General features: G+C 39.1%; 54 protein-coding genes and 4 tRNA genes (2 of these 58 only partly in view). 38 read left to right on the top strand and 20 right to left on the bottom strand.

Annotation, left to right across the window (positions count from 1 at the left end; translation table 11 throughout):
* Nucleotides 1-3,111 carry the 3' portion of a DNA-directed RNA polymerase subunit beta' gene (gene rpoC / locus AC1M85_RS01410; RefSeq protein WP_035265945.1) on the top strand. Its footprint begins 1,083 nt before the window's first position, so 3,111 of the gene's 4,194 nt are visible here — the last part of the coding sequence; the start codon falls outside the window, past its left edge; it ends in the stop codon at nucleotides 3,109-3,111.
* A gap of 197 nt (nucleotides 3,112-3,308) precedes the next feature.
* The gene (locus AC1M85_RS01415) at nucleotides 3,309-3,665 is read left to right on the top strand and encodes a hypothetical protein (protein ID WP_035265949.1); all 357 of its coding nucleotides are present in this window, start codon (nucleotides 3,309-3,311) and stop codon (nucleotides 3,663-3,665) included.
* A 63-nt stretch (nucleotides 3,666-3,728) separates the two neighbouring features.
* On the opposite strand, the gene AC1M85_RS01420 is transcribed toward AC1M85_RS01415, so the two are convergent.
* On the bottom strand, nucleotides 3,729-4,217 hold the full coding sequence (locus AC1M85_RS01420; protein WP_035265952.1) for a DUF4442 domain-containing protein: 489 nt from the start codon (nucleotides 4,215-4,217) through the stop codon (nucleotides 3,729-3,731).
* Between the two features lie 124 nt (nucleotides 4,218-4,341).
* Here AC1M85_RS01420 and AC1M85_RS01425 point away from each other — a divergent pair, with 124 nt between their 5' ends.
* From AC1M85_RS01425 to AC1M85_RS01450, 6 genes are all read left to right on the top strand, one after another.
* Nucleotides 4,342-5,220 (top strand): alpha/beta fold hydrolase, encoded by an 879-nt coding sequence (locus AC1M85_RS01425; RefSeq protein WP_488213405.1) that lies wholly within the window; start codon nucleotides 4,342-4,344, stop codon nucleotides 5,218-5,220.
* Nucleotides 5,221-5,312: 92 nt separating this feature from the next.
* Nucleotides 5,313-6,683, top strand: a complete 1,371-nt coding sequence (locus AC1M85_RS01430; protein WP_092766629.1) for a Na+/H+ antiporter family protein — start codon at nucleotides 5,313-5,315, stop codon at nucleotides 6,681-6,683.
* Nucleotides 6,684-6,991: 308 nt separating this feature from the next.
* Nucleotides 6,992-7,576: an OmpW/AlkL family protein gene (locus AC1M85_RS01435; protein ID WP_488213406.1), complete on the top strand. Its 585-nt coding sequence runs from the start codon at nucleotides 6,992-6,994 to the stop codon at nucleotides 7,574-7,576.
* 131 nt (nucleotides 7,577-7,707) lie between these two features.
* Nucleotides 7,708-8,055 (top strand): lysozyme inhibitor LprI family protein, encoded by a 348-nt coding sequence (locus AC1M85_RS01440; RefSeq protein ID WP_035265964.1) that lies wholly within the window; start codon nucleotides 7,708-7,710, stop codon nucleotides 8,053-8,055.
* A 92-nt stretch (nucleotides 8,056-8,147) separates the two neighbouring features.
* A complete protein-coding gene (htpG, locus tag AC1M85_RS01445; RefSeq protein ID WP_180028982.1) occupies nucleotides 8,148-10,067 on the top strand; it encodes a molecular chaperone HtpG in 1,920 nt (639 codons plus the stop codon).
* Between the two features lie 219 nt (nucleotides 10,068-10,286).
* Entirely contained in the window at nucleotides 10,287-10,568 is a 282-nt protein-coding gene (locus AC1M85_RS01450) for a hypothetical protein (protein WP_180028983.1), read from the top strand.
* Between the two features lie 61 nt (nucleotides 10,569-10,629).
* On the opposite strand, the gene AC1M85_RS01455 is transcribed toward AC1M85_RS01450, so the two are convergent.
* Both AC1M85_RS01455 and AC1M85_RS01460 read right to left on the bottom strand, forming a co-directional pair.
* The gene (locus AC1M85_RS01455) at nucleotides 10,630-11,814 is read right to left on the bottom strand and encodes a hypothetical protein (RefSeq protein WP_488213407.1); all 1,185 of its coding nucleotides are present in this window, start codon (nucleotides 11,812-11,814) and stop codon (nucleotides 10,630-10,632) included.
* Nucleotides 11,815-12,255: 441 nt separating this feature from the next.
* Nucleotides 12,256-12,969 carry a DsbA family oxidoreductase gene (locus AC1M85_RS01460; RefSeq protein WP_035265969.1) on the bottom strand — a complete coding sequence of 238 codons (714 nt, stop codon included), beginning with the start codon at nucleotides 12,967-12,969 and terminating at the stop codon, nucleotides 12,256-12,258.
* 298 nt (nucleotides 12,970-13,267) lie between these two features.
* Between AC1M85_RS01460 and AC1M85_RS01465 the strand changes: the two genes are divergently transcribed.
* The gene (locus AC1M85_RS01465; RefSeq protein ID WP_488213408.1) at nucleotides 13,268-14,062 is read left to right on the top strand and encodes a hypothetical protein; all 795 of its coding nucleotides are present in this window, start codon (nucleotides 13,268-13,270) and stop codon (nucleotides 14,060-14,062) included.
* Nucleotides 14,063-14,116: 54 nt separating this feature from the next.
* Here the strand turns inward: AC1M85_RS01465 and AC1M85_RS01470 are convergent, their stop codons facing one another.
* Nucleotides 14,117-15,112, bottom strand: a complete 996-nt coding sequence (locus AC1M85_RS01470) for an Lnb N-terminal periplasmic domain-containing protein (RefSeq protein ID WP_488213409.1) — start codon at nucleotides 15,110-15,112, stop codon at nucleotides 14,117-14,119.
* Nucleotides 15,113-15,369: 257 nt separating this feature from the next.
* Between AC1M85_RS01470 and AC1M85_RS01475 the strand changes: the two genes are divergently transcribed.
* The gene (locus AC1M85_RS01475) at nucleotides 15,370-15,879 is read left to right on the top strand and encodes a hypothetical protein (protein ID WP_488213410.1); all 510 of its coding nucleotides are present in this window, start codon (nucleotides 15,370-15,372) and stop codon (nucleotides 15,877-15,879) included.
* A 95-nt stretch (nucleotides 15,880-15,974) separates the two neighbouring features.
* Here the strand turns inward: AC1M85_RS01475 and AC1M85_RS01480 are convergent, their stop codons facing one another.
* From AC1M85_RS01480 to fadB, 3 genes are all read right to left on the bottom strand, one after another.
* Nucleotides 15,975-16,718: a hypothetical protein gene (locus tag AC1M85_RS01480; RefSeq protein WP_488213411.1), complete on the bottom strand. Its 744-nt coding sequence runs from the start codon at nucleotides 16,716-16,718 to the stop codon at nucleotides 15,975-15,977.
* Nucleotides 16,719-16,800: 82 nt separating this feature from the next.
* Entirely contained in the window at nucleotides 16,801-17,973 is a 1,173-nt protein-coding gene (fadA, locus tag AC1M85_RS01485) for an acetyl-CoA C-acyltransferase FadA (protein WP_035265978.1), read from the bottom strand.
* Nucleotides 17,974-17,985: 12 nt separating this feature from the next.
* Complete coding sequence (gene fadB / locus AC1M85_RS01490; protein WP_481588585.1) at nucleotides 17,986-20,139, bottom strand: fatty acid oxidation complex subunit alpha FadB; 2,154 nt, start codon at nucleotides 20,137-20,139, stop codon at nucleotides 17,986-17,988.
* Between the two features lie 505 nt (nucleotides 20,140-20,644).
* Here fadB and lpxO point away from each other — a divergent pair.
* A complete protein-coding gene (gene lpxO, locus AC1M85_RS01495; protein ID WP_488213412.1) occupies nucleotides 20,645-21,559 on the top strand; it encodes a lipid A hydroxylase LpxO in 915 nt (304 codons plus the stop codon).
* 129 nt (nucleotides 21,560-21,688) lie between these two features.
* Nucleotides 21,689-22,642 (top strand): hypothetical protein, encoded by a 954-nt coding sequence (locus AC1M85_RS01500; protein WP_035265985.1) that lies wholly within the window; start codon nucleotides 21,689-21,691, stop codon nucleotides 22,640-22,642.
* Between the two features lie 35 nt (nucleotides 22,643-22,677).
* Here AC1M85_RS01500 and AC1M85_RS01505 read toward each other — a convergent pair whose 3' ends face one another.
* Complete coding sequence (locus AC1M85_RS01505) at nucleotides 22,678-23,724, bottom strand: AAA family ATPase (RefSeq protein ID WP_488213413.1); 1,047 nt, start codon at nucleotides 23,722-23,724, stop codon at nucleotides 22,678-22,680.
* A 228-nt stretch (nucleotides 23,725-23,952) separates the two neighbouring features.
* On the opposite strand from AC1M85_RS01505, the gene uvrC reads away from it, so the two are divergent.
* The 5 genes from uvrC (at nucleotide 23,953) to AC1M85_RS01530 (ending at nucleotide 28,411) form a co-directional block, all read left to right on the top strand.
* Nucleotides 23,953-25,752 carry an excinuclease ABC subunit UvrC gene (uvrC, locus tag AC1M85_RS01510; protein ID WP_180028652.1) on the top strand — a complete coding sequence of 600 codons (1,800 nt, stop codon included), beginning with the start codon at nucleotides 23,953-23,955 and terminating at the stop codon, nucleotides 25,750-25,752.
* A gap of 115 nt (nucleotides 25,753-25,867) precedes the next feature.
* Nucleotides 25,868-26,662, top strand: coding sequence for a thioesterase family protein (locus AC1M85_RS01515; protein WP_488213414.1), 795 nt, complete (start codon nucleotides 25,868-25,870; stop codon nucleotides 26,660-26,662).
* A gap of 103 nt (nucleotides 26,663-26,765) precedes the next feature.
* Nucleotides 26,766-27,353 carry a CDP-diacylglycerol--glycerol-3-phosphate 3-phosphatidyltransferase gene (gene pgsA, locus AC1M85_RS01520; protein WP_035265993.1) on the top strand — a complete coding sequence of 196 codons (588 nt, stop codon included), beginning with the start codon at nucleotides 26,766-26,768 and terminating at the stop codon, nucleotides 27,351-27,353.
* A 56-nt stretch (nucleotides 27,354-27,409) separates the two neighbouring features.
* Nucleotides 27,410-27,814: a T6SS amidase immunity protein Tai4 family protein gene (locus AC1M85_RS01525; RefSeq protein WP_488213415.1), complete on the top strand. Its 405-nt coding sequence runs from the start codon at nucleotides 27,410-27,412 to the stop codon at nucleotides 27,812-27,814.
* Nucleotides 27,815-27,922: 108 nt separating this feature from the next.
* The gene (locus AC1M85_RS01530) at nucleotides 27,923-28,411 is read left to right on the top strand and encodes a DUF4269 domain-containing protein (RefSeq protein ID WP_488213416.1); all 489 of its coding nucleotides are present in this window, start codon (nucleotides 27,923-27,925) and stop codon (nucleotides 28,409-28,411) included.
* A 3-nt stretch (nucleotides 28,412-28,414) separates the two neighbouring features.
* Here the strand turns inward: AC1M85_RS01530 and AC1M85_RS01535 are convergent, their stop codons facing one another.
* Nucleotides 28,415-30,217, bottom strand: coding sequence for an ABC transporter ATP-binding protein (locus AC1M85_RS01535; RefSeq protein ID WP_481610035.1), 1,803 nt, complete (start codon nucleotides 30,215-30,217; stop codon nucleotides 28,415-28,417).
* A gap of 135 nt (nucleotides 30,218-30,352) precedes the next feature.
* Between AC1M85_RS01535 and AC1M85_RS01540 the strand changes: the two genes are divergently transcribed.
* The gene (locus AC1M85_RS01540; protein WP_488213417.1) at nucleotides 30,353-30,976 is read left to right on the top strand and encodes an alpha-ketoglutarate-dependent dioxygenase AlkB family protein; all 624 of its coding nucleotides are present in this window, start codon (nucleotides 30,353-30,355) and stop codon (nucleotides 30,974-30,976) included.
* 16 nt (nucleotides 30,977-30,992) lie between these two features.
* Here the strand turns inward: AC1M85_RS01540 and ruvX are convergent, their stop codons facing one another.
* The 3 genes from ruvX to recN form a co-directional block, all read right to left on the bottom strand.
* Nucleotides 30,993-31,436, bottom strand: coding sequence for a Holliday junction resolvase RuvX (ruvX, locus tag AC1M85_RS01545; protein ID WP_035266001.1), 444 nt, complete (start codon nucleotides 31,434-31,436; stop codon nucleotides 30,993-30,995).
* A complete protein-coding gene (locus AC1M85_RS01550; RefSeq protein WP_035266003.1) occupies nucleotides 31,429-31,983 on the bottom strand; it encodes a YqgE/AlgH family protein in 555 nt (184 codons plus the stop codon). The genes ruvX and AC1M85_RS01550 overlap by 8 nt, the downstream gene beginning before the upstream one ends.
* Nucleotides 31,984-32,064: 81 nt before the next feature.
* A complete protein-coding gene (gene recN, locus AC1M85_RS01555; RefSeq protein ID WP_488213418.1) occupies nucleotides 32,065-33,732 on the bottom strand; it encodes a DNA repair protein RecN in 1,668 nt (555 codons plus the stop codon).
* A gap of 316 nt (nucleotides 33,733-34,048) precedes the next feature.
* Between recN and ppnP the strand changes: the two genes are divergently transcribed.
* From ppnP to AC1M85_RS01570, 3 genes are all read left to right on the top strand, one after another.
* Nucleotides 34,049-34,372 (top strand): pyrimidine/purine nucleoside phosphorylase, encoded by a 324-nt coding sequence (gene ppnP, locus AC1M85_RS01560; protein ID WP_092766653.1) that lies wholly within the window; start codon nucleotides 34,049-34,051, stop codon nucleotides 34,370-34,372.
* 137 nt (nucleotides 34,373-34,509) lie between these two features.
* Nucleotides 34,510-35,256, top strand: a complete 747-nt coding sequence (gene rlmB, locus AC1M85_RS01565; RefSeq protein ID WP_179998797.1) for a 23S rRNA (guanosine(2251)-2'-O)-methyltransferase RlmB — start codon at nucleotides 34,510-34,512, stop codon at nucleotides 35,254-35,256.
* A gap of 6 nt (nucleotides 35,257-35,262) precedes the next feature.
* Nucleotides 35,263-36,189: a DMT family transporter gene (locus tag AC1M85_RS01570; protein WP_488213419.1), complete on the top strand. Its 927-nt coding sequence runs from the start codon at nucleotides 35,263-35,265 to the stop codon at nucleotides 36,187-36,189.
* 16 nt (nucleotides 36,190-36,205) lie between these two features.
* On the opposite strand, the gene coaE is transcribed toward AC1M85_RS01570, so the two are convergent.
* From coaE to pilB, 4 genes are read right to left on the bottom strand one after another with little or no spacing between them, the layout of a single operon-like run.
* Complete coding sequence (coaE, locus tag AC1M85_RS01575) at nucleotides 36,206-36,808, bottom strand: dephospho-CoA kinase (RefSeq protein WP_488213420.1); 603 nt, start codon at nucleotides 36,806-36,808, stop codon at nucleotides 36,206-36,208.
* A gap of 41 nt (nucleotides 36,809-36,849) precedes the next feature.
* Entirely contained in the window at nucleotides 36,850-37,710 is an 861-nt protein-coding gene (locus tag AC1M85_RS01580) for a prepilin peptidase (protein ID WP_035266012.1), read from the bottom strand.
* The gene (locus tag AC1M85_RS01585) at nucleotides 37,710-38,936 is read right to left on the bottom strand and encodes a type II secretion system F family protein (protein ID WP_092766657.1); all 1,227 of its coding nucleotides are present in this window, start codon (nucleotides 38,934-38,936) and stop codon (nucleotides 37,710-37,712) included. The genes AC1M85_RS01580 and AC1M85_RS01585 overlap by 1 nt, the downstream gene beginning before the upstream one ends.
* Before the next feature lie 20 nt (nucleotides 38,937-38,956).
* A complete protein-coding gene (gene pilB, locus AC1M85_RS01590) occupies nucleotides 38,957-40,666 on the bottom strand; it encodes a type IV-A pilus assembly ATPase PilB (RefSeq protein WP_488213421.1) in 1,710 nt (569 codons plus the stop codon).
* Between the two features lie 261 nt (nucleotides 40,667-40,927).
* Between pilB and tpiA the strand changes: the two genes are divergently transcribed.
* The 17 genes from tpiA (at nucleotide 40,928) to AC1M85_RS01675 (ending at nucleotide 55,259) form a co-directional block, all read left to right on the top strand.
* Nucleotides 40,928-41,719 (top strand): triose-phosphate isomerase, encoded by a 792-nt coding sequence (gene tpiA / locus AC1M85_RS01595; protein WP_488213422.1) that lies wholly within the window; start codon nucleotides 40,928-40,930, stop codon nucleotides 41,717-41,719.
* A gap of 13 nt (nucleotides 41,720-41,732) precedes the next feature.
* On the top strand, nucleotides 41,733-42,062 hold the full coding sequence (gene secG / locus AC1M85_RS01600) for a preprotein translocase subunit SecG (RefSeq protein WP_488213423.1): 330 nt from the start codon (nucleotides 41,733-41,735) through the stop codon (nucleotides 42,060-42,062).
* 53 nt (nucleotides 42,063-42,115) lie between these two features.
* Nucleotides 42,116-42,200, top strand: a tRNA-Leu gene (locus AC1M85_RS01605).
* A 48-nt stretch (nucleotides 42,201-42,248) separates the two neighbouring features.
* Nucleotides 42,249-42,325: transfer RNA gene (locus AC1M85_RS01610), tRNA-Met, on the top strand.
* A gap of 81 nt (nucleotides 42,326-42,406) precedes the next feature.
* Nucleotides 42,407-42,483: transfer RNA gene (locus tag AC1M85_RS01615), tRNA-Met, on the top strand.
* Between the two features lie 91 nt (nucleotides 42,484-42,574).
* Nucleotides 42,575-42,651, top strand: a tRNA-Met gene (locus tag AC1M85_RS01620).
* Nucleotides 42,652-42,853: 202 nt separating this feature from the next.
* Nucleotides 42,854-43,378, top strand: a complete 525-nt coding sequence (gene rimP / locus AC1M85_RS01625) for a ribosome maturation factor RimP (RefSeq protein ID WP_035266019.1) — start codon at nucleotides 42,854-42,856, stop codon at nucleotides 43,376-43,378.
* 39 nt (nucleotides 43,379-43,417) lie between these two features.
* Nucleotides 43,418-44,902 (top strand): transcription termination factor NusA, encoded by a 1,485-nt coding sequence (gene nusA, locus AC1M85_RS01630; RefSeq protein WP_035266021.1) that lies wholly within the window; start codon nucleotides 43,418-43,420, stop codon nucleotides 44,900-44,902.
* A 14-nt stretch (nucleotides 44,903-44,916) separates the two neighbouring features.
* Entirely contained in the window at nucleotides 44,917-47,631 is a 2,715-nt protein-coding gene (infB, locus tag AC1M85_RS01635) for a translation initiation factor IF-2 (RefSeq protein WP_035266024.1), read from the top strand.
* Nucleotides 47,631-48,035, top strand: a complete 405-nt coding sequence (locus AC1M85_RS01640) for a ribosome-binding factor A (protein WP_035266025.1) — start codon at nucleotides 47,631-47,633, stop codon at nucleotides 48,033-48,035. Before infB ends, AC1M85_RS01640 begins: the two co-directional genes overlap by 1 nt.
* A gap of 151 nt (nucleotides 48,036-48,186) precedes the next feature.
* Complete coding sequence (locus tag AC1M85_RS01645; protein WP_035266027.1) at nucleotides 48,187-48,777, top strand: LemA family protein; 591 nt, start codon at nucleotides 48,187-48,189, stop codon at nucleotides 48,775-48,777.
* A gap of 60 nt (nucleotides 48,778-48,837) precedes the next feature.
* The gene (locus tag AC1M85_RS01650) at nucleotides 48,838-49,872 is read left to right on the top strand and encodes a TPM domain-containing protein (protein ID WP_488213424.1); all 1,035 of its coding nucleotides are present in this window, start codon (nucleotides 48,838-48,840) and stop codon (nucleotides 49,870-49,872) included.
* Entirely contained in the window at nucleotides 49,866-50,426 is a 561-nt protein-coding gene (locus AC1M85_RS01655; protein ID WP_488213425.1) for a TPM domain-containing protein, read from the top strand. The genes AC1M85_RS01650 and AC1M85_RS01655 overlap by 7 nt, the downstream gene beginning before the upstream one ends.
* Nucleotides 50,427-50,607: 181 nt before the next feature.
* Nucleotides 50,608-51,057 (top strand): pilin, encoded by a 450-nt coding sequence (locus AC1M85_RS01660; protein ID WP_488213426.1) that lies wholly within the window; start codon nucleotides 50,608-50,610, stop codon nucleotides 51,055-51,057.
* Nucleotides 51,058-51,102: 45 nt separating this feature from the next.
* On the top strand, nucleotides 51,103-52,434 hold the full coding sequence (locus AC1M85_RS01665) for a sulfatase-like hydrolase/transferase (protein ID WP_488213427.1): 1,332 nt from the start codon (nucleotides 51,103-51,105) through the stop codon (nucleotides 52,432-52,434).
* The gene (locus AC1M85_RS01670) at nucleotides 52,431-53,618 is read left to right on the top strand and encodes an O-antigen ligase family protein (RefSeq protein ID WP_488213428.1); all 1,188 of its coding nucleotides are present in this window, start codon (nucleotides 52,431-52,433) and stop codon (nucleotides 53,616-53,618) included. Before AC1M85_RS01665 ends, AC1M85_RS01670 begins: the two co-directional genes overlap by 4 nt.
* 12 nt (nucleotides 53,619-53,630) lie before the next feature.
* Nucleotides 53,631-55,259 carry a PglL family O-oligosaccharyltransferase gene (locus AC1M85_RS01675; RefSeq protein ID WP_488213429.1) on the top strand — a complete coding sequence of 543 codons (1,629 nt, stop codon included), beginning with the start codon at nucleotides 53,631-53,633 and terminating at the stop codon, nucleotides 55,257-55,259.
* A gap of 38 nt (nucleotides 55,260-55,297) precedes the next feature.
* On the opposite strand, the gene bfr is transcribed toward AC1M85_RS01675, so the two are convergent.
* From bfr to AC1M85_RS01695, 4 genes are all read right to left on the bottom strand, one after another.
* Nucleotides 55,298-55,762 carry a heteropolymeric bacterioferritin subunit Bfr gene (bfr, locus tag AC1M85_RS01680; protein WP_035264352.1) on the bottom strand — a complete coding sequence of 155 codons (465 nt, stop codon included), beginning with the start codon at nucleotides 55,760-55,762 and terminating at the stop codon, nucleotides 55,298-55,300.
* Between the two features lie 229 nt (nucleotides 55,763-55,991).
* Complete coding sequence (locus AC1M85_RS01685; RefSeq protein WP_488213430.1) at nucleotides 55,992-56,186, bottom strand: bacterioferritin-associated ferredoxin; 195 nt, start codon at nucleotides 56,184-56,186, stop codon at nucleotides 55,992-55,994.
* 153 nt (nucleotides 56,187-56,339) lie between these two features.
* Nucleotides 56,340-56,723 (bottom strand): RidA family protein, encoded by a 384-nt coding sequence (locus AC1M85_RS01690; RefSeq protein ID WP_035264336.1) that lies wholly within the window; start codon nucleotides 56,721-56,723, stop codon nucleotides 56,340-56,342.
* A gap of 76 nt (nucleotides 56,724-56,799) precedes the next feature.
* On the bottom strand, nucleotides 56,800-57,671 hold the end of the coding sequence (locus AC1M85_RS01695) for a RelA/SpoT family protein (RefSeq protein ID WP_481593371.1). The gene runs 1,231 nt beyond the window's last position; 872 of the gene's 2,103 nt are visible here — the last part of the coding sequence; its start codon lies beyond the right edge, outside the window; it ends in the stop codon at nucleotides 56,800-56,802.

Below are 57,671 nucleotides of genomic sequence, written 5' to 3' on the forward strand. Positions count from 1 at the left end.
GTAGGTCCTACTTTACGTCTTCACCAATGTGGTCTTCCGAAGAAAATGGCACTTGAGTTATTCAAGCCGTTTATTTTCGCGAAATTACAAGCGTCTGGCCAAGCAACTACCATTAAAGCTGCGAAGAAAATGGTTGAGCGTGAGACTCCAGAAGTTTGGGATGTTCTTGCATCTGTGATTCGTCAACATCCAGTGATGTTGAACCGTGCGCCAACACTTCACCGTTTAGGTCTTCAAGCATTTGAGCCTGTACTGATTGAAGGTAAAGCGATCCGTCTACACCCACTCGTATGTGCTGCGTTCAACGCCGACTTCGATGGTGACCAAATGGCGGTACACGTTCCATTAACACTTGAAGCTCAATTAGAAGCTCGTGCGTTAATGATGTCAACGAACAACATCTTGTCTCCAGCAAACGGTGAACCAATCATCGTTCCATCGCAAGATGTTGTCTTAGGCTTGTATTACATCACGCGTGATGCAATCAATGCCAAAGGTGAAGGCATGGTGTTCGCGGATACTCATGAAGTAAACCGTGCGCTTGCAACAGGTCAAGTTGATTTACATGCTCGCGTTAAAGCTCGTGTACATCAAACTGTGATCAATGAAAATGGTGAGCGTGAGCAACAAACTATTATCGTTGATACAACGCCAGGCCGTTGTTTACTTTGGGAAGTTGTGCCAGAAGGTTTAAGCTTCGAGCAAATCAACGTTGAGATGACCAAAAAGAACATCTCTAAATTGATCAACTCTTGCTACCGTAAGCTTGGTTTGAAAGATACTGTTATTTTTGCTGACCAATTGATGTACCTCGGTTTCCGTCAAGCAACACGTTCAGGCGTGTCTGTTGGTATGGAAGACATGGTGATTCCACCTGCGAAGTATTCAATCATCGAGAAAGCTGAAGTTGAAGTTCGTGAAATTGAGCAACAGTTCGAACAAGGTTTCGTAACTGCCGGTGAACGTTATAACAAAGTTGTCGATATTTGGGCACGTACAAACGACCAAGTAGCGAAAGCGATGATGGATAACTTGTCTTACACGACTGTTAAGAACAAACAGGGCGAAGATGAGAAACAAAAATCATTCAATTCCATCTACATGATGTCTGACTCTGGTGCCCGTGGTAGTGCAGCACAGATTCGTCAGCTTGCAGGTATGCGTGGTTTGATGGCAAAACCGGATGGCTCGATTATTGAGACACCAATTAAAGCGAACTTCCGTGAAGGTTTGACAGTACTTCAGTACTTCATTTCAACACACGGTGCGCGTAAAGGTTTGGCCGATACAGCATTGAAGACAGCGAACTCAGGTTACTTGACACGTCGTCTTGTAGACGTAGCGCAAGACTTAGTGATTACTGAGCCAGATTGCGGTACTTTTGACGGTCTTGTAATGACGCCATTCATTCAAGGTGGTGATGTCATCGAGAACTTAGGTACTCGTGTACTCGGTCGTGTATTAGCTGAAGATGCGAAGCGACCAGGTTCTGATGAAGTGGTACTACCACGTAATACACTCATCGATGAGAAACTTGCAAACTACCTAGAAGAGCAAGGTGTCGATGAAGTTAAAGTGCGTTCAGTTGTAAACTGTGCATCTACTTTTGGTGTATGTGCGAAATGTTATGGTCGTGACCTTGCACGTGGTCACTTGGTGAATCCAGGTGAATCAGTGGGTGTAATGGCTGCTCAATCCATTGGTGAGCCAGGTACACAGTTAACGATGCGTACATTCCACGTGGGTGGTGCTGCGAGCCGAACTTCTGCTGCGAACAGTGTTCAAGTACGTAATGCAGGCTTTGTCCGTTTCCATAATGTGAAGACAGTTCAACACGCTAAAGGTCACTTGGTGTCTGTCTCTCGTTCTGGTGAGATTGGTATCACTGATGACATCGGTCGTGAGCGTGAGCGTTATAAACTTCCTTACGGTGCCTCAATCTTGATTAAAGATGGTGGTGCGGTAGAAGCTGGCGGTATTGTAGCGACTTGGGATCCGCATACGCATCCATTGGTAACAGAAGTTGCTGGTAAAGCACGTTTCAGCCAAATTGCTGATGGCGTGACTGCAACATCGAAAACTGATGATGCAACAGGTATGACGACAGTTGAAATTTTACCTGTAACGTCTCGTCCAGCTTCTGGTAAAGACTTACGTCCAGCGATTGTGTTAGATACAGTTGATGGTGGTGAACAGTTCTATTTCTTACCACAAAATACAATTGTGACTGTCCGTGATGGCGAAACAATTGGTGTGGGTGATGTAATTGGTCGTGTACCTCAAGAAACTTCACGTACTCGTGATATTACCGGTGGTCTTCCACGTGTAGCTGACTTGTTTGAAGCACGTAAGCCGAAAGAACATGCGATCCTTGCAGAAGTTTCAGGTGTTGTAAGCTTTGGTAAAGAAACTAAAGGTAAGAATCGTTTGGTGATCACACCGGATGATGGCTCAGAGATTTACGAAGAGTTAATTCCTAAGTGGCGTACGATTAACGTGTTTGAAGGTGAGCATGTTAACCGTGGTGAAACGATTTCTGATGGTCCGCAAAATCCACATGACATCTTACGTTTGAAAGGTGAAGTGGCATTAACTAACTACATCGTGAACGAAGTTCAAGACGTATATCGTCTCCAAGGTGTAAAAATCAACGATAAGCACATTGAAGTCATCGTACGTCAAATGTTGCGTAAAGTTGAGATCATCGATGGTGGTGATACAAGCTTCATCAAAGGCGAGCAAGTGGATTACATCCGTGTTGTCCAAGAAAACCAAGCAGTACTTGCTCAGAACAAGTTCCCTGCGAAGTTTGAACGTCAATTGATGGGTATCACGAAAGCTTCACTTTCTACTGACTCGTTCATTTCTGCTGCATCGTTCCAGGAAACAACACGTGTGTTAACTGAAGCTGCTGTAACAGGTAAAGAAGATGATTTACGCGGTCTAAAAGAAAACGTGGTTGTTGGTCGCTTGATCCCAGCGGGTACAGGTTTGGCTTACCACTTAGAGCGTCGTCGTCAAGAAGCAGAAGCTGCTGAACACGAATTGGTTAATGACTTCTCTGAAGTTGACCAAGCGTTCTCACAAGCGTTAAATGAAGATCAGTTTTAATCTAAACTGAATTAAGAAGGCACCTACGGGTGCCTTTTTTTATTGAGTTTGATAATGTGAATTTGAGGCTAAATATCTATTTTGAAAAAAACTCTTTACAAATAGCATCATTTTCGCGTTGTCTTGTAACAGAAATTGAAAATTTTATTCTCTAGATCGCGATATGCTTATATAAATAGACAAAGAGGGACATCAAGATGAAAAAGTTAACAGCTGTCATGGCGATGGCAACCGTATCTACAATGCTACTTGCAGGTTGTGAAAGCATGACGCCGAATCAACAGCGTATTGGTGCAGCTGCTGCAGGCGGCGCACTTGGTGGTGGTGTTGGTAATAATGTTGGTGGTGGTGTTGGTGCAACGCTTGGTGGTGGTGCAGGTGCCGCTGTAGGTAGTAAAGCTCAAGGGGGCTCAGATCGTAATGCCACTTATAGTGGTGTAGGCGGTGCAATCGGGTCTGCAGTCGGTAAAAGTATTTTTGGTGGTAACTCTGGCGCTGCAATTGGTGGTGCAATTGGCGGCGGTGCAGGAGCAGCGATAGAGCAAAAGCGATAGAACAAAATAATCGTTAATTTGCTAAAGTGATAAAAAAAAGCGCTCATAGAGCGCTTTTTTTTATTAACGGAAACGTGTGGCTTTTGCCTTCTTGCGACGGATATACACAGTTTTGTGAACTTCTGCGATCCGTAAGCCTGATTCATCCATAATATTCACAGTATAGTTACGGTAAACAGGAGCATGATTGCTAGCGAGCTCTTTGATGAGTTGTATTTCACTGGAATCAATGCGGATATCTGCATAAACAGTGCTACGACCAGGAGTTAAAAAATCGATGCTTGCAGCCTTATCCCAAACAATATATTTATCACCTAAGTGATACATGAGTAATGTCATATAGAATGGGTCAACCATAGAATAAAGGCTACCGCCAAAGTGGACACCCACAATATTTTTATTTTTTCGTGTAAGTGGCATTTTTACACGAATATGATGATTTTTTAAGTCGATTTTATCGATAGTAATGCCTGCGCCTTGAAAGGGTGCAAAGCTATTAAACATATACTTGGAGATTAACGGAATTGTCGTTAGCTTTTTCAAAATACTCATTTAGGTCAATTATTTTTATTTCATTAGTTAGCATACTAAAGTACAAAAAATATTCTGGCATTGATCGAAAATCATCGTAGACCAAGAAAACGGTCAATCAATAACAAAAAAGGTTGAGCATATTATGCAATTTGAATCGCATTGGATTAACACGACAGATCAACAAAAACTCTATGCTAAAACATGGGGAGATCGGAATAAGCCGGCATTGGTGCTTGTGCATGGTTATCCAGACAATCAAGAAGTATGGGAACCAATCATTTCGAATTTAATCGAAGATTATTTTGTTGTAACTTATGATGTGCGTGGCGCTGGTCAATCGAGCGTACCGAAAAAGATTCGCGCTTATGCATTAGATCAACTGTCTTTGGATTTGGAGAGTGTGGTAAATCATCTGTTGCCAAATCGAAACTTTCATGTGGCAGCACACGATTGGGGCTCAATTCAAACATGGGAATCCGTAACAGAATCTAAATTTAAAGGTCGTATTCTTTCATATACCACTATATCTGGACCATGCTTGGACCATGCTGCTTATTGGATGCGTGAACAATTCAAACATCAAAAACCAAAGTTCTTTAAGCAATTGATTAAGTCTTGGTACATCGTACTATTTCAGCTACCCGTAGTTGCACCGACGATGTGGAATTTTCTCAATCCAGATCGCTGGGGCAAAATATTTGAAATTCTTGAAGATACAAAAGGCTTACCTGTAAACCAAAATATCTCTAAGGATGGTGAGTATGGTGTGGCACTGTATCGGGCAAACTTTATTCCACGTCTAATGATGCCTCGTCAACGTCATGCGATTTGCCCCGTTCAAGCGGTAGTCTTAAAACGCGATAAATATGTAAGTCCAGAGTTGATTGACGAAATTCCAAAATGGGCGACAGGTTTTGAACGTGTTGAGCTAGATGCGAATCATTGGGCTGTTTTAAGTCGTGCCCAAGAGATCGCATCGTATATTAAACAATTTGCAAAAAAAAATGCGCAAGGCGAATAGAATCTGACGAGTGAAGGTATCAACCCCTGATGAGCAGATTTATTACAAACAAATTCTGATAAAATAGTTTTTTTGTCTGATTCCTATTTCTTATGTTTGCAATTCTTGCTGCCATTGGGGTCATGTTTGGCCTCTCTTTGGCTCGTGTGCCTGTGGTATTTGCACTGATCATTGGTGCTGTAACAGGAGGCCTATTGGCTGGTCTTGGTTTACAAGGCACTATGGAAGCGTTTAATGGTGGTTTGGGCAAGGGTGCCCAGATTGCTTTAGCTTATGGTGTACTTGGTGCATTTGCCTTAACTTTGGCTCGTTCAGGTTTGCCAGATCTTCTAGCATATAAAATGATTAATTCACTTAAAGGTGAGGCTAATCTTAAAATACAAAATCGTGTCAAATATGCCATCTTTGCAACGGTTGCAATAGCGGCTGTTTGTTCTCAAAACGTAATTCCCGTGCATATTGCTTTTATTCCTGTATTGATTCCACCATTATTGATGGTATTCAACCATTTAAAGCTTGATCGACGATTGGTTGCATGTCTACTCACATTTGGTTTATGTGCAACTTATATGTTGATCCCAGTCGGTTTTGGTGCAATTTTCCTAAATGATATTTTAGGTCAAAACATCAATACTTTTGGTGAACCACTTGGCTTCCAAATTGATTATGATCAAATCCCTTCTGCGATGGCGATTCCTGTGTTTGGGATGTTCGTAGGTTTATTAATCGCAGTGTTTTATAGCTATCGTAAACCACGAGAATATCGTGACATTCATGTCGAAGAACAACCACAAAGCATTTCGGGTGAAATGGGTGTTCAAGAAGGTTCTGCTAGACCGGAGGTTTCTAAATTTACGATTTATATGGCGGGGGGTGCTGTTTTAGCAACGCTTGCAGTGCAATTATATTCTGATTCGATGATTTTAGCTGGTTTAGTCGGCGTGGCGATCCTAAGCTGTGCAGGTATTTTCAAGTGGAAAGAAGCTGACGATGTCATCATTACTGGTATGCGTATGATGGCACTCGTGGGTTTTATTATGATCGCAGCACAAGGTTTTGCAGCCGTGATCGGCGCTACTGGTCAGGTTCCAACGCTAGTTGAGGCTTCAGTCGCATGGATTGGTGATAGTCAAGGTTGGGCAGCATTCTGGATGTTACTCATCGGATTGTTAATTACACTAGGTATAGGATCATCATTCTCCACAGTGCCAATTCTTGCAATCATTTATGTCCCATTATGTATTCAGTTTGGTTTTAGTCCAGCAGCAACAATTGCGCTCATAGGTACTGCTGCAGCTCTAGGTGATGCAGGCTCTCCAGCTTCAGACTCGACTTTAGGACCAACATCAGGCTTGAATATGGATGGTCAACATGATCATATGAAAGACAGTGTGATTCCGACATTTATTCATTTCAATATTCCATTGATGATTTTTGGTTGGATCGCGGCAATGGTCCTATAACTACATTTAAAAAATGATTGAATAAAAGGCGATTAATATAATCGCCTTTTTTATTTTAAATCAGATTAAAATAGTAGGTTTAAATAAAAAATTCCGAGTAAAATAATATGATTAATAGGTTATTTAAAATAATTGATGGTTTTATAATTGACTAAATTGGTATGATTTAAAATAAATTATTATTATAATCAGTTATTTATAAATAAAATGTATTTTATTTAATTTTTGAGAGTTGCATATTAATTTTTGGCATGTTTATTATATTTAAATAGTGGTTTATTTAGATATTTCTTTCAGAGGTTATAATAATGTTAAATAAAATTGCACTGATTGTTTTAGTTGGGATGTCAGCAAATGCACTGGCAGGAGAATGGCAACTTAAGGTAGGTGCATCTGCAATTTCTCCAACGCAAGAAACCACTGTGGCTGCTCTAGGAGGAGCTAAAGTGGAAGCCGATGATGAATTTGCTTTTACCCCTTCGGTGGAATATTTCTTTAATGATCAAATTTCTGCTGAATTATTATTAGCGACTCCAGTTCGCCATGATGTTTTGATTAATGGCGCTGATGCAGTGACGATTAAACATTTACCACCAACACTGACTGCGAAATATCATTTTAAAAATATCTCGGGATTTACACCTTATGTTGGTCTTGGTGCAACAGCATTTATTGCTTGGGATGAGCAAGGCGTTCAAAGTGTAAAAGAAGATTTTGGTTATGCAGCGCAGTTAGGTTTCAATTTCCAACCAGCTGATGCAAAAAACTGGGGTGTATTCGCTGACGTACGTTATGCAGATTTGAACCCTGAAGTGACTGTAGATGGAACAACAAAGTTCAAGCTAGATATAGATCCAGTCATCTATAGCATTGGTTACAGCTACAAATTCTAAAAATAAAGTTGCGCCTAGCCCTATTAATCAATAGGGCTTTTTTTATATGTCGTACTATAACAGGTAGAAAATACCATATAAAAAAACAATTTTTTTCAATAATCTAGAAAGCTCATAACCGAGTAGTATGCATGAAGAACCAATTCATAAAACTCATCATTGTGCTGGCTGCATGTGGAAGTGTTCCAGTATTTGCAGCGAGTTTTGATTGCAAAAAAGCGCAGTCCGAAACTGAGAAAGCTGTTTGTGAACATCGTATCCTGAATGATGCAGATGTTAAAATGGCTGCCACTTATCAAATTCTTCGTCGTTTAGTACCGATGGGAATGCGATCAATCATTCAGAATGAACAAGTCAAATGGCTGGAATTACGTGATCAATGCCAAGCAAATTTGCAATGCTTAAATCATGTCTATCAAATGCGTCAGCAAAAACTAGAAATACATCTTGATCGAATTTACAAACAAGGTCCTTTTTAAAAAAAATTAATTTTGACCATTGAAAAAATTAGAAGCTACACCATTCATTAAGCATTCAAAAAAATTGTTTTGATGTGTTTAAGGAGTAGTTTATGAGCGAGCAGAATACACAAAAACATAGTTTCCAAGCGGAAGTTGCTCAGCTTTTACATTTAGTGACGCATTCACTTTATTCAAATCCAGAAATTTTCCTTCGTGAGCTAATTTCAAACGCTTCAGACGCATGTGATAAATTACGTTTTGAAGGGATTAATCATCCTGAATACTATGAAAATGATCCAGATTTACGTGTACGCGTACAATTGGATAAAGATAATAAAACCATCACCATTTCAGACAACGGTATTGGTTTAAGCCAACAAGAAGCTATTGATAATTTGGGTACGATTGCTAAATCTGGTACTAAAGACTTTATGTCTAAATTAACCGGTGATCAAAAGTCAGATGCACAGTTAATTGGTCAGTTTGGTGTCGGTTTTTATTCTGGCTTTATTGTCGCTGATAAAATCACAGTTGAATCACGTCGTGCAGGGGCTGAAGCTTCAGAAGGTGTACGTTGGATCAGTGGTGGTACAGGCGAATTTGAAGTTGAGCAAATTACAAAAGAAGGTCGCGGTACAGATATTATTCTACACTTGCGCGAAGACGCATTAGATTATTTGCAAAGTTATAAAGTAAAGCAAATTATCAATAAATATTCAGACCATATCAGTTTACCAATTCAAATGGAAAAAGAGGTATGGCAACAAGAAGAAGCAGCTGAGGGCGAAGAAGCGAAACCAGGCCAGTATGTCAAAACGGGTGAATGGGAGGCGATCAATTCTGCCAGCGCATTGTGGACACGTAGTAAGAATGACATTACTGAAGAACAGTATATTGAGTTTTATAAAAACTTAAGTCACGACTTTGAAGCACCGATTACTTGGGCGCATAACCGCGTAGAAGGGAGCACTGAATATACGCAATTACTGTATATCCCAAGTAAAGCACCACACAACATTTTCTCACGTGAAGCGAAAGCAGGTATCAAGCTCTATGTGAAACGTGTCTTCATCATGGATGATGCAGATAATCTCATCCCGAACTATTTACGTTTCGTACAAGGTGTTGTGGATAGCGCAGACTTACCGTTGAATGTGAGTCGTGAATTACTTCAAGAAAGTCGAGATGTTAAAACCATCCGTGAAGGCAACACACGTCGAATCTTAACAACTTTAGATACTTTAGCTAAATCTGAAGATGAAGCAGATCAAGAGAAATTTAAGAAGTTTTATGCTGAGTTTGGGTCTGTCTTAAAAGAAGGTTTGGGTGAAGATTTCACCAATCGTGACCGAATTTTGAAGCTTCTACGCTTTGCAACTTCAAACAATGATGAGGTCACTACTTCATTGGCTGACTACAAAGCAGCAATGAAAGAAGGTCAAAAGGCGATTTATTATGTAACGGCGGAAAGCTTAGCCGCTGCTAAAAACTCGCCACAACTTGAGTTATTCAAGAAAAAAGGCATCGATGTTCTGCTAATGACTGAACGTGTAGATGAATGGGCAATGGAATTTGTTCATGAGTTTGACGGGACACCAATGCAGAATGTCGCAAAAGGTGCTGTAGACTTAGGTGATTTACAGGATGCTGAAGAGAAAAAAGCATTAGAAGCGGCGGCTGAGCAGTTTAAACCTGTGGTTGAAAAGCTGTCTGAGTCTTTAAAAGACAAAACCAAAGAAGTGCGCGTAACCACTCGTTTGGTTGATTCTCCAGCGTGTCTGGTGACGGGTGAAGGCGAGTTGTCTCCACAGTTGATTCGCATGCTAAAACAGGCAGGTCAAGCAGTCCCAGAAAGCAAGCCAATTTTAGAGATTAACCCTGAGCATCCATTGGTGAAAAAGTTGGATGGTTCAGCACAATTTGATGATCTTGCAAATGTGATTTTTGATCAAGCGATGATTGCGGAAGGTGGTTTACCAGAAGATCCAGCTGCATATTTAAAACGCATTAACAGCTTATTATTGAAATAAGCGCATATTTTAAATTGTGATCCAAAGCCTATCTTCGGATAGGCTTTTTTTATGCAGCGCCGTCGTAGGATGTAAAAGGAACTATTTAAGCTTTGGGTTAAACTAGATAAATTTTTTCGATGTTAATGATAAAAAATACGTCCAATTTTTGATTTGTAAAACATATTAAACAATAATAATTAATCTATAATAGCGATCATTAAATATTGGGAATATTCTATGAAAACTTCAATGATGCTCGCATTTAGCATGTTTTGTCTGAGCTTAACCAATGTCTCTTATGCAGAACATGAGGTGAAGAAAATTGTTCGAAATGATCGTGTAACCGTGGTGAAGCATCAAATTCCACAGTTTGATATTAATCCTTTTGTGGATAGTAAACGTATCGCACGCACAGATCGTGTCGGTTATGTTTTACCTAAAACTGAAGCTGAAGTGGCGCCTAAAAAAACACGTATTACACGTAATGATCGTATCGTGATTCAAAAGCCTGTCATTTGAGAATCTAAGATCCAAAAAAAGCCCATCAGTGATGGGCTTTTTTTATGACTATTATCGAGCGCTAAAATCTAGCTTCAAGACGAACTAATGCACGAGGATAGTGTGATCGATCTTCACGCTTGTCATTAAAATAGTTAAGATCACCTTGAACAAAGAACCATTCGCGGAATAAGGGTTGGCGCCACGAAACAAAAGGTCCCCAACTGTTCATACGTAAATCATCGTTATTGTAATACCCACCCACATACATACCGTAGTTAAAGCGGTTATCATGGAAAAACTGATGTTGGCGATAGGTACGATTATCCCACGTCCAATCATCATCCTGCTCATCCGCATAAGTTAGATAAAGCTGATTTGAAATAAACGCTTCATTTGGACGTGCGTGGGTGAGTTCCAAATTGGTTCTTAGATAATTTTCACTATCTATACCATAACGATAGATTTGTTCAGCATGAAAGGAAAAATCATTCCCGAGAGTCCAATCTTTTTTTGCCTTTAAGCGGGCATAAATGTCATCTCCAGATCGAATACCTAAATCAGCATCTAAATCGAAAGGTAATTTATCAGACAGTTGTGACCAACGTAAGGCGATCGAACTGTTATCTTCACGGATTCGCTTAGTGTCGACATTTTTGTCGGGATCACCAGCGGGATTTTCATTGGTAATGGCAATATTGTTGTCAATTTCATTATCCAGTGAATCATCACCAAAGACTAAACTTAATTTACGCTCTAAGGTTGGTAAGTCGATTTTACCGCGTATACGTGGCTTGAATTCGTAATCATCATACTTATTCCATTTATTATCAAAGATTACACGTAGCGTTGCTTTGGCGGTTTCATCTTTATAACCTTCACCAAACCAACCATCGATTCGCTGTGCAGTTCGGTCTGCCCAGTGACGAATAGATTTTTGACGTCGGTCAATCCATGATAAATCTTCAGTCGCTTGAGTAGGGGCGTATATTTTTTTATTAGATTGTTCAGGGAACAGTGTGGGTGTTGAATCTACCATGCGAGGAACGTAGTTAATCCAACCTAAGCTATTTTCATCCGATGTTGGCCAGTCTTTTTGTTGAAATTCTAAAGGATAGTCTAAAGTAGGGAATTCGCTACTGACACTAATTTCATCTGTTTGATAAGGATCAGTCAAGTGATCTATCTGATCTTGGCTATACACGAAAGTACTTAAAAAGCTACAACTTAAGACAAGACTTAAGGTTGACGGTTTGAACTGCTGCATGATTCTTTTCATATTCGCTCTAAGTCATTTTCATTGTTAAGCCGCTGAATTTATTTATAAAATTAAAAATGGGCTTAAGCATCGTGATATTATTAAAAATCAATGTTTGATCTATTCTAATGAATTGTTCAACAAAATTCACAATAAACAACAATGAATTTAAAGTGATTTAAAATTGGAACAGATAATGAGAAGACTTGAAACTGAAATAATTTTATTAAATGATTGTTTTATAGATAAAAAAAAGACCTCCTTGGGGAAAGAGGTCTATAAAAATTTACCATGTATAGAGTCATGCAGTGAATCTATACATGAAGTATATTCAGTTCCGATTCACTTGAATAGGCTTGTTTATGCAACGCTGAATTCTATTTTTATAACAGTCTAAATATGGCTTAAGTCATGCAACCTTAAGCCAGTATTTAGGTTCTCGAAGATGTTTTATGATTTACTTGGTGGCACGTCACAATGTTCATCAGTACAAGTTTCTGCATCTTCAACAGTGGGTTGATCTGTTTGTTCATTGGCAGTCGTTAATACTTTGTTGATCACATCTTGGAAGACTTGAGTCGGTTGAGCACCAGCCAAAGCCACACGCTGATCGAATACAAAAAATGGTACGCCAGTCACTTTTAATTGATCACGTGCAAGTTCTTCATCAAATTGGACAAAATCGGCATATTGATCAGAATCCAAAATATCATCCACTTCAACTGGATTTAAACCAATGCGCGAAGCAACATCTTCGAGGGTTTCACGCTCGCCAATGGCTAAACCTTGGGTCATATAGCTATAAAAAAAGGCTTCTTTTGCTTCCGAACCCAATCCTAAGCTTTGTGCATGATGAATAATTCGATGGGCGTTGAATGTATTTCCTGAGTTGGCATTTTCCCAATTGAACTCGATGCCTTCTGCTTTTGCCATTTCCGCAATATTGCGTTGCATTTCTTCAACTTCAGCGACAGTACGCCCATATTTTAATGCTAAACGTTCGCTATTTGAGACTTCTTGACGTGGCGGTGCATCAGGATCTAGCTGAAAACTGTGCCAATGGACTTCAAGTTCTACACCAGTTGCAGCAGCAGCTGCTTCTAAACGTTTTTTTCCGATATAGCAGAAAGGGCATACTACATCTGACCACACATCTACACGCATAAAAAATCTCTAATCATCATTTATGAATCTATAGTGTGGGCAATGACAACAAAATTAAAGGTCTAAATCTGAAACGCAGAGTTTCAACCCGCTATGTTTCTGTCGAAAATATGAATTTTGCGTAATAAATTATTGAAACTTGATCACAGAATCACGAATAAATCGACAAAATCACAGCAATATCCACTAAATTCATTCCTATTTCTGCTTAAAAAATATGCTATACAATACACATCATGTGCTTGTCATTGTTCGCAAGTGATTCATTACTCAAACAAAAAAAGGATAGGAGTTTGAGATGCGCGGAATTTTAGCGGTGGTTATCGTCATGGTGACCTTATTATTTGGTTATTGTGCCTACGCGCAAAATGAAAAAAATGATGAAGTGCAACGTCAACAATTTGATTTGGTGATGACGGAAAAAATTGAGCAGCTTTATGTTCAAGCGAAGGATTGGAAAACCCCTCTGAATTTTAAAGTTGAAGATGAGCGTTTGGATGGTGACTATAAAGTACTTTCTGAATTTATTTTGAAGTATTGGGTAGACAATATTGAATCACGAAATATGTATTTACGTGAGTTAGATCAAGCCAAGTGGGATGAGTTTCTGAACGTTCGTCGCCTAGAATTAGATAAAAAGAATAAATATCAAAACACCGAAAAGATGTTTGTCCAAGTGAAGAAAATTCAATCTGAATATCAAATGCGTGACCAACAAATTTATGCGACAGCTTTACAAGCGCTTGATGCTTTGGAGATGAAATCAGACTTGCGTGAGCCAATGAAAGAAAAGTTAAAATTCAGCCGACAGCATAATAATGATCAAGCTTTGTTTGCTTTAGAACTTAAGATCACAAAAAAAGCTGAAGAAATGTTTGAGTTTTTGAAGAATCATGACTGGCAACGCCGTAACGAAATGATCCTATTTAAAAGTGATCTTAGTGTGAATCGTTTTAACGAGTTATATCGTGAATTAAATCAATTACAACGCGAAATTGATCAGTTAAAAAATCAAAATGCCGAAGTGATTGAAGCACAAACAGTGAATCAAAGTCCAAGTTCTGAACCCGTTGTTCAGGAAGAAACGCAATAAACATTCTTTCTTGGTTGTTTCTTTCAGCGTGGTTACAAACAATGGACGCCTGTTTTACTCACGGAGTAAGGCAGAAAAGGCTTTACTTGAAAGTAAATGTACATCATGAACATGCTCAATTTTAGGATTAATATGTGCTTTTTCTTTCCATTGATTTAAAGTAATACCATTATCGAGGACTTTTTTGTCATATAAATAGTTTGGAATTAAACCTGGCAATGTCACGCGATAATCTCGTGGAATTTGTCCTACTGCATGTTCTAATAAATCAAACAAGATGGTCGTACAATTACTAATATAGGTGTTATACCAAACTGGGGTATGATTTAGCCGATTGGCTTTGTTCAGGAATTCTAAAAACAACATCTGAATTTCGGTTTGATTCATTTGAATTGGATAAATATAAACATCTTCTTCGCGAATATTTGAGCGGGTATAAATCAAATCATTTTCATCACCTACGACCAGTGCCAATTCATACTGCCGAAAAAACCCGCCAATGGTGGAAAATCCTTCATCTTTTTCCTGACGAACTTCTAAAGAAAAAGCGAGATGTTCGCCATCATCAAAACCAAATGTAATAAAAACATGCGCAATAGGACCTTGCATAAAATGTGATACCACTAAATCTATACGGTCTAACTTTTCTAAATCGTATTGTCGTGTTTCCCACCGCATCACGTAGTCTTTATCACTGTGCCAAATAAAATTTCTGACATTCTGTAATTCCACTTTGCCATCTTTGAATTGGAATTGAATAATTTTGTCGGTTTCATCCTGCCAAACGCGATCATTGCGTGGTTCTAAGGAAAAAAAGCTAATCATGGCAATCAAAAAAATAATCAAATACGCCCATGTGAAATAGGGCTTATAGCTGTGTTGCTTGAAAGGGAATATCCTTGTAATGATGGCAAGTCCAACCCAAAACAAGATCAGTGCATAAGTCAAAATGGCATTAACAGGCTGATGTGTCCAAATGAATAAAATTGCCCAGAGTGATGTGAGACATAAAAATATAACAAGTAGGCTGTTTTTTATTTTAGTTTTCATGGCTGATGGATATGTATGAGTTTTCTATTTTTATAATGAATTGAAGTTAAGCTTTGAAGTCCATATTTGTAAAATCAGACCGAGTCTTGAAATTCAGTTGCTTAGCAAAACTTTTAAAAAACACTTGAAACCATTTATCTGAGTACTGATGAATACGTAAATAAATTGGTGTAGTTTAATTAAAGAATGGTTCTATTTGTTTAGTTATTCTTCTTTCTTGGTGCTCGATTTGAACGATGCATGTCAGAGTCTTGCTTATGACTAATTCTAAATTATGTTTGATGTTCGGTGTGATCTCAGCTTTGCTGATGAGTTTGACTCATGCCGAAAATATTGCGAGCTTGCCTTCAATTCAATTGTTGGCGGACGATGACTTACGTGATGAAGTTGTGACGACTGTTACACCTTTTCAAGAAGATCAAAAGGTGCGTCAATCTTTGCAACATCAAGTGATCAAAAAAGAACAGGATATTCAAAATGCTGCTTTAGAGCAAAGTTCACCTGCACTGAATATTCAACCAAAAACCCCAGTGCCTGATATGAGTCATCTATCACCTTTACAGCAGCAGTATGTTTTGTCTGTTGCAGCAGGTTTACAGCCGAATGATCCGAGTTCAGGCATTTTTAGAATGTTGGAGCCTTTAGGGATTGATCGGGACAAAGCATTGAATCATATCCAACAGGGTGGAGGCGCGATTCCAATGACCTTTGATGAGCAACGTTTAAATCAGTTGTTGGGTGATGGATGGCGGAGTAATCTAAAATAAAATTTGATTTCTAAAGTATAAAAATTCCGCAAACAGCGGGATTGCTTCTAGTCACGTATCTAAACTTAAACACGTTTGATAATTTGCAAATTATCTTAAAGCCTAGGTAAATTATAGTAGATTAATTCACATGAATTTAAAGTGTTAAGATCTAAATTGATATTTTGTTGAGCAGATACATGGTTGCTCAAGTGTTGATTTTGTTGAGCACTAAAGCCCAAAAAAGAATTATAACCTTCAATTTGAATTTTATATTTCTGAATATTAAGGTTCAAATTTTGAGTTAAGCAATACTGCTTTAATGAGTATTCTCTCTTATTATCAGATAGCGTAAAATTTATCTTGTGAGTAACAGTATCAATAACATAAATAGAATGTTTGTGTGAGCCAATATTAATTTTTTGTTGATGAGTTGGATTAGCTTGTACCGTACCGTTAAATAGAAATTCTTTTATAACTGGCTTGCCAATGACTTCATTTATTTTGATCAGAGCGAAGTTTGAAAGCGTGATAAATTGCGGGAAAAATAACCTCCAAACAAAAAATAACACAAACCCTGTAAGAAGTATAAATATAAAATAATTCATGAATTTATTAATTTTTTTATAACGGAATTTTTTGCGATTCTCCTCAATTTCTCGGACATAAAACTGATTGATAATAACAAGAAAAATGGGAGTTAAAAAAGTAATAGCCAATCCATAAGCAATACTAGAAACTAATAGAGGATTAAAGAAAGGCAATTCATATTGATTTTCTAACTTCCATCCAAAATAGAAAATTATAAGACTGAGAATGATATAAAATACTGCATAGAAATATGTCTTTTTTTTCTTCATATTTATAAATTTTTTAACAAGATTTTTTTAAGAGAAAAAACCCCGCATTAAGCGGGGTTTCTTTTGGTCACGTATTTAAAACTTAAACACGTTCGATCACAGTTGCGATACCTTGACCAAGACCGATACACATCGTCGCAAGACCGATTTGTGTATCTTGTTGTTCCATCACGTTTAACAACGTCGTTGTGATACGAGCACCAGAACAGCCCAATGGATGACCAAGCGCAATCGCACCACCGTTTAAGTTCACGATGTCTTGTTTGTCATGTAAACCTAGACCTTTCAATACTGAAAGACCTTGAGCAGCAAATGCTTCGTTTAACTCAACAGTTTGAATGTCACCAATACTCAAGCCAGCACGTTTAAGCGCTTTTTGAGTTGCTGGAACTGGGCCATAACCCATGATCGCAGCATCACAACCTGCAACTGCCATAGAGCGAATTACAGCACGTGGCTTAAGACCGAGTGCTTGCGCACGCTCAGCAGACATCAATAACATTGCAGATGCACCGTCAGACAATGCTGATGATGTAGCAGCAGTCACTGTACCGCCTTTAGGGTCAAACACAGGACGTAACGCTTTAAATGCTTCAAGGTTCGCATCTGGACGAATCACTTCGTCTACATCACAAAGGATTTTGAAGCCATTTGCATCATGACCTTCAACACCAATGATTTCGTTTTTGAAACGACCTTCTTGAGTAGCAGCCCAAGCACGACGGTGAGATTCAACACCAAAAGCGTCTTGCTCTTCACGGCTAATGCCATTCATACGACCTAACATTTCTGCCGTTAAGCCCATCATGTTAGATGCTTTTGCATAATGTTTAGATGCTTGTGGGTTCAAGTCGATACCATGCATCATGCCAACGTGGCCCATGTGCTCAACACCACCGATGATGAAGATATCACCTTGGTTTGTCGCAATTTGAGCAGCTGCGGTATGAATTGCTTGCATTGAAGAACCGCAAAGACGGTTAACAGTTTGACCTGCAACAGTTTTTGGTAAGTCTGCCAATAACACGATGTTACGACCGATGTTCATGCCTTGCTCTAGAGTTTGGTTCACACAACCCCAGATCACATCTTCAACTTCGTTCACATCAAACTGGTTACGAGCAACCAATGCACGAACTAATTCAGCAGATAAGTTATCGGCACGTACATTGCGGAACATACCATTTTTGGTTTTACCCATTGCTGAACGTACGCCATCAACGATGACAACGTCACGTGGATTTAAAGTAGCCATTCACGTTGCTCCTTAACCGTAGAATTTTTTGTTGTTAGCAGCCATGTCACGCAACATTTGTGGCGCTTCATAAGCCTTACCTAAATGCGCATACTTGTCGCAAAGCGCAACATACTCAGCTACACCAGTTTGATCGATGTAACGGCATGGACCACCACGGAATGGAGGGAAGCCTACACCCATGATCATTGCCATATCTGCTTCGTTTGGTGTTGCAACGATGTTATCTTCTAAGCAACGAACAGTTTCGTTACAGAAAGCAATCATCATACGGTCAATGATCTCTTGAGGATCAAATTCACGTTTTTCACCAGTCACGACAGAAGCAATTACGTCATACGCTGTTGGATCAACAGTTTTTGCTTTCTTGCCTTTCTTGTCCAATTCATATTTGTAGAAACCAACATCGTTCTTTTGACCAAGACGTTGTGCTTCATACATTGTTTGGATTGAACCTTTGAAATCAGGCTTCATACGGTCAGGGAAACCTTCAGCCATCACTTCTGCACCGTGAACGCCAGTATCAATACCGACAACGTCCATTAAGTATGCAGGACCCATTGGCCAGCCAAACTTTTCCATCACTTTGTCGACTTGTTGGAAGTCAGCGCCGTCTTTAAGAAGAAGGTCAAACGCACCAAAGTAAGGGAACAATACGCGGTTTACAAGGAAGCCCGGGCAGTCGTTTACAACGATAGGAGTTTTACCCATTTTTTGAGCGAGTACGACAGTCGTTGCAATCGCTTCAGGTGAAGTTTTTTCACCGCGGATGACTTCAACCAAAGGCATCATATGCACTGGGTTAAAGAAGTGCATCCCTACAAAGTTCTCAGGACGTTCAAGGTTTTCAGCCAAACGCGTGATTGAGATCGTAGAAGTGTTTGATGCAATGATCGTGTTTTCACGTACTTTAGATTCAGTTTCTTTGAGTACGATGCCTTTCACTTTCGGGTTTTCAGTTACCGCTTCGATCACGATATCGACTTCTTTAAACTCATCATAGCTTAATGTCGGACGGATACGTGCAAGCGTTTCACCCATTTGAGCAGGCTTGATTTTCTTACGTTCAACTTGTTTAGTCAGAAGACCGTTTGCTTCTTTCATTCCTAAAGCAAGTTGTGGGTTACCAATATCTTTCATGATAATTGGTGTGCCTTTGCTTGCCGCTTGATAAGCAATACCACCACCCATGATACCTGCACCAAGTACTGCAGCTTGATTTACAGGGTGAGCGCCTTGTTCATATTTTTTCGAAGTTTTCTTCACAACTTGGTCGTTGATGAATAGACCAATCAACGCGCCTGCTTGTGGCGTTACCGCTGCTTTTGCAAAGTGTTCAGCTTCTTGGCGAAGTGCACCAGCACGATCTAAGCTTGAACCCGCTTGCATAGAATCAAGCAATAATTTTGGCGCAGGGTATTGTGCAGGATTAGCTTTCGCAAGTACCACACCTTTAGATGAGTTGAAAGCCATCATTTGTTCTAATGGATTCAACTTAATTGGATCTAATTTTTCTTGACGCTTCGCTTTCCAGTCTAAACGACCTTCGATTGCTTGTTTAACGATAGAGATCGCAGCATCTTGTAATTTATCAGCAGCGACCACAGCATCGACAGCACCATCTTTAAGTGCAGCAGGCGCTTTTTTCGGGTTCGCCATTGCCATCCATTCAACAGCGTTATCGATACCGATTACACGGCTTAGACGAACGGTACCACCGAAACCAGGAATGATCCCAAGTTTAATTTCTGGAAGACCAACTTGTGCTGATTCTGACATCACGCGATAGTCACACACCAAGCACATTTCGAAACCGCCGCCCAATGCCATACCATTGATTGCAGCAACTTTAGGAATATTTAAATCTTCGAATGAGTTGAAGATTTCATGAACAGGCATTGCCCAATCTACAATGACTTGTTCGCCTTGCGCAAAGTTTTCACCAAACTCAGTGATGTCTGCACCAACGATAAATGTAGATTTACCAGATGTAACGATAAGACCTTTAATCTCAGCGTTTGATTGAACAGCAGCAATTGCAGCTTTAAAGTCGTCAATTGTTGCGCGGTTGAATTTATTAACCGACTCACCTTGTAAGTCAAAGCGGAATTCTGCAATTCCGTCCGAAAGCATTTGGACGGTAATGGCATTGCCAGCGTGGATCATGCCCTGATCTCCTTTTTTTTGGAGGACTTCTAAGTTGATGTTGTGAAGCAAGTGCGTATTTCCTGCGCACATTAAAGCTTCGCTAATCTTACGATAACTATATCGAAAAAGAACATAACAAGTTGTATCAAGCCGTGACGCAATGGTCATCTATTTATTGCACCAGCATGCGTTATAAAACAGCAGATGCGCATGTAGAGTTTGTTCTTCTTACAATAAAGCGATTGTTTCAATTGGCATTTTATTTAAAAACACTTCAACTTATATCTGGGGTAGGTAGGTAATTTCAAGTTATTTTGCACTTTAAATTTCGTCATAAAAGTCAATAAACTGAAATATAAAGCCATCAAAAGTCTATTTGTAGAACACAATGTTTCGTTGTTTGCGGTAGTCGTTATACAATTTACGTGATTATCTATACATCTAAATTGGAACAATTCATTTTCAATTTAGGTGCAGCATCTCTTCATTTAACCCGCTAACCAAAGATAAACCGAGTCAATCAATGATCAAGTGGATTATTCTCGCGATATTCATCATATCGGCACTGTATATTCAACGTCGTGGAAAAGTACGACATTCGTTCTATCGTCAATTCTTTGATCATTCGACCATTTTGGCACCTATTAATTTTTTGATGTATATGTTCTCTAAGGTGCCAAACCAGCCTTATATCGAAACACAGCATTTTAAAGATTTAAAAGTGTTAGATGAAAATTGGGAAATGATTCGTGATGAAGCCAAAGCTTTATATGAGCAGGGTGGGATCAAAGCCTCTGAAAAATATGATGACCTAGGCTTTAATTCATTTTTTAAAACTGGTTGGAAGCGTTTTTATTTAAAATGGTATGACTCTGCGCATCCTTCAGCAGCAGAACTGTGCCCTAAAACGACAGCATTGCTTAAAACATTACCGACCATTAAAGCGGCGATGTTTACTGAGCTTGCTCCTGATAGTCGCTTGGTTCGTCATCGTGATCCTTATGCGGGATCTTTACGCTATCATTTAGGGTTGTTGACGCCAAATGATGATCGTTGCTTTATTGATGTAGATGGTCAGCGGTATTCATGGAGAGATGGTGAAAGCGTTGTGTTTGATGAAACCTACATTCATTATGCAGAAAACACGACGGATCAAAATCGTATTATTTTCTTTGCTGATGTAGAGCGCCCTTTAAAGACACGTTGGATGGAACGGTTTAATCATTGGTTTGGTAAAAATGTAATGACTGCGGCAAGTTCACCGAATGAAGCAGGGGATCAAACGGGTGGTCTGAACAAAGCATTTGGTTATATTTATCGCTTGCGTGTGAAAGCAAAAGCACTGAAAGCGAAGAACCGTCAGTTATATTACTTTTTAAAATGGTTCTTGATGTTAGGGATATTCTTCCTGATTTTTATTCGACCTTATGTGTTTTAAGAGCATTCAGATCAAAATGCGCCTCAGGGCGCATTTTTTAATTTTACTTAAAATGATGTAAATTAAAATTGAGAAGTGGTTCAATAAAAGCTATGCTTTTATCTGTAAAATATACAAAAGAAAATTCAAATGAATCTCAAAAAAACAATATTAGTACTAAGTGTTTTACCGTTTTTTTTAAGTGCCTGTGGCGGCGGTGGGTCGGGAGATTCGTATGAATCATCACCGAGTACACAATTTCGAAACGGTGATCAACTCTATTCAATTTACTATAATTCTAATGATCGATTCGGCTTAAATTATATTGAATTTCAAAATGGACAATTTACTTATACGGATAGTTTTAAACCGTTGAATAGTGTGATTGTGACGCGAAATCGTATCTATCAAACCTATGATCAAGCCCAAAATACGCTCAGTGTGAATAGTCCTAGTCATTGGACGATGAATATCATTGGTGACATCCAAACGGATATCGAAATGGAGCGTGTAAACCTATCGGGTAAAAATGTTTTTGATACAGTTTTACCAGGTTATCGCAACATTGATCGAAATGATTTGAGCCCTAATGTGAGATTGTTTATCGCCAAAGATGGTCTTAAAAATTTTTCTTCAGGTAGCTATTGTTATAGAAAGAAAGCAGAACAAAACCGAGTAGATTATTTACAACTCTATCCAAACACGAGTGAACCATTGGAAGAGAGTTTTAACCAATTTTATGAAGATAACTTGCTGTATCTTGATCTTTTAAATGACAAAAATCCAATTGTTAAATTTCAACTCGCTAAAGATCGTTGGATGGGTATGAATTTTAGCAGTATTTTTGACACCAGTATGAAGATTAGTTTAGATGATTCAACAGCCATTGAATTTGAAAGCAAACTATATCCTGCTGAATATCATCAAACTTTGAAGCGTACGACTGATGATGAATATAAACTCTATGAAAAATTGTTAATGAACGATGATGTTGCAGAAAATAGACAGCGTTATCAGTTGTTAATGGCAAATATTGAAAAAGGGTGTACGTATTATAATAAAACGGCAGCAGAATCCTTTGTCACGATTCCTGGTTTAAGATGATTTGTTTAAAAAAAGCCCATAATGGGCTTTTTTTATTAATTGATGATCGTGAGCTGACCGTCTTTGCAATCCAGCTTGAGATGAAGTTGATCTGGATGCTTTAGAAAGTAGATCGCAATAATGGGTTCTAGTTCAGTTCTTATTTTACGTGCTAAATGACGTGCCCCAAAGCGGATATCATGACCCTGATAGAAATATGCTTTGGCAAGGTCTGATAAATGAACTTGACGTTTTTGATGTTGCAAACGAATGTTGAGTTTTTCAAGTTCAATATCAACCAATTTAGGGAGTGCATCATCTTGAACAGGTTGATAATGAAGGACACGATCAATTCGATTCAGAAATTCGGGATCAAAACTGCGATGCAGTATTTTTTCAATAATGGCTTTCGTGGGTAGGCGTTTTAAACATAGATTTTGAAGTTTTTGCGGTAAAACATTTAATTTATCTAAATATTGTTGTGCTGCGCGTGCTCCAGCATTACTGGTCATAAAAATCATACAATTACGAAAATCAATCGTTTTTGTTCCAGCAGTAAGGGTTAGGCGACCTGTATCCAACACATTCATTAAGCCACGAATCACTTCGGGAGAGGCTTTTTCAAGTTCATCAAACAGCATAATGCCAGGACGGGTATGAGAGCCATTAATCGCAGTTTCATCGAATAAACTGTGACCTTCTTTCGAACCGACATATCCGGGCGGAGCGCCTGTTAAAGCGGCTGCATAATGTTCTTGAGCCAGTGTATTCATATCGATACGACAAAACGCATCAGGACGACCATAAATCGATTCAGCAATCAAACGAACAGTCTCTGTTTTACCAACACCTGTTGGTCCAAGCATCAAGGTGACGGACAAGGGGCGTTCAGGACTTGAAAAGTCAGCTTTGACCACGTGAAGCAATTTTTCGATTTCATCTAAGGCTGGATTTTGCCCAATGATACGATCACGCAATAACTGCATCACTTTGGCTGGTTCAAAATGAAAGCGAGACTTTCCAATGAGTCGATCTTTTTCTGAAGGACTATGGGATGAGAGTGCAGGTTGTATGGCGTGAAAAGCACGATCGGTCGCAGTCATGTTGGCGCATCCATGAATGAATCAGTTGAAAAGCATATCAAACTTGAATTTAACAACTCAGACTTTTTAACAATCAGCTGATTATAAAATCTGCGATCATTGCCCTGAACTGTTGGATCAACAAGGTTTTAAAATCATCTACCGAAATGCACTTGAAATAGAGCGCGTTACCATCACAATAAGCTCATGCTGTTGCATGAATGACTGACTCTACATTAAAGGCTGCTTGTGAACGAAAACGCACGTGAACACATTGAAAAAATCTTAGCCAATCTTACGACTTTGCCTGGTGTCTATCGCATGTTAGGTAAAGATGGAGAGTTGTTGTATGTGGGAAAAGCCAAGAATTTAAAAAATCGTGTTTCTAGCTATTTTGTTAAAACCATTGAGCACCCCAAAACACAGGCTTTAGTTGCCCGCATTCATGATATTGAAACCATGGTGGTCCGCTCAGAAACGGAAGCATTACTTCTTGAACAAAACTTAATTAAGCTTCATCGACCGCCGTATAACATCATGCTGCGAGATGATAAATCTTACGTCTATATTTTTGTGTCTAGTGATAAGCCTTATCCACGTATTGCAGCAGGTCGTGGTAAGGGGAAACATCAAGCAGGTAAATTTTTTGGACCTTATCCAAGTGCCTATAATGCACGTGATACATTGGTGGTCTTACAAAAATTATTCAATGTCCGCCAATGTGAAAATAGTTATTTTGCGCAACGTAAAAGACCGTGTTTGCAGTATCAAATTAAACGTTGCTCAGCTCCATGTGTGGGCATGATATCACCTGAAGACTATAAAGATGATGTCGATAACTCTATTCGTTTTTTACAAGGGGACACACGTGAGCTTAATCAAGAATTAATTGCCAAGATGGAAGCGGCAGCAGAAGCTCTCGAATTTGAAAAAGCCGTTTTTTATCGTGATCGGATGGCATTATTGCGTGATGTCCAAACTCAACAAGCGATTTATAAAGTCAAAGGTGAAGCAGATATATTGGCGATCGCATACCAAGCGGGGGTAACGTGCGTTCAGATTATGCATGTGCGTAATGGCAAGATGTTGGGAGGAAAAAGTTATTTCCCAGATATGTTGGGCGATGATTTGGGACAAATGCTGGCAGATTTTATCGCGAACTTTTATTTCCAAGTTGCCGATGAGATTCCAACAGAATTAATCGTCAACGTGGAGCTGCCAGACAAAAAAGACATAGAAGAGGCACTACAACAAAATTTTGGCAAAAAAATTCTGATTAAATCAAAAGTTCGAGAAACCCGTGCAGAATGGCTCGAGCTTGCGACCATGAATGTACAGCATGCCATTAAAGGACAACTTGCTAACCATTATGAATTGAATGAACGTTTTCATCAGTTAGAAGAGGTGGTCGGACGTCCAATTGATCGTATCGAATGTTTTGATATATCCCATACGATGGGCGAAGCAACGATCGCTTCTTGTGTTGTCTTTGATAGTGGAGGGGCTCGCAAGCGCGATTACCGTCAGTTTGCTATCGAAGATATCACTGGCGGTGATGATTATGCTGCCATGCGTCAGGCTTTGACACGACGGTATAAGAAGGCGATGCTGCCAGATTTGCTTCTCATCGATGGTGGTAAAGGGCAATTACATATGGCAATGCAGGTCATGCAAGATCTTGGATTGGATGCATTCATGGTGGGGGTTTCAAAAGGGGAAGGACGTAAGCCTGGTTTGGAAACCTTACATTTCACTGATGGCACAAAGATTCAACTGCCTGAAGACCATAAAGCGCTACATTTAATTCAACAGGTTCGTGATGAGGCGCATCGATTTGCCATTACTAAACATCGTGCCAAGCGCGATAAACGTCGTGGGCAGTCAGTTTTAGAAGCCATTCCAGGGCTAGGACCAAAACGCCGCCGTGATTTATTAACACATTTTGGTGGGATTCAAGGGGTATTAAAAGCCTCTGAAAAGGATCTGAATTTAGTCCCAGGTTTTGGTGCAAATCTCGCTCGGACTGTGTACAAAATCTTGCATGAGTAATCATGCATATCAATTTGCCAAAATGATCATTGACCTGCGAGTCATTGATCATTTACCTCAATCTGAAAATTCAGCATGCTAGCGCGATAAGAAATTTAAAATAAAAGGGTTGCGCATGTCATTTGGACAGGTATTTCAAGAAATTGATCAACAAGAATGGGTGGAGATCCCTGAGGGTTGGTTGCAAGGTCGTACCATTTTTGGTGGTTTAACCACGGCGATGATGCTACACAAAGCAACACAAATGATTCATGACCCTCAAAAAAGATTATTGAGCACCAGTGTGGTATTTGTGGGTCCTGTTCAGGAAAAGCCAGTCAAAGTGACAGTGGAAATTTTAAGGCAAGGTAAATCAGTGACTAATATTGAGGCTCGAATTTGGCAGGATGATGCTGTACAGGGAATTCTGCTGGCAAGTTTTGGTTCAGACCGTGAATCAGTTGTGAATATGGATCAAACTCGCTCAGCACCACAGTATGATTCGCCTGAAAGTTTAGTTAAGTTGCCTTATCATCCTCTTATGCCGCAATGCTATCAGAACTATGATCTGATTTGGGCTGAAGGGAAATACCCTTGTACGGCTGCTGAAAAGCCAGATTTTGGCGGGTGGTTTCGATACGCAGAATCTAAATTTGAAGCAGGTCCGCTGAGCATGTCTGAATTTATAGCAATGTTAGATATTTGGCCTGCAGGAATTTTTCCTATATTAAAAAAACCAGCACCGGGCAGTTCAATTTCTTGGTATGTGACGCTGTTAGAACCAATTCAAGCTGACCGACGAGATTGGTTTAAATATAAAGTATTTACAGATCATTCTGCGCATGGTTATTCTACTGAATATGCTCATATTTGGGACCATAATGACCGTCTCGTTGCAATTTGTAGACAGACTGTCGCGATTTTTGCCTAGTCGACAGCGGGTAGTGAATCGTTTAAAGTAAGCGGATTAAAGAATCAAAGCTCAAGTTTTTATTGCAAATTTTAGCTGTAATTGGGGCAAACTGGCGGTGTCTATGTCTACAGGTCGCATCCTGAATATACCAAATATCTTGACGCTAGCACGTATTGCGTTAATACCTGTTTTTTTAATTATTGCCTATTGGCCTCCTGCGATTGGTGTGGGTGGGCATGAAGGGGGTATGACGCGTCATATCATTCTGACTGCAATTTTTGTTATTGCTGCTGTCACAGATTGGTTTGATGGTTACTTAGCAAGAACATTGAATCAGACTTCTGCATTCGGACGTTTTTTAGATCCTGTTGCGGATAAATTAATGGTCGCAGCAGCATTGATTGTTTTGGTGCAATGGCAACCTACAATTTCGATGGCTTTTGCTGCGATTGTGATTATTTCACGCGAGATTACCGTTTCTGCTTTACGTGAGTGGATGGCTGAGCTCGGTGCACGTACCAATGTAGCTGTATCAACGGTTGGAAAATATAAAACAGCTTTCCAGATGATCGCTATTTCAGTGTTCTTACTCAATTGGAAACCACTTGAATTAGTTGCATATGGTTTGTTGTATACCGCTGTAATTTTAACACTGTGGTCCATGTTTATTTATTTAAGAGCGGCATGGCCATATCTAAAACAACCCTAATATATTTAAAGCGCCAAAAGGCGCTTTTTTATTTCGTTGAGAACGTGATTTAAAAAATGAGAAGTAAATTTGCTATTGTTTTGAGTATCTTGTCGAGTTCAAGCATTTATGCGGATGATTTATCAATGGCACAAGAGTATTTGCATAATGATGGAATCGCGTATTGTCTATCTCATTCCGAGATTTATGCAAATGAAGCAAATATTGCGAGAGGTGGATATTTTCAACTCGGTGAGCATAGCCATGAGGCGGCAAAACAAGTGCAAAATTATATTGATCAAGCGTTCAAAGAAGCGTTAGGCAGCTATCAATATTCAAAAGAGAAAGCATACCTTATGCGTTGTTTGGAAATCTCTTATTCAACGCAGTATCGAAATTATATTAAAACTGTTTATGCGTTAGATGTTATCGAAAAATCAAAAATAACATTAATTGGTTATAGCTTTTCTGCTGAGGGTTAAAGTAATTCATATTGGGAGATTCAACCGCTTTAAAGTTGAATCATCTTAGAGATTAAAAATAACAATGAAAAAATACACTTTCAAAAAGTCATTGATGACTTAAACCTTTTGGAAATACTCAAGCGGTATCAAGTTACAGTGGTCGGTACGCCACCTTTAGGAATTGCAACAGCACAAAGTGATATCGATCTCATTTGTAGTTATCCGATTGAGCAAGAGAATCATTTGATTGAAACACTAAAATTATTTCAAACATATAAGGCATGGTGCATTGAGCGAAGTTATTTTGAACGTGATACTTGGATTTGCCGATTTGAATATTGTGCTTGGTCAATTGAGATATTTTGTTCTACAACACCAATTGATCAGCAGGCGGGATTCCAGCACTTCTATGTTGAACGTAGAATATTAGATTTGGCAAATGACCAATTTAAACAGGAAATCATTCGCCTTAAGCGAAAAGGTATAAAAACTGAACCTGCATTTGCACAGATGTTAGCGCTCGATGGTGATCCTTACACGAAGTTAAGTCAGCTATATGAAGCAGATGACTGTGTGTTGATTCAACTGCTTCAATGCCAAGGTTACCTAGATTAAACTTTAACTATGGGTTTCCTCATCTCCATCGTCTTCAAAAGTTTTTGCAATTTTTTCGATATTCAAACTTTTAGCCATCGCATCAAAAATTTGTTTATACACACCGTCTTGATGGTAAAGGGCATCATGTTCTCCATGTTCGGCAATTTCGCCTTCTTTCATGACATAGGTATAATCCGCATCGATAATTTGCGACAGGCTGTGCGAGATAATAATGACAGTACGTCCTTGTTTAATCTCATCAAGGCTTTGTTTAATTTGTTCCGAAGCGATGGCATCCAAACTCGCAGTCGGTTCATCTAAAAAGATAATCGGCGGATTTTTCAAGAACATACGAGCAATCGCAATACGCTGTTGTTGTCCTCCAGAGAGTTGCAATGCATCGGAATGATAGCCATCTGGAAGTTGTAAAATTTGCTCATGAATGGAGGCTTTTTTAGCAGCAATGATCACGTCTTCTTCAGTGGCTTCTGTTTTACCATAGCGAATATTTTCAAGAATAGTCCCTTGGAAAATATGATTTTTTTGTAGGACTAATCCAATATGATCTCTCAAATATTGAGTATCAATTTGATTGAGATCGATGCCATCGAGTTCGATACATCCCTGATTAGGTTCATAAAATTTATCTAAAAGACTGATTAAGGTTGATTTTCCCGCACCTGATAAGCCAACTAATGCAGTAATTTTATTGGGTCGAATCTCCATATTGATATTCTTTAGTGCGTGGTGACCGTTTGGATAAAAGAATTCAACATTTTTCAGCGTAAATTTTCCTTGAATTTGCGGTTTGAGTTGACCTGTAGGTTCAATTTGATCATCTGCTTCTAAAATTTTAAAGAAGCTTTCTGAATAGATCATGGCATCATTCACTTCATCATATATACGATGTAAGGAGCGAATTGGTGCGGATACATTATTGAACAGCAGTACATGAAACATGATCATACCGATGCTCATCTGACCATCAAGCACAAAATACGCAGTTAGGATGATGATTAAAACAATACCTATTTGTTCAATAAAGGTTTTTAACCCATCAAATAAAAAGCTGACTTGACGGGTTTGCATTTGATTATCTGTGAGTTCTTTTTGTAGTTTGAGTTGTTTGGTTGATTCTATTGACTCACGGTTGAAAGATTTGATAACCGTAATTGAATTAATAATTCCGAGGATACCTTGGCTTTTCTTTTCTCGACCATCACGTAAATTTCGACGCCAGCCTCCGAGTTTTTGTGCTTGTTTATAAGTTAACCAGAAGTAGATTGGAACGATAGTGGTCGCCACCAAGCCAACATAAAAGTTGGCGTAGTACATTAATCCTAAAGCCACGATCGCACTGGTAAATAACGGCAAAATGTCAATAAAGAATATTTGAACTAGACGAGTCAGAGAGCCAATACCACGATCGATTCGTGTTTGTAATTTGCCCGCCTGATTATTCTCTTCGTTGAAAAAAGCTAATCTATAGGTCAGAAATTTTTCAATGATGCCTTGTGCTAAATCTTGTGAAATAAAAATTCTAAGTTTTTCACCATAAAACTTTTGTCCGAATTGCACAAAAGCATTAATCACTTCTTTACCCAATAATATCGCTGTAATGGTAATCAGGATATTCCAACCTTCGGCTAAGCCAAAGCCATTCTCAACCAGCGCATTAATTTCATCAACCGCATACTGCAAAGTGAGTGCATTCACTTGAGCTGTGAATGAGCCGATGAGCGTAAGAAAGAGAGTGGCAATCACTAAAAAGCGATAAGGTCGAACGAAAGGTTTAAGTTTTAGAAAAAGTTGCCATAAATTCATAAGCGATTGTTTTTATTGTCTAGATTTATGCCAGTCTAAGCTTGATTGTCCAGTGTCACAAGCGTTCACAATGTTTCAATTTGTCAGTTGAAATATTCAGCTAATATACGGTTATATTTTCATGGCAAATTGGTTATGAACTTTGAGCTGTTTGCACCCGAACCCAATTCAAATCTCCTACCTTGTGATGGGATTGTAGAAGATTACGGCCTTATACTTACTCATGCTGAATCACAGGATTATTTCGATTATTTTTTAGAAGCTTTAGCTTGGGAACAGGATGAAGTGATTTTATACGGCCAATATTTTAAGACGGGTCGTAAAGTCGTATGGTATGGTGACCAAAACTATCAATATCACTATTCAGGGATGGATAAACAAGCACAGATGTGGGATTTGAAATTATTAGCACTCAAGCAAAAAATTGAACTTATAACAGGAGTTCAATTTAATTCTTGTTTGGCTAATTTGTATGAAGATGGAACTCAAGGTGTAGGATGGCATAGTGATGATGAGGCTGCATTAAGAGATCCTGAACATGGCGAGACCGTCATTGCTTCACTGAGTCTCGGCGCAACCCGAAAATTTAGATTTAAACATCGTGATAAAACTCATACTGCGGAAATATATCTACAATCAGGACAGTTAATTGTAATGAAAGGTCAAACACAGCGTTTTTGGAAACACACTTTAGCGAAATCAACCAAAGTATTAGAGCCTAGAATCAATTTAACCTTTCGCTATTTTTATCCTAGATGAAATGGTAAGTATTCTATTAAGGTTGAATACCTTGAGGATTACGATACCAACTTTCAATAAATAAAGCAGCTGCCAAGCTGTCTGCGGACAACTTTTTTCCACGCCCTTGCGCCTGATAATGATCGAGTTCATCACGCGCTTCGCGAGTTGTTAATCGCTCATCCACCATCCATGTTTCTATATTGGTTTGGTGTCTTAAACGACGAGCAAATTTACGTGCTCGTGTTGATAGTTCCGATTCGCTATCATCCATATTCAGTGGTAGCCCGACTAAAAACAGATTTGGAGAATGCTGTTTTACAATTTTGAGTAGATCATCCCAATTGGGAATGCCATCTTTCATCGGTAAAAGTGAAAGTGGCGTAGCACTTTCAATAATGGACGATCCTACAGCCATTCCTGTTTTTTGTGTGCCAAAGTCAAAGGCCATAATGAGTTGAGCGGTAGTTGAATCAGGCATGTCCAATCTCAGATGAAAGCCATGTACGATCGACCCCCATTTTTCTATAGGCAGCGTCCCAGCGATCGTCATAGGGTAAGTTAAAAATCAAATCCATATCGGAGTCACAAATGAGCCAGTCACCTCGAGCGATTTCTTGCTCCAACTGGTTTTTACTCCAACTAGCATACCCTAAAGCAATTTGATAGCGACCAACACCTTCATTGTGTGCGATTGCATCAAGAATATCCTTTGAGGTTGTTAAACAGAGGTTTTCACCTACAGCGATGGACGCATGCCAAGTAGGTTGACCTGTATGAAGTACAAAACCTGCTTCTGGTCGTAAAGGACCACCTTGTAAGACATCATGTGGGTGAACATGATCTGCCACGATATCAAGATCTGTTAAGAGTTCTTTAACCTGAATCCCAGCTGGACGATTGATCATAATTCCCTGCGCACCTTCATGATCATGACGCGCGATATAGACCACACTATTTGCGAAGAAATCATCTGCTAAATCAGGTGGGGCAATCAGGCAACGGTGCGTTAGAAATTGTTTACTCACCTAATGGCTTCTCCTATGTTTGAGTATCACTTTACTTCAACATACTAGACTTATGGGTTTTCAACAATCCTTTTAAAATAATCAAGATGTGCTGGCCTGAAACTTTAATTGTCTTAATTGTTTTGCATGTTGAAGGGTGGTCTCGCTAATTTCGACACCACCAGTCATACGAGCAAGCTCTAATATCCGTTGATCTTCATCAAGCTCAACGATAGTGCTGCTAGCAGGGTCTGTTTGCAGTTTTTTCACTAACAAATGTTGGTCCGATTGCGCTGCAACTTGGGCTTGATGTGTAATACATAGAATTTGAACATGTTGACCTAATCCAGCCAATAAGCGACCGACAATCTCAGCTGTTCCACCACTGATACCTACATCAATTTCGTCAAAAACGAGTACTTCAGCTTCGGTTTTCTCTGCATTCATGACTTGCATGACCAATGCAATACGTGACAATTCACCACCAGACGCAACCTTCGCAAGCGGTTGAGGTGGGATCCCTTTGTTTGCTGTGAACAATAATTGAATAAAACTAAACCCTTCAGATGAAGGTTGCTCCAGAGGATCAAAACGGAATTCAAAATGAGCTTCTGGTAAAGCCAGTTGCTTGACTTGTTCTGTTAAGAGTTTGGCTAAGGGTTCTGCTGCTTTACGACGGATATCATCTAGATATTGAGCTTTCTCTATAAACTGTTGATGTGAAATTTCAACTTGTTCAGCCAAAGTCTCTGGATCTTCAAGCTGATGTAGTTGTTCTAGCTCTGCCTGCCAATGTTCGTATTCTGATTTTAAATCTTCGGGTTGTACTCGATATTTGCGCGCTAAACGATGAAATATTTCCAGTTGCGTGTTTAACTCTTCCATTCGTTCAGGATCAAAACTTTGACGGTCAATGAATTGTTTTAAATTCGCACTGGCATCATCGATTTCACTTTGTGCATTTAATAATGAGTTATAAATTTCAGAGAGTAAATCACTACGACCTGCATGAGATTCAAGCTTGCGAATAATACTTGAAATTTCCTGAGTGATATTTTGATCAGACTCATCTAAAACGTTGATTGCATAACTACAATCTTGCATGATGTGTTCATGATGACTTAAGCGATCGAACTCTTGTTCAATTTCTTTATAGTCAAGTCGAACCACTTCTTCTAATTCTTCTAATTGAAGATTAAGTGTCTCAATGCGTTGAAGGCGAGTGGTCTGTGCATCAAGCGCAGCTTGATGCTGTCGGATATTTTTTTGCCATGCGTTATAACTGTCTTTGACAGCAAGCGTATGTTGAGCAAAGTTGCTGTAACGATCTAACCAATGTTTTGGATAGGGCGGTTCTAACAATTGTTGCTGACTATGCTGGCTGTAAAGTTGGACTAAGAGTCTGCCTATTTCCTTTAATTCTGACAGACTACTTGGACGTCCATTGATCCAAGCTTTACTACGACCTGTAGCAAAGATTACCCGTCTTAGATGAATTTCACCCGATTCATCTGCCAGCTCATGAGTGCTTAACCATTCAGCTTCAGGACTTTGATCTTGATAACTAAATACTGCTGTAACATCAGCCTTATCTGAACCATAACGAACATAATTCGTATCAGTACGCTCGCCTAAACACGCTGATAATGCATCTAGTAATAAAGATTTACCTGCACCAGTTTCACCCGTAAGCACATTGAAACCTTGATCAATATCAATGGCTAAGTTATCGGCTAAAGCAAAGTTGATCAGATTAAGGTGTGTCAGCATAAACGCATCCGAGCTGCGAAAGTGTGGATTCTAAGATAGAGAAATTTTGTTTTAGTCTCAAGTCACGACATTTGAATATGAGAACTTTTAATTTGCATTTTAACTGAAATTAGGTTGATTACTAGTGACTGAATATATTCTTTTACCTGTGTACAAAAGATATATAGAAGAAATCAAAAAAATCTTTAAATTTCATCAATAGGGAATAAAAGTTGCTTATAAAAACCATTGCAAAACACTGATTGATTAGTTGCTCGAGCGCAATTAAACTACGGCAATTAAAATTTATAAAATGCGCATTATTTGGAGAATACGCATGTCATCACAATTTGATCATGTATCTGTTGTAAAAAAATCAAATGTTTATTTTGGCGGGACGTGTATTAGCCACACTGTTCAATTTGAAGACGGTACGAAAAAAACACTTGGGGTTATTCTACCGACGGAACAACCGCTTACTTTTGAAACACATGTACCAGAGCGTATGGAAATTATTTCTGGTGAATGTCGTGTCACAATTGCAGACAATGAAGAACATGAGCTTTTCCGTGCAGGGCAGTCTTTTTACGTGCCTGGTGAGAGCCGTTTCAAAATCGAAACAGATGACGTATTAGACTACGTTTGTCATTTCGAAGGCTAATTACCCAAAAAAAAATTTGACCAACATTCAATGGTCAAATCGGTTAAACTATTCGCTATATAAAATCCTGTAAAGTTGGCTTTGCGGGATTTTTCTTTTCTATATTATTGTATTGTCTTAGTGAGTTGAGGTCGTTCATGGCTAAACCCGAATATTATTATGGCGTTCATTCTGTGGAGTCATTGTTGGAGTTAGAACCTGAACGCGTTTTGACTTTATTTGCACTAAAAGGTCGTGATGATCAACGTTTAAAACGTATTTTTGAGTTGGCTGAGCCTTTCGGAATTAGTATTCAAAAAGCGAGCCGAGACAGCCTTGAAAAACTGGCTGGACAACCTTTTCATCAAGGTGTCGTTGCTGCAGTTCGTCCTCATCCAACGCTGAATGAAAATGATCTTGAGCAATTAATCAAAAGTACAGACAATGTTTTTTTACTGGCGCTTGACCAGGTGACGGACCCGCATAATTTGGGTGCGTGTATTCGAACTGCGGCAGCCATGGGCGTACACGCGGTTGTTGTTCCTCGTGATCGTTCTGCGAGCTTAACACCAACGGCTCGTAAGGTTGCTGCTGGTGGTGCAGAGAAAGTTAAATTTATCCAAGTGACGAATTTGGCTCGTACTTTAGCCAAAATCAAAGATGATTTTAATGTACGAGTGATTGGCACGATGTTAGATGAGCATGCTCTACCTATTCACGAATGTGATTTGACTGGTCCTGTTGCAGTGATTATGGGTGCTGAAGATACTGGTTTAAGACCGATTACACAGGCGCAATGTGATCATAAAGTTTATATTCCAATGAGTGGAAATTTACAAAGTTTGAATGTGAGTGTGGCGACAGGCATGGCACTTTACGAAGCGTGTAGACAACGTCAAGCCTAATTTAAGATGGCACTTTCAGATCGAGCCCAAGGCTATTTTTTTCTCATTACTACCATGTGCATCTGGGGGGGATTTACCCTCACTGCACGATTAAATGCGCTATGGCAGATTAATGCATGGGACATTGTGGCACTGCGTTTTTCACTGGCTTTTTTTATCTTAATGCCGATTCTACTTTATCGTAGAGAAGCCTCTTTTTTACTTAAAAAAGAACCATTTATCTTGGCAATGATTGGTGGTGTGATCTATTGTTTGTTGGCTTATAGCGCATTTCACTATGCACCGACTGCGCATGCTGCAATTTTTCTCAATGGTTGTATTCCTATTTGTACTGCCATCGTGGCTTTTATATTGATGAAGCAGGCTTTTGATCGTCATACATGGGCAAGTTTGATCATTATGATCACCGTGCTCGGTATTATGAGTCTCCTGATGTATCGTGAATCTGGCATTCCTTTTGGTGCTGGTGATGGATTATTCTTCTTGAGCGCCATTTTTTGGGCAATATTTACCGTATTACTGCGTAAATTCCAACTGAGTGCATGGCAGGCGATGTGTGGGGTTGCCATCTGGTCAGCCGTGATTTATGTACCCATTTACGTGTTATTTTTACCCAAAGATCTTAGTACTCCTGAGCCTCAGCATTTAATGTTTCAAACAATATTTCATGGCATATTTGTGGTCATTATTGCAACTTTAACTTATGTGGAAGCGATTAAAAGACTCGGGGCTTTTAAAGCAGGGAGCATTACCAATTTAGCACCTTTTTTAGCTGCAATTTTGGCAGTGCCTTTGTTAAATGAACCTTTAAGTATTGCGATGTTATTTGGGTTGTTGGGTATGGCGATAGGCGCATTACAACCATGGCGATGGCTGGGTCGCCAAGATGCACTAAGCCAAAAACTTGAGCAACAAAAAAAGCAGTCTTCTTAGACTGCTTTTTTTCAATTTAAGCTTGTTGTGCAAGACCAAGATAATATTGGTGTTTTACTGCGAGTTGTTGATAGAGATGATCAAGTTCACCATCATTTATAACAACATCGTCTGCACGTTTTAATTTTTCTTCACGAGACATTTGCGCACTCATTATCTTTTTAATTTGCTCAATGTCTTGATGATCACGTTGCGAAGCACGCAAGATTTGTAATTCTGTTGATGCATCGATCAGTAAAGTACGTTGAGTCAGTTGGTGTTGATTGGTTTCAAACAAGAGTGGGGAAACTAAAATGGCATAAGGACTGGTCGCCCGTTGTAGTTGTTCAATAATCGATAGGCGAATTGCAGGATGCGTAATATTTTCTAATATCTTTCTAGCTTCAGGATGTTTAAAAATATGGTCTCTTAACGCTCTGCGGTCGAGTGCGCCATCTTCCAATAGCACCCAATCCCCAAAATGATCTTTAATTTTTTGTAGTGCAGGTTTTCCAATTTCAACCACTTCACGTGCTACGATATCTGCATCAACAACAGTAATACTTTGTGTTTCAAACCACTGACTTGCAGCAGTTTTTCCACTTCCAATACCACCTGTTAAGCCCAAAATAAAGCGCATGTAAAAAACCTTGTAATTATCATAATGGGGCTTATTTTAGCTTAACCGCCTAAATAAACCTTCATAATTTCGTTACCCCATAAGAATGCAATCCATCCAGCAATCGCAATATAAGGTCCAAAAGCAAAGGGCTGATTTTCTTTTTTGACTTTCATCAAAATGATGCCGATGATTGCACCGACTAAGGATGAAAGTAGGACAATGAGCGGTAATAAAAATGGACCCATCCATGCACCAAGCGCGGCCAGTAATTTGAAGTCGCCATATCCCATTCCTTCTTTGCCTGTCACGATTTTAAATAGATAGTACACCACCCATAAACAGAGGAAACCAATCAAATAACCCCAAATGGCGGAGGTAGGTGATGTGTAGAGTGCATAGCTATTTACCGCTAAACCAAGTGCAGCCAAGGGGAGAGTATATCGATCGGGTAAAAGTTGTGTATCGAAGTCGATGAATGTGAGTGCGATCAGTGTCCACGTTAAAATTAAGCCAAAAAGCATTTGTAGGCTTGGACCAAATACCGCGACGACCACTAATGAGCAAACAGCAGTCAAAACTTCTACCAGTGGATAACGAATGCCAATCGGATTTTCACATTCACCACATTTTCCACGTAAAAATAACCAACTTATCACGGGGATATTTTGATACCAACGAATAGGTGTTTTACATTTTGGGCAGGTCGATGCAGGTTTACTTAGCGTGAGTTTATCTTCATCAATTATGGCTTGGTCGGGATGTAAAAACATCTGACAGTCTTGACGCCATTCTTGCTCCATCATTTTAGGTGTGCGGTAAATGACAACATTTAAAAAACTTCCGACACATAAGCTGATGATTCCCACAGTTAAATAGAGTGCTGTAGGCGATTGAATTAAATACGCAATTATTTCGTTCATTACACCACAGAACCCATTTGGAAGATTGGAAGATACATTGCGATGACTAAGCCGCCGACCAAGACACCTAGAATGGCCATAATCAAAGGCTCCATCATGGAGGTTAAGCCATCGACAGCATTGTCGACTTCACTTTCATAATGGGTTGCAACCTTATCTAGCATAGCATCGAGTGAACCCGATTCTTCACCAATCGCTACCATTTGCACAGCCATAGATGGGAATAAATTGGTCGAGCGCATAGCGAAATGAAGTTGTTGACCAGTCGCAACGTCGTCACGAATACGCATAACTGCTTGCTCATATACCACGTTATTCGTTGCACCAGCTGTTGATTGGAGTGCATCGATTAAAGGGACGCCGGCAGCAAATGTGGTTGAAAGTGTACGGCTATAACGTGCGATAATTGCTTTATAAACCAAATCACCAAAAATAGGCAGCCTTAAAGCCGTGCGATCTAATGCATCCGCAAATTTTTGACTACGTTTTTTGGCTTCAATAAAGCCGATAATGGTCAGCGCGATACCGATAATTAAAATAAACCAATATTTTTGCACCCACTCAGACATTGCCACTACGAGTTGCGTGAACGCAGGTAAGTCTGCGCCAAATGAGCTAAACATCTCAGAGAAGACAGGAACCACTTTGACCATCAAAATAATGGTCACAATAATTGCAACCACAATGACAGTAATTGGATACTTCATCGCTTTTTTAATTTTTTGTTTGAGAACTTCACTTTTTTCTTTATAAATCGCAACTCGATCGAGCATGGTTTCAAGCGCACCTGATTGCTCACCTGATTCTACCAATGAGCAGAATAACTGATCAAAATGCTGAGGATATTTGCGTAGTGCACCTGCAAAAGTATTACCACCTTCGACCTCAGTTTTAATACCCAAAACCACTTCACGCATTGCAGGATTATCTAAGCCTTCTGCAACAATTTCAAAGCTTTGAACAAGTGGTACACCTGCTTTCATCATGGTGGCAAGCTGACGCGTAAAGATGGTGATGTCCAAAGTAGACACTTTCTTCTTCATTAAGCCTTCAAGAATATTCTTGCGCTTCTCGCGGATACTACGCACCGTAATGCCTTGTTTGCGGAGCATGACTTTTGCAAGTTGAATATTACGCGCAGGCATTTCACCTTTAACTTTGGTACCCTTGCGATCCACGCCGTCATATACAAACGTTGGCATCATCTGTGCTTTTTTCACCGCCATAATGATTTCCTTATTTTTAATTATTCACTGGTCACACGATTCACTTCTTGTAAAGAAGTGAGTCCGTTCATGACCTTAATTAAGCCCGAACGTCGAAGATTCTTAAACCCCAGTCTTTCAGATGCAGCTGCAATCTCTAATGCATTGCCATCATCCATAATAATCTTCGAAATTTCAGGTGTCACTTTCATGACTTCATAAATACCGACACGTCCTTTATAACCATCACGGCACTCAGGACAACCGACAGGTTGATAAATTTTAAAATCTGGATCTGCTAAATCCTGTTCTGTGAATCCCATTTCTAACAAACTTGGTTTAGGAATATCAGCAGGTACTTTGCAGTGCACACACAGTCGTCTAGCAAGTCGTTGAGCAATGACGAGATTCACCGAAGTTGCAATATTAAAAGAGGGAACCCCCATATTGCGCAAACGGGTTAAGGTTTCAGGAGCACTATTGGTATGAAGTGTAGACATCACCATGTGGCCTGTTTGTGCTGCCTTAATTGCAATTTCAGCTGTTTCGAGATCTCGAATCTCCCCGACCATAATAATATCAGGATCTTGACGCAGGAATGATTTCAATGCGACTGAGAAGCTTAAGCCCACTTTATAGTTGACGTTGACCTGATTAATGCCTTCTAAGTTAATTTCTACGGGATCTTCTGCTGTAGAGATGTTGGCATTTTCAGTATTTAAAATATTCAATCCTGTATAAAGCGATACTGTTTTACCAGAACCTGTTGGACCCGTAATCAGTAACATGCCTTGAGGCTTCTCAAGTGCCTCAAGGAATAAAGCTTTCTGATCTTCTTCATAACCTAATGCATCAATACCGAGCATTGCACTAGACGGATCCAAAATACGTAATACGATTTTTTCGCCAAATAAGGTTGGTAATGAGTTAACACGAAAATCAATCGCTTTAGTACGAGATAATTTAAGCTTAATACGGCCATCTTGCGGAATACGCTTTTCTGAAATATCCATTTGAGACATAACTTTCAAGCGTGAAGCTAATCGATTCGCGAGTTGCAATGGTGGATTTGCAATAGTTCTTAAAACACCATCAACGCGGTATCGAACTCGGTACGTTTTTTCATAAGGTTCGAAGTGTAAATCTGATGCACCCATGCGAATGGCGTCAACCAAAAGCTTGTTGATGTACTTAACAATCGGGGAATCATCACCTGAAGGACCATCATCGTTATTATTTTGCGGTGTATCGTTCTCGACCACGTTAACGTCAAGATCTTCATCACCGAAATTGAAATTCTCATTTTCAGAAAAATGCTTTTCGATCAGTTTTTCAAGTTTATTATGTTCTACAGTAATAGGAACGACGTTTAATTTACTATTAAATCGAATTGCTTCCAATGCTTCGATATCTGTAGGATCACTCGTCGCTACAAATAAAGATATACCTCGTTGATATAAAGGTAAGATTACATGTTTTGTAACAAGATTTTCTGCAACGATATCTTTGGGTAGTAACTCAACATTATATGCATCTAAATCGAACAATGGCTCCCCAAACTCTTGAGCAACCATTTCAGCAATCGTACTTGCTCGTATTTTGAGATGTTCAACGAGGTAAGGTACTAATTTTTGATGAGATTTTTTTGAATTAATAATAGCATTTTGCATTTGCTGGGAGGTCAAAATGCCTTCATCAACCAAACGACGACTTAACCCAGAAAATTTTGGCCCACTTTGATCTAAAGTCATCCCCAATACGCCTTAAATTCATTTTATAATTCGAATATTAAAATTATACGGTTATAAGTAGAAAATTCTATACTTAAAATCATTAATATTATCCGAAAACTATGAAAAAATTGAATTTTTTCACTTATTCTGTTGGATATTGTGTCTTATGTTGTCTTTTTTTAAAGAATTCTAGGTGCTGAATCTGTATCCATTGAATTTTTACGTTAATTTTTTAAAATCCGTGTAGAATGTGCGCATTTTTGATAGAAGGTTAGATCTATGTCGGGTTCGACAATTACTCCGTGGGTTGTAGGCAATTGGAAAATGAACCCAATGCAGGCTAACACGCAACAACTTTTAGCTGATTTGAAACAACAGCTTGAGCAAGCTTCAATCGCTCATGATGTTTGTAAAATTGGTGTTGCGCCAACTTTATTGGCTTTACTCCAAGTAAAAAATGAACTTGCAAAAGATGCTCATGAAGTGTTTGTGGTTGCTCAAGATGTATCGCGTATTGCGGGTACTGGTGCATTTACAGGTGAAGTCAGCGCAGATCTTTTAAAGGATAGCCAGGTCGATTATGTATTAATTGGACATTCTGAGCGTCGTGAAATATTTAATGACACGCCTGCGATTCTTAATGAAAAAATAAAAAATGCTTTAGCTGCTAACTTACATATCATCTATTGTGTGGGTGAAAGCCTTGAACAGCGTGAAAGTGGGCAAGCTGAGCAAGTGGTGTTACAACAAATTTGTGACATTGCAGGTGTTGTGAATCCAGAGCAATGGGTGCATATTACCGTCGCTTACGAGCCAATTTGGGCAATTGGAACTGGTAAAACAGCTTCCCCGGATGATGCACAAGCAATGCATGCTAAAATTCGTGAAGGATTGAGTCAAATTACACCTGAAGGTCAAAACATAGCAATTCTTTATGGTGGTAGTGTAAAACCTGAGAATGCTGTTGAATTGGCAGCATGCCCTGATATCAATGGTGCCCTCGTAGGCGGTGCATCACTCAATGCAGAATCATTTGTTCAAATTGCGCAAGCATTTGCCCAATCAAAATAATTAGGAGTTCATCATGCAATCTTTTGTACTGGTGCTACACATCATTTTAGCGTTATTGATGATTATTTTAATTCTAGTACAGCATGGTAAAGGTGCAGATGCAGGTGCGTCTTTTGGCGGTGGCGGTGCAGCGACTGTATTCGGCGCTTCTGGTTCTGGTAACTTCTTAACTCGTTTAACCGGGATACTTACTGCTTTATTCTTTATCACAAGTATTAGCTTGGCTTACTTTGCGAAGCAGCAAACGACAGATGCTTATGGTTTGAAAACGATTAACACAACTGAGCAAGTTGATCAAAAATCGCCTGAAACTTCATCAACTACACCAAAACCAGCTGAATAATTGAATATTTCGCTTTCAATTTTTCATTGAAACCACTAGAATGCGTCACAGCTGCGGTGGTGGTGGAATTGGTAGACACGCTACCTTGAGGTGGTAGTGCTTTCGGGCGTGGGGGTTCAAGTCCCCCCTTCCGCACCAACTTATAATCCAGAAGTTTAAGTTGGTGTTTGCAGCAAAATCTGTTGATGCGGGATGGAGCAGTCTGGTAGCTCGTCGGGCTCATAACCCGAAGGTCGTTGGTTCAAATCCAGCTCCCGCTACCAATCAATCCTATAATTAAGATGCAAACTTAAAATAGGCAACTTAAACAAAGTTTGAGTTGAGATATACTTTTTGCACGTTGATGCGGGATGGAGCAGTCTGGTAGCTCGTCGGGCTCATAACCCGAAGGTCGTTGGTTCAAATCCAGCTCCCGCTACCACTTTTGATTAAGGTGCAACTTAATCAAGTCTAATTAGAAAGTTTTTCTGATTGAAAAATGATTCAAATTTAGATATAATTTTGCACGTTGATGCGGGATGGAGCAGTCTGGTAGCTCGTCGGGCTCATAACCCGAAGGTCGTTGGTTCAAATCCAGCTCCCGCTACCAAGTTTCTAAAGAGGCTCACAACTAGGTGGGCCTTTTTGCACAGTGGGCATTGCTTTTCTGTGCAATAATGGGGGCGAATGCGCCCTTTTTTGTTATCTATCGTGTAGTGTGGACATCAATTGGTCAAATAATCATGCTATCACTATAGTTAGTCTGTGTCGGTCTGTTGGCCGATTGAATCGCACATAAATGACGAGAGTAAATGAAGTTATCAAATAAAACCCAAGCATTGTATGAACTGATCGCACCCGCTGTTGAGGCGTGCGATGTTGAACTATGGGGTTTAGAATTTACACCTCAGGGTAAGCGTTCGCTAGTACGTATCTACATTGACAAGCCTGAAGATCCAAACAAAGAACCTGTTATTTCCGAAGACGGTGAAATTGATCTTGGTCGTGGTGTGGGTGTGCAAGATTGTGTACGTGTTACCCAACAAGTTGGTGCAATCCTCGATGTTCATGATCCAATTTCTGGTGAATATGCATTAGAAGTTTCATCACCAGGTTGGGATCGCACTTTCTTTAAACTTGAACAGATGCAAGCATATATTGGTCAACAAGTTGCTTTACGTTTGATTTCTGCAGTGGATAACCGCCGTAAATTCCAAGCGAAACTGGTTGCTGTAGATGTAGAAAATGAAATGATCCAAGTTGAAGTTGAAAAGCAACAAGTGCTCGAGATCGATAGTCACAATATCGATAAGGCCAACTTGATCTACCAAGACTAAATTAATCTTAACTAAAAGAATTTGAATAGTAGGTGACTTATGGGCCGTGAAATTCTTACCGTTGCTGAGACGGTTAGTAATGAAAAAGGTGTTAGTCGTGAAGCGATTTTCGAAGCGCTCGAGCAAGCTCTAGTTGCTGCAACGAAGAAAAAATTCTACGAAGGCACAAATTCTGAAGAAGCACAGTTGCGCGTTGAAATCGATCGTAAGACTGGTGAATACCGTACTTTCCGTCAATGGACTGTAGTAGCAGATGAAGATCATGAAATGCCTGCATGCCAAGACGCGATTTCTGATGTGGACCCAGCGAAATGGTCAATCGGTGATGTGCGTGAGCTTGAAGTAGAATCAATTGAATTTGGTCGTATTGCAGCTCAAATCGCGAAGCAAGTTATTGTTCAGAAAATTCGTGAAGCTGAACGTGCGCTTATTGCAGATGCATATGAATCTAAAGTTGGTGAGTTAATTTACGGTGAAGTAAAGAAACAAACTAAAGATGGTTTCATTATTGACCTCGGTGAGAATGCGGAAGCATATCTTGCACGTGAAGAAATGATCGCAAAAGAAATTTTACGTCCTAAACAGCGTGTAAATGCGATTTTATTTAACGTAAACCGTGAAGGTCGTGGTGCGCAGCTACAACTTTCTCGTGCTAAGCCAGAAATGTTAATGGCATTGATGAAAAAAGAAATTCCAGAAATTTCTGAAGAAATCATCGAAATTAAAGCTGCTGCACGTCAACCGGGTGTTCGTGCTAAAATTGCAGTGAAAACGAACGATCATCGTATTGATCCAGTTGGTGCATGTATTGGTATGCGTGGAACACGTATCCAAGCTGTACAGCAAGAATTGAACGGTGAACGTATTGATGTTGTAGTTTGGTCAGATGATCCAGCTCAATATATCGCAAGTGCTTTAGAGCCAGCAGATGTATCGGGTATTGTGATTGATGAAGAAGAACGCACAGCAGATATTATTTTTGCTACAAGCGATCAATTGGCGCGTGCAATTGGTTCTCAAGGTCAAAACGTACGTTTAGCTTCTGAGTTAACTGGTTACAAGCTCAATATGATGCTTGAAGAAGAGTACCGTGCTCGTCAACAAAATGAAGCACAGCAATATCTCGATATGTTTGTAGGTCGTCTTGATATTGAAGAAGACCTTGCGATGGCATTGGTAGAAATGGGCTTTACTTCACTTGAAGAGATTGCTTACGTTCCAGCTGAAACATTTGATGAAATCGAATTAGATGCAGAAACGGTTGAGCTTTTACAAAGCCGTGCGAAAGAAGTTGCATTAGCAGATGCACTGAAAGAGCAAGAAAATATTCAAGAACCGAGCGAAGAGCTTCTAGCGATGGAAGGAATGAGTTCAGAGCTTGCTTATGCATTAGCGGCTCGCGGTGTAATCACAGTAGATGATTTAGCAGATCAGGCAACTGATGATATCTCTGATATCGAAGGTTTAGGTGCTGAGAAAGCAGGTCAATTGATCATGAAAGCACGTGAATCATGGTTTAATTAACGAGGAGGTCATACATGACGGATAAGTCAATTAAAGAGTTAGCAGTCAGCGTAGGTCTTCCAGTTGAAAAACTATTAGATCAGGTGCGAGATGCTGGGTTGCCTCAATCTAAGGCAGAAGACACAATCTCAGTAGAACAGCAAGACCGTTTAGTCGCTCATTTGAAAAAAGCGCATGGGCAAGACAGCGGCAGCGCAGGAAAAATCACGTTGAAACGTAAAACTACGAGTACTGCAAAAGTAGCAAGTACATCAGGTAAAGCTAAAACTATTAACGTAGAAGTTCGTAAGAAGCATACGTTCACTAAGCCAGATCCTGAACAAATTAAAGCTGAAGCATTGGCAAAAGCAAAAGCTGAAACTGAAGCAAAAGCACAGCAAAAAGTTGAAGTTAAACCAGCTCAAGCTGAAGAGAAGGCGCAACCTGCAGTAAGTAAAGCGAAAGCGAACTTAGATGCAATGCGTGCTGCAGCGAAACAATCGAGTGAGAAGCAAGAAGTTGCTAAAGCTGCGGTTGTGGTTAAGCGCAAGTCAACAAATAAACCGATTGTTAAACAAGCAACTAAGCCAACTGAAACTGCAGAACAGAAAAAAGCACGTGAAGCTGAAGCTGCTAAATTAAAAGCAGTCGAAGAAGCAGCACGTCGTAAAGCAGCTGAAGAAGCACAACAACGTACGCTTGAACAAATGCGTCAGATGGCTTCTAAGTACTCTAATGAAGATGCAACTGCAACGATTCGTGTGGTCGATGATTCTCCATTGGCTGCTGGTCTTGTTGGTCAAGCATACGAAGATTCATTCGCGAAAGAAGACCGTGACATTAAGCGTGGTAATAACACACCAGGTGCACGTTCTCCTAAGAAAGGTGGTCGTCGCGGTCAAGAAGAGCAATCTTTCCGTGACAACTCTCATAAACGTGGTTTGAAATCAAGCCAAGCTAATAAACATGGTTTCGAGAAGCCAGTTAAAAAGCAAGTTTATGATGTTGAAATCGGTGCAACTATTGTTGTTGCTGACCTTGCTGCAAAAATGGCGATTAAGGTTCGTGAAGTAATTAAAACACTCATGAAAATGGGTGAGCTTGTCACTCAAAACCAATCAATCGACCAAGATACAGCAGTTCTAGTGGTTGAAGAAATGGGTCATAACCCAGTTCTAGTATCAGATACTCAAGCGGAAGATAACTTGCTTGAAGCGGCTGAAGAAGCACGTGGTGCACAAACAACGCGTCCACCAGTGGTTACTATCATGGGTCACGTTGACCATGGTAAGACATCGCTTCTTGATCGTATTCGTCGTGCGAAAGTAGCGCAAGGTGAAGCGGGCGGTATTACCCAGCATATCGGTGCTTATCACGTTACAACGGATAAAGGTATTATCACTTTCTTAGATACTCCGGGACACGCAGCATTTACTGCGATGCGTTCACGTGGTGCGAAAGCAACTGATATCGTTGTATTGGTGGTCGCAGCTGATGATGGTGTTATGCCACAAACAGCTGAAGCGATTGACCATGCTCGTGCAGCAGGTACGCCAATCATTGTTGCAATCAACAAGATGGATAAAGAATCTGCTGATCCAGATCGCGTATTGAATGAATTGACAACTAAAGAAATCGTGCCTGAGCAATGGGGTGGTGATGTCCCTGTCGCGATGGTTTCTGCGCACACCGGTGCAGGTATTGATGAACTTCTTGACTTGATCTTGATTCAATCTGAACTTCTAGAGCTTAAAGCTTCTGAAGAAGGTGCGGCACAAGGTGTTGTAATCGAAGCACGTGTTGATAAAGGCCGTGGTGCGGTTACTTCGATTCTTGTTCAAAATGGTACATTAAAAGTAGGTGACCTTGTTCTAGCTGGTGCATCTTACGGTCGTGTACGTGCGATGACTGATGAAAATGGTCAACGTATTAAGTCTGCAGGTCCATCGATTCCAGTTGAAATCTTAGGTCTTCCAGAAGCGCCAATGGCAGGTGACGAAGTTCTTGTTGTAAATGATGAGAAGAAAGCACGTGAAGTGGCTGATGCGCGTATGGATCGTGAACGTCAAAAACGTTTAGAGCGTCAATCTGCAATGCGTCTCGAAAACTTAATGGCTTCAATGGGCAAAAAAGATGTGCCGATTGTGAATGTTGTTCTGAAGACAGATGTTCGCGGTACATTGGAAGCGCTTCATGTTGCATTGGCTGAACTTTCAACTGATGAAGTGAAAGTGCGTGTAATTGGTTCAGGTGTTGGTGCGATTACTGAGTCTGATGTCACACTTGCAGAATCTTCAGAAGCATTCTTATTAGGCTTTAACGTTCGTGCAGATAATACAGCGCGCCAAAAAGCTGACGCAGATGGTATCGACATCCGTTACTACTCAATCATTTACCAATTGATTGATGATGTGAAAGATGCCATGAGTGGTAAGCTTGCACCAGAACATCGTGAAACAATTCTTGGTGTGGCTGAAGTACGTGAAGTATTCCACTCGAGTAAGTTTGGTGCTGCAGCAGGTTGTATGGTTCTTGAGGGCTTATTACACCGTAATAAACCAATTCGTGTCTTACGTGATGATGTGGTTGTGTTCCAAGGTGAACTTGAATCACTTCGCCGTTATAAAGAAGTGGTTGAAGAAGTTCGTGCTGGTATGGAATGTGGTCTTGCAGTCAAAGGCTATAAAGACATCAAAGTACTCGATAAAATCGAAGTCTATGATGTTCAATTAATTAAACGGAGTCTTTAATGGCGGGTAGTCAACGTCTTAAGCGTATGGCGGACACGGTTCAGCGAGAATTGTCTGAACTCATCCGTCAGGAGCTGAAAGATCCACGCTTGGGTGGTCTTGTGACCATCTCAGCGGTGAAAGTGAGCCCAGATTTAGGCTATGCTGAAGTTTATGTCACGGTCATGGGGCGTGAACTTGGTGATGAGCAAAGTGAAGCAGCAAATAAAGATACTCTAGATGTTTTAAATAAAGCATCAGGTTTTCTGCGCCATGAGCTGAGTCGTCGTATTAAGACACGTATCACACCTCGTTTACGTTTCCATTATGATAAAACTAATGCATACGGAAACTACATGTTTGGTCTAATTGCTGAAGCTGTGAAGGACTTACCTCCAGCTGACGATAAAAAAGACGAAGAGTAATTTCAAACAAAAAGCCACCTTAGGGTGGCTTTTTTTATCTTAATGTTTTTATATAAATTAAAGCCATAAAATAAATGCTACATTCAATTTTGAATTTGCGTATACAATATTTTTAATTAAACAAATACAAATAAATAATGAGGTTGATGTCATGCAAATTTTAAAAAAATCAGCTGTTGTGCTTGCATTATCAAGTACCTTGCTTTTCACAGGTTGTGGGTACAATACACTTCAAGCGAAAGATGAAGCGGTGACTGCATCATGGTCTGAGGTACAAAACCAATACCAGCGTCGAGCAGACCTTGTTCCGAATTTGGTGAATGTAGTTAAAGGATATGCAAAACATGAAGAACAAGTTTTAACTGAAGTCACAGAGGCACGTGCAAATGTTGCAGGGCTTAAAGTTGATAAAGAAGTGCTTGAAAATCCAGAATTGTTTAAACGATACCAAGAAGCGCAATCGCAAATGACAAGTGCATTATCACGTTTGCTGGCAGTGACTGAAAACTATCCAGATCTTAAAGCGAATGAGCAATTCCGTGATTTGCAGGTACAATTAGAGGGTACAGAAAACCGTATAGCAGTTGCGCGTAATCGCTATATTTCTACCGTCCAAGATTACAACACCTATGTTCGTCAATTCCCACAAGTTGTAACTGCGAAAGTCATTGGCATGGATGCAAAAGAAAACTTTAGTGCTGAAGCAAGTGCACAAAAGGCACCTAACGTTTCTTTTGATTAAATCAAAGATTTGAAGTTGATGAATATGAGCATGAGAACTCAGCATCTTAGACACAATAGTATGAAATTGCTTTCATGGCTATTTGTCTTTGCGATGACCTGTACATTGCAAATGGTTCATGCAGAAACTGCAACAGCAGAAGATCATGAGTCTGACGCGATTGTGCTGGGAAAAGTGATTCAACCCAATTCAGCAAATGCATCATCAAGTGCTCAGCAAAATAACCAGACGTCAGTACCTCCTGTTACTGTTTCAAATGATATGCAGGAAGGAGACACACAACGTCAACTTCCTACATTAAATGAACCTGTGATAGATCAGGCGAATATACTCTCTCCTCAAGAAAAGTCAGAACTCGATACAATAATTCGTGGTCTGTATAACGAGGGTAAGGCTCAAATTGGGATCGTCATCGTTCCAACAACTGGTCAGGAAGGTATCTTTGATTTTGCAATGCGGACTGCACAAACTTGGGGGTTGGGTTCTGCTCAACAAGATAATGGTTTATTAATCGCAGTGGCAATTAATGATCGAAGATTACATATCGCAACAGGTTATGGATTGGAAGGTGTGATTCCGGATATTGTTGCGAGTCGAATCATTCGCGAACAAATCACCCCTTATTTTAAAGTCAATCAATTTGGACAGGGTTTAATTGCAGGGGTCAGAGAAATTGAACGAATCGTTAACCTTGATCCGGAAATTGCCCAACAAGCTGCTGAAGAACTGAAACTTAGACAAGAACAAGCCTTAAAAGCGCAATATGCAAAGGAAAAGACATTTAACACGGTATTATTTATTTTAATCGCTGGTGTGATTGGTTCTTTTATTATTGGTAATCGTTTAAGTGCATCGGTCGCGGGTGTTACTGCTTTTGCAGCAAGCATGATTTATGGTTCAGGGATTTTAATCAGCTTGATTGTGGGTATTGGAATTTTCTTTTTATTATTTACATCCATCGCACAGTTGATTTTCCAAGCATTTTTATCTGGCGGAGGACGCGGCGGCAGTGGCGGTCGAGGCGGATTTGGCGGTGGTGGATTTAGTGGCGGTGGTGGTGGCTTTGGTGGGGGAGGTGCGTCAGGCTCATGGTAACAAAAACTGAAACGACAGAAATTATCACTGAACCAAAGTTGCAACAAGCATCTCAACCGAGTTTTAAGCGCTGGATTAAGCACTTTTGTTATTTGCCTGCATCTAAACGTTATTTTTCCAAAATGGACCAAAATGCAATTGCAGAGGCAGTGAAACAAGCGGAGCAAGGTCATGTTGGTGAGATTCAAGTGGTCATAGAGGGATATATTCCATGTGCCTTGGCTTATTCCATGAGTACTCGTCAGCGCGCCGAACAACTTTTTGCTGAATTAGGTGTATGGGATACAGAGTTTAATAGTGGTGTACTGATATATTTAAATCTATGTGAGCAGAAAGTTGAAATTGTGATTGATCGTGGAATTCAAAAGGCCACAACGCAACAGGATTGGCAAGCAATCTGTGATCACATGATTAATGAGCTAAAAAATAAAAATTATAAACAGGGGGTTATTGTTGGTGTAATGGAAGTCGGCGAAATTTTGAATCGTTTTTATGATCATAAAGTGCAAGATTTGGAAAATGAGCTCAGTAATCAGCCAATAATTTTAAATTGAGTCAATATAAGTGACAAAAAATGTCACTTTTTTACATAAATTAACATTAAAAATAAATTTGAAAATTATTTATTGGCAACTTTGAATAGTTATCTGAAAATAGCATCAGTTAGTTAGCAACAACAAAATCTATTTTGGGGATAGGTTGTTAACTTTGAACTTAAAAATTAGGAGAGATGTTATGAACGCTCAAAAAGGTTTTACTTTAATCGAGTTAATGATCGTTGTTGCAATTATCGGTATTCTTGCTGCGATTGCGATTCCTGCTTACCAGAACTATATCGCTAAATCTCAAGTGAGTGAGGCTTTAACGCTTGCTGGTGGTTTGAAAACTGGTATTCAAACCAATTTACAAAATAATTCATGTTTTGCTAATGGTTCAACAAGTGCAGTAGCGGGTACAGATACAATTAACGGAAAATACGGTAATGCAACTATCGTTGCTGGTACAGGAACTGGTGCAGAAAAAGATTGTGGCATCGAATATACTTTTGGGAATGCCGCATCAAGCAAGGTTGCTGGTCAAAAAATTACATTAAATGTTTCTGAAAATGGTGTGCTTTCTTTGAAAGGTCCTCATACAAACATTAAAGAATTTTTACCACAATCTTTAGCAGTTGTTGGTTCATAAGATATACTGAATTAAAAAGAGGATTTTAAGATCCTCTTTTTTTATATGAAAATTATTTATATTCTTCTCGCCAACTTTGCCCTTGTTGCACTTGCAAGTTACTTGGGTGTAGGGCGACCATTGATCAATTACGATTACCTATTAGTAGTGATCATCTTTTTATTTTTAAAGAATAGATTTCTAGCTGTTGTACTATTTACACTTTGTATTTTCATAGATGGTTTAAATATATTCTTTCAAATATTTCCTATTATTCATCTATCCGATATTATCTACCTACTTAAATTTATACCAGAAATAGATCATAGTAAAAAAATAATAATTTCGTTTGGATTCTTATCCCTATTTATATATCTGTTTTTCTTGTGGGAAGTGCTAGGCAAACTTTCGATTTCCAAAAAATACTTTTCCTATGCAGTCATTATTATAATCTTAGTTTCAATACTACAGAGTTTTTATATTGCCAATGGTGAGCGAGCATGGCGTATTGGTGAATCTAAATATTTTGATTCACAAATTTATAATTTCATTAAATTTAGAAATGTAGATTTTATAAAAAAATTTCAGACTTCAGAAACAGCTTTGGGAGAGAGGTATAACGTTTCAACGGGCTATGATGAAGTATTAAGAATTGAAAATCCTAAAAAAATTTTATTTATTGTAAATGAATCATGGGGAGTCACCTCAGATGAAATTCAAGAAGATTTATTGCATGAAATTTTAAAAAACAAACGGTTTAAATTACTTAAACGGTCTGAAGTTAGTACAGATGGGTTTACCGTCAATGCTGAAATTAGAGAGTTATGTGGTTTATATCTGAATAATTTTAATCTCAAAAAACAAAAAAATGGATTTGAACAGTGTCTACCTCATATTTTGAGTAAAAGGGGATTTCATACACTGGGTGTTCATGGTGCTGCGAGCACCATGTATGAGAGGAAAGACTGGTATCCAAAATTAGGTTTCAAGGAATCTCTATTTTATGAAAATTTTTTAAACTTAAATTCGCGTTGCTATTCATTTCCAGGATTGTGCGATCGAGATTTGATGCAAGTTATTAGAAATAAACTCATGAATCACGATCAAATTTTTCTTTATTGGCTTACGTTGAATACGCATCTTTCATATGACTTGAGAGATCTTAAAAATGATCAATTTGATTGCGAGCGATTTTTAATCGATGGAAAATCCTCTTTATGCCGAAATTTAAAATTACAGAAGCAGTTTTTTTCAAATATAGATGAATTGCTAATTCAATCACAACTTAGTGGAACAATGATCATAATTGTGGGGGATCATGTGCCACCGTTGCTCGAAAATAATGAAATCAAATTTAAAGATGCTAAAGTTCCAATGATCGTGGGGTATATAGAGTGACGAATTTAAAAACACATAATAATGTCTTTTTGTTTTTTTTATTTTTTATTGTAGGGTTTAGTAGTGTTTCTTATAGCCTTATCAATAATTTAGTAATTACTTTTATTTTGGGTGTGGCATTATTATTTGTTTTATTGAAATTTAAACTTGAATATTTTAGCTTCGAAAAGAAAAGATCACTGTTTTATTTTTTTTTATTGTTTCTAGTTTTTGGAGTTTCTCTCTATCTCTCACCTTATCAAAATGAGCACATGTTGTATCGTTATTTTGGAGTGGTCTTAAGTATTATTTTTGGAATATTTGGATACTTTAACTACAAGAATAAAGGCTTTGATCTGATTTTTATCAGCCAAATTTTGAGTCTAATCGGTTTCCTTCATTGTACAGTTTTAATATTTTATTGGTTTACTGTTCCGAGTCCAGCTGATTACGATTGGATATGGGATATGCCTTTTTTTTCAAACATCAGACATATTGCGGATTATCTGTCCATTTGTTTTTTGGCTTCATTTATTTTGCTGTTGAATAAAAAACTGAAGCTTGGTTTTATATATTATATCTTTTCAGTTGTTACACTTTCTGTGATTATTTGGACAGGAGCTCGGGCAGCTTATTTAAGTGTCGCATTAGCGCTCATATTTTTAGTTTTAAATGATATTAAGGCGATAAAAAAATTAATTATGGTTTTAGTTCCATCAGTCATCTTGCCACTATTTTTTAAAACAAATTTACCTGGTTTAGGTATGGGGCGATCATTTGATGTGGTTGGTAAGTCGGTTAATAGCTATACCTCAGGCCGGGTCGAGTTATATCAAATGATATTAAGCAAGTTTTCTGAAAGTCCGCTATGGGGCTTGGGTCCTGAGGCTGTGAGAAATATTGCGATTCCGCATGCAGGAGATGTGTTTGCCCAAGCACATAATCTGATTTTACAAATATTGCTTGAGTTTGGGCTCATCGGTTTTATTCTTATTTCAATTATTTTTGTGAAACCATTAATTCGTATTGCTAAATTTGAAAAGAACTATGAATTTATAATTTTGACGAGTTTTGTTATCAACATATTCATCGCTGCTATGTTCAATGGGGGATTCTATTACATCGTGACTTTACATATTTTTTGTTTCTTTTATGGCGCACTGTTGGCGAATTTAGATTCGAAAAGTACAATTACGATTTCTTAATTAAATATTTGTATGCTGAACATATTTGCATGTTTGCTATTTTTAGCGTTAGCTTGGCTGCTACCATATCATCGTTCTCCTTGGCCAACCTTCGGTTCAGAAGTACTGACGTTTATTGCAGCCTCTTTTTTATTGCTATGCTTCGCAAAATCTAAAGTAAAAATCGCAAAACCACAGCTTTATTTATTGCCATTTTTAAGTATTCCACTCATTCAATTTATTTTTGGACAGAACATCTATTTCAGCAATGCTTTATTTAGTTTTGCGTATATTCTGTTCTTTGTATTGATGGTCATTGCTGGATATCAACTTTGCCTCGAGCAAAAAAAGAGAGAGCAAGTATTTAAAATTACCTGTTTAACATTTGTTTCAGTTGGGGTTATCTCAGCTGTATTTGCGATGCTTCAATGGCTCCAGTTGAATTGGATTTTAGGTGATCTTATTTACCCACTAAAGGGAAATAGACCTTACGCCAATTTAGCTCAACCCAATAACTTAGGGACTTTACTTTTTTTAGGGCTACTGAGTTCGCTCTATCTATTTGAAAAACGATTACTTTCCAATCTTTATCTTATACCAATCGCATTTGTTATTTTATTGGGAATTGTTTTAGCACAATCCCGAACAAGCATTATCGTATGTGCTTTTATCGTGATCTATTGGTTAATCAAACAATTCAAAAAACAGAATCGATTTTCATTGACCCATTTAGCTTTTTGGTTAGGTGTTTTTGTACTCTTAACACTGAATTTAACGACGATCAACCAGTTGATTTTTTCTATTGGTGATTCAGCTTCAGTCGTGCAAAGTTCCGCAGCAAACCGTGCTGTCCAAGGTATGGGTGATATTCGCCTTGATATGTGGCAACAAATGATAGCTGCAATTCTGCATCAACCATGGTGGGGGTATGGATGGAATCAAACAGGCTTAGCGCAATACTATATTACCGATACCTTCCAAGTTTCACTTTGGTATAAAAGTGCACACAACATGATTCTAGATCTGTTGGTCTGGAATGGTTTGATTTTAGGTGGGCTTATTCTTCTGTACTTTACAGCTTGGCTACTGTGGCTCAATAAAGGGGTGAAGGATAATATATCGATCATTGCAACATTAATGGTATGTGCAATCCTCATTCATGGCATGTTAGAGTTTCCTTTGCATTATGCTTATTTTCTACTTCCAGCAGGTTTTTTACTGGGCATCATTCAGGCGGAATATACAAATTTGCCTTCATTAAAAGTGAATGGTCGAGTGTTCGCAGTGATTGGTCTTATCACGATTGTGGGGGCTTTAGTTACGACACGAGATTATTTTTTATATAAAGAACAAAGTGTACTCGCATCAAAGACTGAAGCTTTAACAGTAGATCAACAACACACCATGCAAAAGAAAATTTGGTTGATTACTCAATTTAAAGAGCGCGTGTGGTGGATCGGATTAGATCCTAAAACTGAAATGACAGAACAACAACTTGCTGATCTAGAGCGAATGGTTGCAAACTTGGCATCAAAATATGATTTACATAAGTATGCACAAGTGTTGGCTTTTAATGGGAAGGAGCAAGAAGCGAAGCATCAGTTATGGATTTTAGAAATATTGCATAAGCAGCATATTGAGTATGATGAGTTATTGAAATAAAAAAAATCCCCAAAAGGGGATTTTTTATATTTCAATCATTAAATTTGGCTTTGAATATAATTCTCTACACCAACTTGATCGACAAGATCGAGTTGAGTGGTCGCCCAATCTAAATACTCTTCTTCTTTTTCTAAAATCTCTTGTACTAAATCACGTGTAACATAATCGAGTTGTTCTTCTGCTAATTTCACAGCAGTTTGAATCGTTTCAATATTTTCTTTTACTTTCCGAACATCGCATTGCAGCACTTCAATGGTGTGTTGACCAATATAGAGCTTACCCAGATGTTGAAGATTTGGAAGACCTTCTAAAAATAAAATGCGTTCAATGATTTTATCTGCATGCTTCATTTGGCGGATAGATTCTTTATATTCCGCTGAACCGAGTTGTTCGATGCCCCAATCATTAAACATGCGTGAGTGTAAAAAATATTGGTTGATGGCTGTAAGATGGTGGTAAAGCACCTGATTTAACTGATGAATAACGTCACGGTTGCCTTTCATGATCTTAGCTCCAAACTCAAAATTCAGCCTATCATAGAAGGCTATCGATAGAGATTATCTTAACCCAACTTGCTAAAGTCTGACGAGTAATTTATTGAACAGCAAATGAAAATCGCAATCAAATACACTTTTTCAAAAAATAACCCCGCTGAGTCAAAGCGGGGGGAGAAATTGGAAATCTGAATTATAGTTATAGAATGAGTTCTTATTATTTTTAGCACATTCTGAATTAAGCGGCGATTGAAATTCTGGCAGCTATTTCAGCAAGTTCTTCATTAATAATACTGCGTGCTTCAGGAACACAGCGTCCGCAACAAGTGCCTAGATCAAGCACGTCACGAATTTCACGATAAGATTCAGCGCCATTTGCCATAGCATCTTTAATATCTTGATCTGTAATTCCACGACATAAACAAACGTACATTTCTGCTCAACCACAAGGATAAATGCGATAGTTGATATTATTGATAATTATTATCGTTTGTCAATGAAATTCATTTAAAAATGCTGTTTAATTCATCGATTTTCTAGATAAAAAAATACCACCTCATAGGTGGTATTTTTTAAGATATTGAAATTATTTAGAAATAATCACAACACCATCCATTTCAACCAGTGCGCCTTTAGGTAAACTTGCAACGCCTAATGCTGCACGCGCTGGATACGGCTGAGCGAAATATTCACCCATAATTTGGTTTACCAATTGAAAGTGAGATAAATCAGTGAGGAAAATATTCAGTTTGGCAATATCAGCTAAAGAACCACCAGCAGCTTCACAAACTGCTTTTAGATTATCAAAAACACGACGAATTTGAGCTTCAATGCCCTCAACCAATTCCATGCTATATGGATCTAATCCAATTTGTCCTGAAAGATAAAGTGTATCGCCGACAAGAATGGCTTGAGAGTAAGTACCAATTGCAGCAGGTGCATTTTCAGTATGAATGACTTGGCGGGACATCTATTTCTCCATTATTCAAATCTAGCTTCATCATAAAGGATGAACACTATAGGTGAAAGCTCTAATCTGTATTTGTTTAGCAGGCTTGTGAGACTTCTTCAACGGCAAGAGGGGCTGACATGCGTGAAATACGCGGAAAACCAAATTGCATGCGGAGTTCACGAATGATTTGCGCAATTTGCTGACGACTATGAACAACAATACTCAGATAGGTTTTTGATTCGTATTGTCGAACGGACTCGATTCCGATTTTTGATTTACGACAGATATAAATCAGTTGTGAAATTTGCTCATCACTTAATAATAGATCGATACACAAGTAAGCATTGAAGTTGATTTCTGATTCACCTTCATCTTTCCAGTGCAACGGCATAATATTTTCAGGGTGTAACTGTTGTTCGTGTAGAAGGTTCTTACATCGAGCACGGTGAACAATAAGACCGCGGCGAGATAAATGTCCCTGAATAGGATCGCCTAGCACTGCATTACAACAATGGGCATATTTTACATCTACACCATCAGTACCTAAGATCAGGCGACTTGATGCTTGATCTTGATGATGATCTTGAGCAAAGAGATGGTTCGCCACAAGTTGTGGGAGCAAATCACCTACAGCAATTTGTTCAAAAAGTTGATTCTTGCTTGGAATATGGCGCCATTGTAATAGTTCAGTCCAATTTTGATCGGTTAGATCATGAATAGAGGTATTAAATAACTTTAATGCACGATTTAAGGCTTGTTGACCGACAAGGCGCTGTTCATCAATATCTTGATCTCGCAAAATATTTTGAATAGAGCGTCTGGCTTTTTGAGTGTTGATAAAGCTCAGCCAATCCGGGTTGGGTGAAGCGAGAACATCGGTAATCACCTCAATGACTTGACCACTTGAGAGTGGTGTAGAAAGCGGTTTGATTTCACCATCAATTTTACAGCCGACGGCATGGTTAC

Source organism: Acinetobacter sp. 24-47-64, from assembly GCF_057737055.1.

What these genes read in the sequence shown, in the direction of transcription:
- AC1M85_RS01425 (WP_488213405.1), top strand. Translation starts at nt 4,342, where the DNA reads ATGCAATTTGAATCGCATTGGATTAACACGACAGATCAACAAAAACTC.
- rimP (WP_035266019.1), top strand. Translation starts at nt 42,854, where the DNA reads ATGAAGTTATCAAATAAAACCCAAGCATTGTATGAACTGATCGCACCC.
- AC1M85_RS01460 (WP_035265969.1), bottom strand. Translation starts at nt 12,969, where the DNA reads ATGCGTGTAGATGTGTGGTCAGATGTAGTATGCCCTTTCTGCTATATC.
- AC1M85_RS01465 (WP_488213408.1), top strand. Translation starts at nt 13,268, where the DNA reads ATGCGCGGAATTTTAGCGGTGGTTATCGTCATGGTGACCTTATTATTT.
- AC1M85_RS01515 (WP_488213414.1), top strand. Translation starts at nt 25,868, where the DNA reads ATGTCATTTGGACAGGTATTTCAAGAAATTGATCAACAAGAATGGGTG.
- rlmB (WP_179998797.1), top strand. Translation starts at nt 34,510, where the DNA reads ATGGCTAAACCCGAATATTATTATGGCGTTCATTCTGTGGAGTCATTG.
- recN (WP_488213418.1), bottom strand. Translation starts at nt 33,732, where the DNA reads ATGCTGACACACCTTAATCTGATCAACTTTGCTTTAGCCGATAACTTA.
- ppnP (WP_092766653.1), top strand. Translation starts at nt 34,049, where the DNA reads ATGTCATCACAATTTGATCATGTATCTGTTGTAAAAAAATCAAATGTT.
- pilB (WP_488213421.1), bottom strand. Translation starts at nt 40,666, where the DNA reads ATGACTTTAGATCAAAGTGGGCCAAAATTTTCTGGGTTAAGTCGTCGT.
- fadB (WP_481588585.1), bottom strand. Translation starts at nt 20,139, where the DNA reads ATGATCCACGCTGGCAATGCCATTACCGTCCAAATGCTTTCGGACGGA.
- AC1M85_RS01475 (WP_488213410.1), top strand. Translation starts at nt 15,370, where the DNA reads ATGACTAATTCTAAATTATGTTTGATGTTCGGTGTGATCTCAGCTTTG.
- AC1M85_RS01535 (WP_481610035.1), bottom strand. Translation starts at nt 30,217, where the DNA reads ATGAATTTATGGCAACTTTTTCTAAAACTTAAACCTTTCGTTCGACCT.
- lpxO (WP_488213412.1), top strand. Translation starts at nt 20,645, where the DNA reads ATGATCAAGTGGATTATTCTCGCGATATTCATCATATCGGCACTGTAT.
- ruvX (WP_035266001.1), bottom strand. Translation starts at nt 31,436, where the DNA reads ATGCCTGATTCAACTACCGCTCAACTCATTATGGCCTTTGACTTTGGC.
- AC1M85_RS01640 (WP_035266025.1), top strand. Translation starts at nt 47,631, where the DNA reads ATGGCGGGTAGTCAACGTCTTAAGCGTATGGCGGACACGGTTCAGCGA.
- secG (WP_488213423.1), top strand. Translation starts at nt 41,733, where the DNA reads ATGCAATCTTTTGTACTGGTGCTACACATCATTTTAGCGTTATTGATG.
- AC1M85_RS01665 (WP_488213427.1), top strand. Translation starts at nt 51,103, where the DNA reads ATGAAAATTATTTATATTCTTCTCGCCAACTTTGCCCTTGTTGCACTT.
- pgsA (WP_035265993.1), top strand. Translation starts at nt 26,766, where the DNA reads ATGTCTACAGGTCGCATCCTGAATATACCAAATATCTTGACGCTAGCA.
- AC1M85_RS01660 (WP_488213426.1), top strand. Translation starts at nt 50,608, where the DNA reads ATGAACGCTCAAAAAGGTTTTACTTTAATCGAGTTAATGATCGTTGTT.
- AC1M85_RS01525 (WP_488213415.1), top strand. Translation starts at nt 27,410, where the DNA reads ATGAGAAGTAAATTTGCTATTGTTTTGAGTATCTTGTCGAGTTCAAGC.
- AC1M85_RS01440 (WP_035265964.1), top strand. Translation starts at nt 7,708, where the DNA reads ATGAAGAACCAATTCATAAAACTCATCATTGTGCTGGCTGCATGTGGA.
- AC1M85_RS01690 (WP_035264336.1), bottom strand. Translation starts at nt 56,723, where the DNA reads ATGTCCCGCCAAGTCATTCATACTGAAAATGCACCTGCTGCAATTGGT.
- AC1M85_RS01655 (WP_488213425.1), top strand. Translation starts at nt 49,866, where the DNA reads ATGGTAACAAAAACTGAAACGACAGAAATTATCACTGAACCAAAGTTG.
- AC1M85_RS01480 (WP_488213411.1), bottom strand. Translation starts at nt 16,718, where the DNA reads ATGAAGAAAAAAAAGACATATTTCTATGCAGTATTTTATATCATTCTC.
- AC1M85_RS01500 (WP_035265985.1), top strand. Translation starts at nt 21,689, where the DNA reads ATGAATCTCAAAAAAACAATATTAGTACTAAGTGTTTTACCGTTTTTT.
- AC1M85_RS01675 (WP_488213429.1), top strand. Translation starts at nt 53,631, where the DNA reads ATGCTGAACATATTTGCATGTTTGCTATTTTTAGCGTTAGCTTGGCTG.
- AC1M85_RS01450 (WP_180028983.1), top strand. Translation starts at nt 10,287, where the DNA reads ATGAAAACTTCAATGATGCTCGCATTTAGCATGTTTTGTCTGAGCTTA.
- AC1M85_RS01585 (WP_092766657.1), bottom strand. Translation starts at nt 38,936, where the DNA reads ATGGCGGTGAAAAAAGCACAGATGATGCCAACGTTTGTATATGACGGC.
- AC1M85_RS01455 (WP_488213407.1), bottom strand. Translation starts at nt 11,814, where the DNA reads ATGCAGCAGTTCAAACCGTCAACCTTAAGTCTTGTCTTAAGTTGTAGC.
- infB (WP_035266024.1), top strand. Translation starts at nt 44,917, where the DNA reads ATGACGGATAAGTCAATTAAAGAGTTAGCAGTCAGCGTAGGTCTTCCA.
- htpG (WP_180028982.1), top strand. Translation starts at nt 8,148, where the DNA reads ATGAGCGAGCAGAATACACAAAAACATAGTTTCCAAGCGGAAGTTGCT.
- AC1M85_RS01540 (WP_488213417.1), top strand. Translation starts at nt 30,353, where the DNA reads ATGAACTTTGAGCTGTTTGCACCCGAACCCAATTCAAATCTCCTACCT.
- coaE (WP_488213420.1), bottom strand. Translation starts at nt 36,808, where the DNA reads ATGCGCTTTATTTTGGGCTTAACAGGTGGTATTGGAAGTGGAAAAACT.
- AC1M85_RS01415 (WP_035265949.1), top strand. Translation starts at nt 3,309, where the DNA reads ATGAAAAAGTTAACAGCTGTCATGGCGATGGCAACCGTATCTACAATG.
- AC1M85_RS01505 (WP_488213413.1), bottom strand. Translation starts at nt 23,724, where the DNA reads ATGACTGCGACCGATCGTGCTTTTCACGCCATACAACCTGCACTCTCA.
- AC1M85_RS01420 (WP_035265952.1), bottom strand. Translation starts at nt 4,217, where the DNA reads ATGAGTATTTTGAAAAAGCTAACGACAATTCCGTTAATCTCCAAGTAT.
- AC1M85_RS01650 (WP_488213424.1), top strand. Translation starts at nt 48,838, where the DNA reads ATGAAATTGCTTTCATGGCTATTTGTCTTTGCGATGACCTGTACATTG.
- AC1M85_RS01570 (WP_488213419.1), top strand. Translation starts at nt 35,263, where the DNA reads ATGGCACTTTCAGATCGAGCCCAAGGCTATTTTTTTCTCATTACTACC.
- AC1M85_RS01470 (WP_488213409.1), bottom strand. Translation starts at nt 15,112, where the DNA reads ATGAAAACTAAAATAAAAAACAGCCTACTTGTTATATTTTTATGTCTC.
- bfr (WP_035264352.1), bottom strand. Translation starts at nt 55,762, where the DNA reads ATGAAAGGCAACCGTGACGTTATTCATCAGTTAAATCAGGTGCTTTAC.
- AC1M85_RS01685 (WP_488213430.1), bottom strand. Translation starts at nt 56,186, where the DNA reads ATGTACGTTTGTTTATGTCGTGGAATTACAGATCAAGATATTAAAGAT.
- AC1M85_RS01435 (WP_488213406.1), top strand. Translation starts at nt 6,992, where the DNA reads ATGTTAAATAAAATTGCACTGATTGTTTTAGTTGGGATGTCAGCAAAT.
- nusA (WP_035266021.1), top strand. Translation starts at nt 43,418, where the DNA reads ATGGGCCGTGAAATTCTTACCGTTGCTGAGACGGTTAGTAATGAAAAA.
- AC1M85_RS01645 (WP_035266027.1), top strand. Translation starts at nt 48,187, where the DNA reads ATGCAAATTTTAAAAAAATCAGCTGTTGTGCTTGCATTATCAAGTACC.
- AC1M85_RS01430 (WP_092766629.1), top strand. Translation starts at nt 5,313, where the DNA reads ATGTTTGCAATTCTTGCTGCCATTGGGGTCATGTTTGGCCTCTCTTTG.
- fadA (WP_035265978.1), bottom strand. Translation starts at nt 17,973, where the DNA reads ATGGCTACTTTAAATCCACGTGACGTTGTCATCGTTGATGGCGTACGT.
- AC1M85_RS01580 (WP_035266012.1), bottom strand. Translation starts at nt 37,710, where the DNA reads ATGAACGAAATAATTGCGTATTTAATTCAATCGCCTACAGCACTCTAT.
- tpiA (WP_488213422.1), top strand. Translation starts at nt 40,928, where the DNA reads ATGTCGGGTTCGACAATTACTCCGTGGGTTGTAGGCAATTGGAAAATG.